This is a genomic window from Palleronia marisminoris (assembly GCF_900172315.1).
In the GTDB taxonomy this organism is placed as follows: Bacteria; Pseudomonadota; Alphaproteobacteria; order Rhodobacterales; family Rhodobacteraceae; genus Palleronia; species Palleronia marisminoris.
Window position 1 is genome coordinate 1 of sequence record NZ_FWFV01000017.1, and the last position, 49,920, is coordinate 49,920.

Annotated in this window: 40 protein-coding genes and 2 pseudogenes; 21 read left to right on the forward strand and 21 right to left on the reverse strand. The window is 65.8% G+C overall.

Annotated features, from left to right (window positions below; all coding sequences use genetic code 11):
• Both PAM7066_RS17440 and PAM7066_RS17445 read left to right on the forward strand, forming a co-directional pair.
• Window positions 1–468 (forward strand): annotated as a pseudogene (locus PAM7066_RS17440) (phosphomannomutase); the annotation flags it as partial.
• Window positions 469–528: 60 nt separating this feature from the next.
• A pseudogene (locus tag PAM7066_RS17445) lies at window positions 529–1,962 on the forward strand (mannose-1-phosphate guanylyltransferase/mannose-6-phosphate isomerase); the annotation flags it as partial.
• 39 nt (window positions 1,963–2,001) lie between these two features.
• Here the strand turns inward: PAM7066_RS17445 and PAM7066_RS17450 are convergent.
• The 4 genes from PAM7066_RS17450 to PAM7066_RS17465 all read right to left on the reverse strand — a co-directional run bounded on the left by PAM7066_RS17450 (window position 2,002) and on the right by PAM7066_RS17465 (window position 4,341).
• Entirely contained in the window at window positions 2,002–2,418 is a 417-nt protein-coding gene (locus PAM7066_RS17450) for a type II toxin-antitoxin system VapC family toxin (RefSeq protein WP_306456090.1), read from the reverse strand.
• Window positions 2,405–2,650, reverse strand: a complete 246-nt coding sequence (locus tag PAM7066_RS17455) for a type II toxin-antitoxin system Phd/YefM family antitoxin (RefSeq protein WP_085855503.1) — start codon at window positions 2,648–2,650, stop codon at window positions 2,405–2,407. The genes PAM7066_RS17450 and PAM7066_RS17455 overlap by 14 nt, the downstream gene beginning before the upstream one ends.
• A gap of 63 nt (window positions 2,651–2,713) precedes the next feature.
• Complete coding sequence (locus PAM7066_RS17460) at window positions 2,714–3,226, reverse strand: hypothetical protein (protein ID WP_139215049.1); 513 nt, start codon at window positions 3,224–3,226, stop codon at window positions 2,714–2,716.
• 98 nt (window positions 3,227–3,324) lie between these two features.
• Window positions 3,325–4,341, reverse strand: a complete 1,017-nt coding sequence (locus PAM7066_RS17465) for an SDR family NAD(P)-dependent oxidoreductase (RefSeq protein WP_085855505.1) — start codon at window positions 4,339–4,341, stop codon at window positions 3,325–3,327.
• A gap of 226 nt (window positions 4,342–4,567) precedes the next feature.
• Between PAM7066_RS17465 and PAM7066_RS17470 the strand changes: the two genes are divergently transcribed.
• The gene (locus PAM7066_RS17470; protein ID WP_085855506.1) at window positions 4,568–5,305 is read left to right on the forward strand and encodes a metallophosphoesterase family protein; all 738 of its coding nucleotides are present in this window, start codon (window positions 4,568–4,570) and stop codon (window positions 5,303–5,305) included.
• Window positions 5,306–5,373: 68 nt separating this feature from the next.
• Here the strand turns inward: PAM7066_RS17470 and PAM7066_RS17475 are convergent, their stop codons facing one another.
• Entirely contained in the window at window positions 5,374–7,080 is a 1,707-nt protein-coding gene (locus tag PAM7066_RS17475) for a bifunctional sulfate adenylyltransferase/adenylylsulfate kinase (RefSeq protein ID WP_085855507.1), read from the reverse strand.
• A gap of 223 nt (window positions 7,081–7,303) precedes the next feature.
• Between PAM7066_RS17475 and PAM7066_RS17480 the strand changes: the two genes are divergently transcribed.
• From PAM7066_RS17480 to PAM7066_RS17505, 6 genes are all read left to right on the forward strand, one after another.
• A complete protein-coding gene (locus PAM7066_RS17480; protein WP_085855508.1) occupies window positions 7,304–8,623 on the forward strand; it encodes a UDP-glucose dehydrogenase family protein in 1,320 nt (439 codons plus the stop codon).
• A gap of 233 nt (window positions 8,624–8,856) precedes the next feature.
• On the forward strand, window positions 8,857–10,434 hold the full coding sequence (locus tag PAM7066_RS17485; protein WP_085855509.1) for a hypothetical protein: 1,578 nt from the start codon (window positions 8,857–8,859) through the stop codon (window positions 10,432–10,434).
• A gap of 603 nt (window positions 10,435–11,037) precedes the next feature.
• Entirely contained in the window at window positions 11,038–11,733 is a 696-nt protein-coding gene (locus PAM7066_RS17490) for a sugar transferase (RefSeq protein ID WP_085855510.1), read from the forward strand.
• Between the two features lie 171 nt (window positions 11,734–11,904).
• Complete coding sequence (locus tag PAM7066_RS17495) at window positions 11,905–13,230, forward strand: lipopolysaccharide biosynthesis protein (protein WP_085855511.1); 1,326 nt, start codon at window positions 11,905–11,907, stop codon at window positions 13,228–13,230.
• Window positions 13,231–13,362: 132 nt separating this feature from the next.
• Window positions 13,363–14,310: a glycosyltransferase family 2 protein gene (locus PAM7066_RS17500; protein WP_175484721.1), complete on the forward strand. Its 948-nt coding sequence runs from the start codon at window positions 13,363–13,365 to the stop codon at window positions 14,308–14,310.
• 96 nt (window positions 14,311–14,406) lie between these two features.
• Window positions 14,407–15,270 (forward strand): sulfotransferase family protein, encoded by an 864-nt coding sequence (locus PAM7066_RS17505; protein ID WP_085855513.1) that lies wholly within the window; start codon window positions 14,407–14,409, stop codon window positions 15,268–15,270.
• Between the two features lie 9 nt (window positions 15,271–15,279).
• Here PAM7066_RS17505 and PAM7066_RS17510 read toward each other — a convergent pair whose 3' ends face one another.
• The 4 genes from PAM7066_RS17510 to PAM7066_RS17525 all read right to left on the reverse strand — a co-directional run bounded on the left by PAM7066_RS17510 (window position 15,280) and on the right by PAM7066_RS17525 (window position 21,025).
• Complete coding sequence (locus tag PAM7066_RS17510) at window positions 15,280–16,032, reverse strand: WecB/TagA/CpsF family glycosyltransferase (protein ID WP_085855514.1); 753 nt, start codon at window positions 16,030–16,032, stop codon at window positions 15,280–15,282.
• A gap of 158 nt (window positions 16,033–16,190) precedes the next feature.
• A complete protein-coding gene (locus tag PAM7066_RS17515) occupies window positions 16,191–18,335 on the reverse strand; it encodes a GumC family protein (protein ID WP_085855515.1) in 2,145 nt (714 codons plus the stop codon).
• 130 nt (window positions 18,336–18,465) lie between these two features.
• Window positions 18,466–19,497 carry a ParB/RepB/Spo0J family partition protein gene (locus tag PAM7066_RS17520; RefSeq protein ID WP_085855539.1) on the reverse strand — a complete coding sequence of 344 codons (1,032 nt, stop codon included), beginning with the start codon at window positions 19,495–19,497 and terminating at the stop codon, window positions 18,466–18,468.
• A gap of 148 nt (window positions 19,498–19,645) precedes the next feature.
• A complete protein-coding gene (locus PAM7066_RS17525) occupies window positions 19,646–21,025 on the reverse strand; it encodes an AAA family ATPase (RefSeq protein ID WP_085855516.1) in 1,380 nt (459 codons plus the stop codon).
• A gap of 391 nt (window positions 21,026–21,416) precedes the next feature.
• Between PAM7066_RS17525 and PAM7066_RS17530 the strand changes: the two genes are divergently transcribed.
• The 6 genes from PAM7066_RS17530 (at window position 21,417) to PAM7066_RS19095 (ending at window position 26,063) form a co-directional block, all read left to right on the forward strand.
• Window positions 21,417–22,415, forward strand: coding sequence for a replication initiator protein A (locus PAM7066_RS17530; protein ID WP_085855517.1), 999 nt, complete (start codon window positions 21,417–21,419; stop codon window positions 22,413–22,415).
• Between the two features lie 153 nt (window positions 22,416–22,568).
• The gene (locus PAM7066_RS19085) at window positions 22,569–22,736 is read left to right on the forward strand and encodes a hypothetical protein (protein ID WP_175484723.1); all 168 of its coding nucleotides are present in this window, start codon (window positions 22,569–22,571) and stop codon (window positions 22,734–22,736) included.
• A 177-nt stretch (window positions 22,737–22,913) separates the two neighbouring features.
• The gene (locus PAM7066_RS17535; RefSeq protein WP_217640003.1) at window positions 22,914–23,309 is read left to right on the forward strand and encodes a glycosyltransferase family protein; all 396 of its coding nucleotides are present in this window, start codon (window positions 22,914–22,916) and stop codon (window positions 23,307–23,309) included.
• Window positions 23,255–23,785: a glycosyltransferase gene (locus PAM7066_RS17540; RefSeq protein WP_276326095.1), complete on the forward strand. Its 531-nt coding sequence runs from the start codon at window positions 23,255–23,257 to the stop codon at window positions 23,783–23,785. Before PAM7066_RS17535 ends, PAM7066_RS17540 begins: the two co-directional genes overlap by 55 nt.
• Before the next feature lie 194 nt (window positions 23,786–23,979).
• On the forward strand, window positions 23,980–25,212 hold the full coding sequence (locus PAM7066_RS19090) for a hypothetical protein (protein ID WP_175484724.1): 1,233 nt from the start codon (window positions 23,980–23,982) through the stop codon (window positions 25,210–25,212).
• Complete coding sequence (locus PAM7066_RS19095) at window positions 25,209–26,063, forward strand: sulfotransferase domain-containing protein (protein WP_175484725.1); 855 nt, start codon at window positions 25,209–25,211, stop codon at window positions 26,061–26,063. The genes PAM7066_RS19090 and PAM7066_RS19095 overlap by 4 nt, the downstream gene beginning before the upstream one ends.
• 35 nt (window positions 26,064–26,098) lie before the next feature.
• Here PAM7066_RS19095 and PAM7066_RS17550 read toward each other — a convergent pair whose 3' ends face one another.
• Window positions 26,099–27,916 carry a hypothetical protein gene (locus tag PAM7066_RS17550; RefSeq protein WP_139215050.1) on the reverse strand — a complete coding sequence of 606 codons (1,818 nt, stop codon included), beginning with the start codon at window positions 27,914–27,916 and terminating at the stop codon, window positions 26,099–26,101.
• Between the two features lie 581 nt (window positions 27,917–28,497).
• Between PAM7066_RS17550 and PAM7066_RS17555 the strand changes: the two genes are divergently transcribed.
• Window positions 28,498–28,701, forward strand: a complete 204-nt coding sequence (locus PAM7066_RS17555) for a hypothetical protein (RefSeq protein ID WP_085855521.1) — start codon at window positions 28,498–28,500, stop codon at window positions 28,699–28,701.
• Between the two features lie 479 nt (window positions 28,702–29,180).
• Here the strand turns inward: PAM7066_RS17555 and PAM7066_RS17565 are convergent, their stop codons facing one another.
• A complete protein-coding gene (locus tag PAM7066_RS17565; protein ID WP_085855523.1) occupies window positions 29,181–31,718 on the reverse strand; it encodes a hypothetical protein in 2,538 nt (845 codons plus the stop codon).
• 299 nt (window positions 31,719–32,017) lie between these two features.
• On the opposite strand from PAM7066_RS17565, the gene PAM7066_RS17570 reads away from it, so the two are divergent.
• A complete protein-coding gene (locus tag PAM7066_RS17570; protein ID WP_085855524.1) occupies window positions 32,018–33,481 on the forward strand; it encodes an ArnT family glycosyltransferase in 1,464 nt (487 codons plus the stop codon).
• 59 nt (window positions 33,482–33,540) lie between these two features.
• On the opposite strand, the gene PAM7066_RS17575 is transcribed toward PAM7066_RS17570, so the two are convergent.
• From PAM7066_RS17575 to PAM7066_RS17585, 3 genes are read right to left on the reverse strand one after another with little or no spacing between them, the layout of a single operon-like run.
• The gene (locus tag PAM7066_RS17575) at window positions 33,541–34,746 is read right to left on the reverse strand and encodes a glycosyltransferase family 2 protein (protein WP_085855525.1); all 1,206 of its coding nucleotides are present in this window, start codon (window positions 34,744–34,746) and stop codon (window positions 33,541–33,543) included.
• A complete protein-coding gene (locus PAM7066_RS17580; protein ID WP_175484726.1) occupies window positions 34,743–35,855 on the reverse strand; it encodes a polysaccharide deacetylase family protein in 1,113 nt (370 codons plus the stop codon). The genes PAM7066_RS17575 and PAM7066_RS17580 overlap by 4 nt, the downstream gene beginning before the upstream one ends.
• 8 nt (window positions 35,856–35,863) lie before the next feature.
• The gene (locus PAM7066_RS17585) at window positions 35,864–36,607 is read right to left on the reverse strand and encodes a methyltransferase domain-containing protein (protein WP_175484727.1); all 744 of its coding nucleotides are present in this window, start codon (window positions 36,605–36,607) and stop codon (window positions 35,864–35,866) included.
• 278 nt (window positions 36,608–36,885) lie between these two features.
• Between PAM7066_RS17585 and PAM7066_RS17590 the strand changes: the two genes are divergently transcribed.
• The gene (locus tag PAM7066_RS17590; protein ID WP_175484728.1) at window positions 36,886–37,920 is read left to right on the forward strand and encodes a glycosyltransferase family 2 protein; all 1,035 of its coding nucleotides are present in this window, start codon (window positions 36,886–36,888) and stop codon (window positions 37,918–37,920) included.
• Here the strand turns inward: PAM7066_RS17590 and PAM7066_RS17595 are convergent.
• Window positions 37,911–39,701, reverse strand: a complete 1,791-nt coding sequence (locus PAM7066_RS17595; protein ID WP_085855529.1) for an ABC transporter ATP-binding protein — start codon at window positions 39,699–39,701, stop codon at window positions 37,911–37,913. The genes PAM7066_RS17590 and PAM7066_RS17595 overlap by 10 nt on opposite strands.
• A gap of 229 nt (window positions 39,702–39,930) precedes the next feature.
• Here PAM7066_RS17595 and galE point away from each other — a divergent pair, with 229 nt between their 5' ends.
• Entirely contained in the window at window positions 39,931–40,932 is a 1,002-nt protein-coding gene (galE, locus tag PAM7066_RS17600; RefSeq protein WP_085855530.1) for a UDP-glucose 4-epimerase GalE, read from the forward strand.
• A 255-nt stretch (window positions 40,933–41,187) separates the two neighbouring features.
• Window positions 41,188–42,654 carry an NAD(P)/FAD-dependent oxidoreductase gene (locus tag PAM7066_RS17605; RefSeq protein WP_085855531.1) on the forward strand — a complete coding sequence of 489 codons (1,467 nt, stop codon included), beginning with the start codon at window positions 41,188–41,190 and terminating at the stop codon, window positions 42,652–42,654.
• On the opposite strand, the gene PAM7066_RS17610 is transcribed toward PAM7066_RS17605, so the two are convergent.
• The 6 genes from PAM7066_RS17610 to PAM7066_RS17635 all read right to left on the reverse strand — a co-directional run bounded on the left by PAM7066_RS17610 (window position 42,602) and on the right by PAM7066_RS17635 (window position 48,616).
• Window positions 42,602–43,618, reverse strand: coding sequence for a glycosyltransferase family 2 protein (locus PAM7066_RS17610; protein ID WP_085855532.1), 1,017 nt, complete (start codon window positions 43,616–43,618; stop codon window positions 42,602–42,604). The two genes, PAM7066_RS17605 and PAM7066_RS17610, sit on opposite strands and share 53 nt — an antisense overlap.
• Window positions 43,619–43,673: 55 nt before the next feature.
• The gene (rfbA, locus tag PAM7066_RS17615; protein WP_085855533.1) at window positions 43,674–44,549 is read right to left on the reverse strand and encodes a glucose-1-phosphate thymidylyltransferase RfbA; all 876 of its coding nucleotides are present in this window, start codon (window positions 44,547–44,549) and stop codon (window positions 43,674–43,676) included.
• 1 nt (window position 44,550) lies between these two features.
• The gene (gene rfbD, locus PAM7066_RS17620; RefSeq protein ID WP_085855534.1) at window positions 44,551–45,402 is read right to left on the reverse strand and encodes a dTDP-4-dehydrorhamnose reductase; all 852 of its coding nucleotides are present in this window, start codon (window positions 45,400–45,402) and stop codon (window positions 44,551–44,553) included.
• The gene (rfbB, locus tag PAM7066_RS17625) at window positions 45,399–46,448 is read right to left on the reverse strand and encodes a dTDP-glucose 4,6-dehydratase (RefSeq protein WP_085855535.1); all 1,050 of its coding nucleotides are present in this window, start codon (window positions 46,446–46,448) and stop codon (window positions 45,399–45,401) included. Before rfbB ends, rfbD begins: the two co-directional genes overlap by 4 nt.
• A complete protein-coding gene (gene rfbC, locus PAM7066_RS17630; protein ID WP_085855536.1) occupies window positions 46,445–47,008 on the reverse strand; it encodes a dTDP-4-dehydrorhamnose 3,5-epimerase in 564 nt (187 codons plus the stop codon). Before rfbC ends, rfbB begins: the two co-directional genes overlap by 4 nt.
• Window positions 47,009–47,266: 258 nt before the next feature.
• A complete protein-coding gene (locus PAM7066_RS17635) occupies window positions 47,267–48,616 on the reverse strand; it encodes a polysaccharide biosynthesis/export family protein (protein WP_085855537.1) in 1,350 nt (449 codons plus the stop codon).
• 283 nt (window positions 48,617–48,899) lie between these two features.
• Here PAM7066_RS17635 and PAM7066_RS17640 point away from each other — a divergent pair.
• Window positions 48,900–49,920, forward strand: a 1,021-nt coding sequence (locus PAM7066_RS17640) for a phosphohexomutase domain-containing protein (RefSeq protein WP_085855541.1), incomplete at its 3' end; no start/stop codon positions are given.

Genomic DNA, 49,920 nt, shown 5'->3' on the forward strand with positions numbered 1-49,920 from the left:
CTTGCCGCAGACGCGCAGGCGAAGGTCGTGGGGTTCGAGGCGAATGGCGGGTTCCTGCTGGGGTTCGAGGCGCAGGGCCTCGCGCCGCTGATGACCCGCGACGGCCTTCTGCCGATCGTGGCCCCGCTCGCCGCCGCGCGGGCCGAGGGCCGGACCCTCGCCGACCTCGTGGCCGCCCTGCCCGCCTGCCACACCGCCGCCGACCGGGTGCAGGGGATCGACCGGGACCGCGCGGCGGATTTCCTGGCCCGGCTCGACCCCGACGCCTTCTTCGCCGACACGGGCGAGATCGTGGGCATCGACCGCACCGACGGGCTGCGGGTCAGCCTGACGGACGGGCGGGTGGTGCATCTGCGCGCCTCGGGCAACGCGCCCGAATTCCGCATCTATGCCCAGGCTGCCGATCCGGACGCGGCCGAGGCCCTCGTCGCCACCTATCGCGACCGGGTGGCGGCGCGGATGCTCTGACCCTTCGCCTGCCCAGCTTGGTTAGGGCCGTGTTAAGACAGACCTTCCATGGATGTCTCCATGGCCCCCACGCGCATCACCCCCGTCATCCTCTGCGGCGGCTCCGGCACGCGGCTCTGGCCCCTGTCGCGCCAGAGCTACCCCAAGCAGTTCGTGCCGCTGATGGGGGACGAGACGCTGTTCCAGGCCTCGGCCGCGCGCATGTCCGGGGGCGACGCGACGGTCGCGTTCGCCCCGCCCATGGTGCTGACCAACGCCGATTTCCGCTTCATCGTGACCGAACAGCTTGGCCAGGCCGGCATCGACCCCGGTGCCGTGCTGATCGAACCCGAGGGGAAGAACACCGCCCCCGCCGTGCTGGCCGCGGCGCTTCATGCGCTGCAGGACGATCCCGAGGCGATCCTGCTGGTCGCGCCCTCGGACCACGTGATGCCCGACCCCGATGCCTTCCGCGCCGCCGTCGCCCGCGGGCTCGGCCCCGTCCGGGCGGGCGACATGGTGACCTTCGGCATCGCCCCCACCCATCCCGAAACCGCCTATGGCTACCTGGAGCTGTCCGCCCCCCCGCAGGACGGCGCCCCGGTGGCGCTGTCGCGCTTCGTCGAAAAGCCGGACCAGGCGCGGGCCGCCGAGATGCTGGAGGCCGGGAACTACCTGTGGAATGCAGGCCTCTTCCTGTTCCGCGCGGCCGACATGGTGACGGCGGTCGAGGCGCATGCGCCCGGATTGATGGACCCCGTGCGGCAGGCGCTGGATGCCGCGTGGCCCGACCTGGGATTCCTGCGCCTGGCACCCGGGCCGTGGTCCACGCTCGAGGATATCTCGATCGACTACGCGGTGATGGAGAAGGCCGCCAACCTGTCGGTCGTACCGTTCTCGGGCGGGTGGTCCGACCTCGGGGGCTGGGACGCGGTCTGGCGCGAAAGCGCCCCGGACGCCGACGGCGTGGTGACGAGCGACCACGCCACCGCCATCGACTGCCGCGACACACTGCTGCGGGCCGAGGGCGAGGGGATCGAGGTGGTCGGGATCGGCCTCAAGAACATCATGGCCGTGGCCACGCCCGACGCGGTGCTGGTGGCCGACATGTCTCGCGCGCAGGACGTGAAGCGGGCCGTCGCCGTGCTGAAGGCCCGCGCCGTGCCCCAGGCGACCGAATTCCCCAAGGAGCACCGCCCCTGGGGCTGGTTCGAGACGCTGGTCGCCGGCCCCCGCTTCCGGGTGAAGCGGATCACCGTCCATCCCGGCGCCGCGCTGTCCCTGCAAAGCCATGTCCACCGGTCCGAGCATTGGGTGGTGGTCGCAGGCACGGCGCGGGTGACGGTGGACGACGCGACCCGCCTCCTGTCCGAGAACGAGAGCGTCCACGTGCCCCTCGGCGCCATCCACCGGCTGGAGAATCCCGGCCGCCTGCCCATGGTGCTGATCGAGGTGCAGACCGGCAGCTACCTGGGCGAGGACGACATCATCCGCTACGCCGATCTCTATGCCCGCGACAGCGATGCAAAACGGGACCGGGTCGCGGTGCCTCGCCTAGAAGGGATCCTCGACCGTCACGCCCGTCGGAGCGAAATCGCTAACGTTGCCGGTGACGACCGTCCAGCCGCGCGCCAGGGCTTGCGCGGCGATCATCAGGTCGGCGCCGGCATGGCCCAGATCGGCCGAGAGGCGCCCCCAGATCGCGGCATCCTCGGCCGTGAATGGCAGGATGCGGTCGGCGAAGACGCCCGTGGTGCGGGCAAGCCAGGCTGAGAGATCCGCGGCGAAATCGGGGTTCCTGCCCTCTTGCAGGCGGATGCCGCGGGCGATCTCGCCGATGGTGACGGCGCTGAGGTAAAGCGCGTCTTCGGGGCGATCCGCCAGCCAGGCCGCGACACGGGGCGCACGCTCGGGGCGGCGGGCGGCCGAGATCACGTTCGTGTCGATGAGATACATCTCAGAAATCGACATCGCGGGGGCGGATCTGCGCGCGGCCCTGCAAGGCGCCCTCGGGGAAGGCCATGAGGTGATCGGCGAAGCTTTCGCGCGTCCCCCCCGCCGCCGCGACGAGCCGGTCGTATTCGCTGGCCGAGATCACGACCACCGCAGGCTTGCCCCGGCGCGACACGCGCTGCGGCCGGCCCGACAGCGCCGCCTCGACCACGGCGCTGAAGCGGTTCTTGGCGTCCTGAAGGCTCAGCATGGGATTGCGTTCCTGTCCAGCTACCTAGCTAGATAGGCATGGCGCGCGTCCCGATCAATCGTTTCAGAACCGGCGGCTGAGGCTGATATTCAGGATCGGCCGTCTTTCGGGCATCTTGGAATGGGGGATGGCGGAAAGGCGCAGGTCGGTCTTTCCGACGCGGAGACCGAGACTGGCGGACACGACCGGCAGGATCGATTGCGTATCGGGCATGGACTCATACCTCTTCATCAGCTTGTCGCAGAGCTTCTTGTACCGTCCCACCCCGATCGCCCCGCCGACGCGCACTTCCACCGGGCCGATCGTGGCGAGCGGGGTCGACAGCCCGGCCATCACGAGCGGGCTCGGCTCGTCGTAGCTATTGGAGAAGAACGCCCCTTCGACGAACCATTCGGTGCCCCGCTGGTCGAGGTCGCGGGCCATCCCGATCCCGAACCCCGGGGTGTGATCCGTCAGGTTGCTTTCCTCCGGATGGACCGAACGCAGGTGAACCAACCCGTAGACATCCGCGATGGCCGCACCCGGCAGGCACAGCAATAGAACGAGCGCAAGGCAGCGCCCCCGAGTGAAAGACATGAATGTACCCCAGACCAAGGCGCGGCACCGAATGACAGGCACGGCGCATCCCTGGGGGAACAGCTACCTCAGAGGCGTGAACGAAGGCTGAACTGGGCCTATTTTCCGTAATAATCCCTGTACCATTCGACGAAACGGGCGATCCCCTCGCGCACATCCGTCTTGGGCCGATAGCCGGTCAACTCGTGCAGAAGCGTCGCGTCGGCCCAGGTGGCGGGGACGTCGCCCTTCTGCATGTCCATGTAGTTGCGCTCGGCCTTCATCCCGAGGCTGTCCTCGATCGCCTCGACGAAATCCAGCAAGCGCACGGTGTCCGAGTTGCCGATATTCACCACCCGCCAGGGGGCGGCGGGCGACAGGCTGTCCCATTCGGGGAGCTCGGGGCCGGGCTCGGGGCGGACGGGGGCGGCGTCGATCAGAAGGCGGATGCCGCGGACAAGGTCGTCCACATAGGTGAAGTCGCGATGCATCTCGCCATGGTTGTAGATGTCGATGGGCCGGCCCTGCAGGATCGCCTCGACGAACTTGAACAGCGCCATGTCCGGCCGCCCCCAGGGCCCGTAGACCGTGAAGAAACGGAACATGGTCGTCGGCAGGTTCCACAGGTGGGCGTAGGAGTGCCCCATGGCCTCGTTGGCCTTCTTGGTGGCGGCGTAGATGGTCAGGGGGGTGTCGGCCTTCCGGGTCTCGACGAAGGGCATGTCCACGTTCGCGCCGTAGACCGAGCTGGTCGAGGCCATCAGCAGGTGGTCGACCGCGTGGCGGCGGGCGGCCTCCATCACGTTGAAGGTGCCGACCACGTTGGCCTCGATATAGGCGCGCGGGTTTTCCAGCGAGTACCGCACGCCCGCCTGCGCGGCGAGGTGGACGATCACGTCCGGGGCGAACTCGTCGGCCACCTGCTGGACCAGCGCGTCGTCTTCCAGCATCCCTTCCGTGGCCGAGAACCCTTCGCTCTGCAGCAGGATCTGGTGGCGGCGCTGCTTCAGGCGGACGTCGTAGTAATCGGTCATCCCGTCAAGCCCGTGAACGCGGAACCCCTCGGCCAGGAGCAGTTTTGCGAGGTGGAAGCCGATGAAGCCGGCCGTGCCGGTGATGAGAACCTTGCGCGTCACGTTTCCTGATCCCCTCTGCTGCGTCCGGTCCCTGATCCCCCAGAGCCGCACGAAAAGGAACCTGCTTTCGGGGGGACCACCCGGCGCATGATGCGAACCAGGTCGGCCAATTGGGGAATCCGCCTGCCCGTTCGCCTTGCCTTCCCTTCCGGAAACCCTCTTTTTAGAGTCCCTTCCCTCCCTCCCTCCGGCATCGGACGGACCGTCGTAACGAGAAGGCGCACCAGTGACCGCAGATACCGCGTTTCCCCGCCCCGAGACCCCCTTCTACGCGATCGGCGACCTGCATGGCTGCCTGGATCATCTCGACCGGATGCTCGAAGCGATCGAGACCGACATGACGGCACGCGGGCGGGACAACACCACGCTCGTCCTTCTGGGCGACTACGTGGACCGGGGCGAGGACAGCCGCGGCGTGCTTCTGTCGCTCTACCAGATCGCGCGCAACCTGCCCGACAAGGTCGTCTGCCTGATGGGCAACCACGAGAAGATGCTCCTCGATTTCCTTGATCGCCCCGAAGAGCGCGGCCCCCGCTTCCTGCGCTATGGCGGGCTGCAGACCCTGGCGAGCTTCCGCGTCAGCGGCGTGATCGAGCGCGCGCGCCCCGACCAGCTTGTCAGCGCGGCCGAACGGCTGCGCGCCGCGCTCCCCGAGGGGCTGGAGGACTGGCTGCGCGCCCTGCCCCTGTGGTGGCGGTCGGGCGATGTGGTGTGCGTCCATGCCGCCATGGACCCCGCAATCCCCCCCGAGGCGCAGCAGGGCCGCGACATGTTGTGGGGGCATCCGCTTTTCTCCAGATACACCCGCCCCGACGGGCTGTGGGTGATCCACGGCCACAACGTGGTCGAGGAGGGCAACGTCACGGGCCGCCGCGTGGCCTGCGACACCGGCGCCTATCACTCGGGCCGGCTTACCGCCGCGGCGGTCCACCCGGGCGAAGAGATCCGCTTCCTGACCGTCTGAGGCCGCCCCGCGGACAAAAAAAGGGCGCTCCGACCGGAGCGCCCCTTCTTCGTTCACCTGCGCGGGGATCAGCCCGCGATGAGGCCCATGCTCTCGAGCTTCAGCAGCACCTGGTGGGCGCAGTGGTCCACGTCGGTGTTGGTCGTGTCGAGGCGAACCTCGGGGTTCTTCGGCTCGTCATAGGGGTCCGAGATGCCCGTGAACTCCTTGATCTTGCCTTCGCGCGCCAGCTTGTAGAGCCCCTTGCGGTCGCGGGCCTCGCATTCCTCGATCGGGGTCGCGACGTGGACCTCGCAGAAGGCGCCCATGGCCTCGATCTCTTCGCGGACCGCGCGGCGGGTGGTGCCGTAGGGCGCGATCGGGGCGCAGATGGCGATGCCGCCGTTCTTGGTGATCTCGGACGCGACATAGCCGATGCGGCGGATGTTGAGATCGCGATGCTCCTTCGAGAAGCCGAGCTCGGACGACAGGTTCTTGCGCACGATGTCGCCGTCCAGAAGCGTCACCGGGCGGCCGCCCATCTCCATCAGCTTGACCATCAGCGCGTTGGCGATGGTCGACTTGCCGGAACCCGAGAAGCCCGTGAAGAACACCGTGAAGCCCTGCTTGGACCGCGGCGGGCGGGTCTTGCGCAGCTCCTTCACCACCTCGGGGAACGAGAACCAGTCGGGGATCTCGAGGCCTTCCTGCAGGCGGCGGCGCAGCTCGGTGCCCGAGATGTTGAGGACGGTCACGCCCTCTTCGATCTCGTCGGCGGGCTCGTATTGCGCGCGCTCCTGCACGTAGACCATGTGTTTGAAGGGCACCATCTCGATGCCCATCTCGTCGGCGTGCTCCTTGAACAGCTCCTGCGCGTCGTAGGGGCCGTAGAAGTCGTCCCCGGCCGAGTTCTTGCCCGGGCCGGCATGGTCGCGGCCGACGATGAAGTGGGTCACGCCGAAATTCTTGCGGATCAGCCCGTGCCAGACCGCCTCGCGGGGGCCGGCCATGCGCATCGCCAGCGGCAGAAGGCTCATGTGGGTGGTCGCGGCCGGGTACTTGTCGAGCACCGCCTCGTAGCAGCGCACGCGGGTGAAGTGGTCCACGTCGCCGGGCTTGGTCATGCCCACGACCGGGTGGATCAGAAGGTTGGCCTGCGTGTCCTTGGCGGCACGGAAGGTCAGCTCCTGGTGGGCGCGGTGCAGCGGGTTGCGCGTCTGGAAGGCCACGACCCGGCGCCAGCCCATCTTGCGGAAATAGGCGCGCAGCTCGTTCGGCGTGTTGCGGCGGGCGCGGAAATCGTAGTGGACGGGCTGCTGGATGCCGGTGACGGGGCCGCCCAGGTAGATCTTGCCGGCCTGGTTGTGCAGGTAGTTGACCGACGGGTGGGCGTCGTCATCGGCGCCGAAGACCTTCTCGGCCTCGAGGCTCTTGTTCGGGGTCCACTTGTCGGTGACCGTCATGGTCGCCAGGATCACGCCCTCCTGGTCGCGCAGGGCGATGTCCTGCCCTTCCTCGATCCCTTCCGCGAAGGCCTCCGACACGTCGAGCGTGATCGGCATCGGCCAGAGCGTGCCGTCGGCGAGGCGCATGTTCTCGACGACGCCGTCGTAATCGGCCTGGCCGAGGAACCCCTTGAGCGGCGAAAAGCCGCCGTTCATCAGAAGCTCCAGGTCGCAGATCTGGCGGGGGGTGAGGTCATGGCTGACCAGCTCGCCCGCCTCGACCTTCAGCTTCTGCGCGCTGTCGTAGGAAACATAAAGCTCGGGGACGGGGGCGAAATTGGGTGTTTGCATGGCGAATTCGGTTCTCGGCAATGTCGGTTTGGGGTTGCGCAAGGCCTAGGCGAAGCGATCCCGATTGTCGATGACGGTTTTCCGCAATGCGGCGTGGCACCCACCGCAAGGCAAGAAACTCCTGCGCGCCATGCGAACCGGCTCTTTCCGCAGCGCGGAAATTGACACCCGCCCGTCTCTCCCCGAAAACCGGGGCAACCGCATTCCATAGAAAGATTCCCCCATGAAAATCGCCATGATCGGCACGGGCTATGTCGGCCTCGTCTCCGGTGTCTGCTTCTCGGATTTCGGGCACGAGGTCGTCTGCGTCGACAAGGACGCCGGCAAGATCGCCCGGCTGGAACAAGGCGAGGTGCCGATCTACGAGCCCGGGCTCGACCGACTGATGGAGCGCAATGTCGAGGCCGGCCGCCTGACCTTCACCACCGATCTGGGCAAGGCGCTGCAGGGCGTCGACGCCGTCTTCATCGCCGTCGGCACCCCGACCCGGCGCGGTGACGGGCATGCGGATCTGACCTATGTCATGGCCGCCGCCGAGGAAGTCGCCAAGCTCGCCCCGAACGGCGTGGTCATCGTCACCAAGTCCACCGTTCCCGTCGGCACCAACCGCAAGGTCGCCGAGACCGTGCGCGCCGCCAACCCCGACCTCGACTTCGACGTCGCCTCGAACCCCGAATTCCTGCGCGAGGGCGCCGCGATCGACGACTTCATGAAGCCCGACCGCGTCGTCGTCGGCGTCGAATCCGAGCGCGCGGCCAAGGTCATGTCCGACATCTACCGCCCGCTCTACCTGCGCGACTTCCCGATCGTGACGACCGACCTCGAATCGGCCGAGATGATCAAGTACGCCGCCAACGCCTTCCTCGCGATCAAGATCACCTTCATCAACGAGGTCGCGGCGCTCTGCGAGAAGGTCGGCGCCGACGTGAAGCAGGTCAGCCGCGGGATGGGCCTCGACGGGCGGATCGGGCCCAAGTTCCTGCATGCCGGCCCCGGCTACGGCGGCTCGTGCTTTCCCAAGGATACCAAGGCGCTCGCGCGGATCGGCCAGGAATACGCCTCGCCGATGCGGATCACCGAGACGGTCATCGACGTCAACGAGGACATCAAGCGCCGCATGATCGGCAAGCTGAAGGACCTCTGCGGCGACGATTTCAACGGCAAGCGGGTGGCCGTGCTGGGCGTGACCTTCAAGCCCAACACCGACGACATGCGCGACGCCCCGGCCCTGACGATCGTGCCCGCGCTGGTCGGCGGCGGCGCCGAGGTCCGCGTCTGCGACCCCCAGGGCAAGCGCGAGGGCGAGCGCCTGCTGCCCGGCGTGTCCTGGATCGCCGATCCCTACGAGGCCGCGAAGGACGCCGACCTGCTGGTCATCCTGACCGAGTGGAACGAGTTCCGCGCCGTGGACCTCGAGGTGATGTCCAGGACCATGCGCCGCGCCGCCATGGCCGACCTGCGCAACGTCTACGACCCCGAAGACGTCAGCGCGGCGGGCTTCGAGGCCTATGTGGGCATCGGCCGCAACGGCTTCGGCGCCTGACACGGCATGCGCCCGAGGCCCTCGAAAGAGGGCCTCCGCCAAGGCGGGATCCGCGGACACGAGCGCCGCGGCCTTGCCCGGCCCGCCGGTTCACGCACATGGAAGCGCTCGGGGATGAGCGCTTTGCGTCTCATCCCCGCATCACCTGAAACGCGAAGGGGCGGCGGGCCTTCTCCCCTGCCCTGCTATGGCCTATTGCTCGACCCGACCGCCCCCGCCATGAGATATCCGACATGACCCACGCCCGTTGCACGCTTCTTGCCGGAACCGCGTTCGTCGCGCTCCTGTCCGGGCCGGGACGGGCCGAGCCCCCGGCCGAACCCTTCGCGCTGATCCCGACGGACCTGCCGGGCATGTCCACGGGCTATCTGCAGCCCGAAGCCACCAACGAGGCACGGATCGGCACGCGCCAGGCCCTGGGCGACGACGAGGTCGGCACCGGCGTCCAGCTCTATGACGGTGCGGTCAGCTTCCGCGGGTACTGGCCCTATCAGATCGGCATCAGCGCGGCGGCCTTCGACGACCCGCTGAGCGAGCCTTTCGAGGGCAACGAGCAGAACTTCACCCTGGGCTCGCTCGGGATCGACGGGAAATACAGCCTCTACGAGACCGCCCGCAGCGCGGTCGCGGTCGAGGCCGGCGTCACCTATCTGAAATACGGCTTCGACGGGACCGAGAAGGAAGATCTCGTCGCCGCCACGCTGTCGCTGCCCGCCACCTACCGGCTGTCGCCGACCCTGTTCCTCAACGGCGAGATCGGCCTGACCACCTTCCCCGACGAAGCCCAGGATCTGCCCGCCCCCGGTGCGCGCAGCTTCGTCGCGCTCGGCGCCGGCTGGCAGCCCACCGACCGCGTCACCGTCTTCGGCAGCGCCAAGGCGATCCTGCGCGAGGACGACGACGGCCCGGAAGGCGACGACAACGTCATCTACACCGCCGGCGCCCGCTACGCGCTGACCCCGCAAGTGGCCGCGACGGGCTACGTCACCAACGGGCTGGCCGATACGCCGGTCCTGGACGACCTGACCTATTTCCCCGCCCGGGACGAGCTCGTGTTCGGCGCGGCGCTGACCTACGTGCCCTCGGGCAAGCGGTTCAACATCCCCCGCTACGGCGAGACGGACGTGGCCGCTGTCGACCGCGCCATCGTCTTCGGCGACGGCGTGACGCTGATGGGCCCCGAGACGATCGGCTCGAACGAGCTGCGCCTGAACCTCTCGGCCGGGACCAGCGGCAACAGCCGCCTCGTCGCCGCCATCTCGCCCGATCCCGATTTCCAGATCGAGATGTTCCTCGAGGATTACGCCCTGGACGAGGATACCGACTTCCGCACCGAAGAGACCGAGGACATCCGCTACGGCTTCGGCGCACGCTACCAGGCGCTGTCCGAGGCCGAGGGCGACTTCGCAAGTCTGGGGGCCCGGGTGATCCTGGGCCGAGACATCGAAGAGCCGACGCTGGGTGTGCTCTTCGGAGAAGCCGCCCTTGCCAAGGAGGTCGCGCCGCGGCTCGAACTGACGGCCAACCCCAAGGCCGCCGCTTTTACGGGCGACGAGATCTATGCCTTCGGACTGGGCGCCGAATACGAGATCTCGGACCGGCTGCACGCCGTGGCCGAGGCAAGCGTCGTCAGCGACGACCGCGACGGCATCTGGGCCGTGGGGCTGCGCCATACCTTCCCCGAGACGCTGACGGCCATCGACGTCTATGCCACGAACGCCGCGGGACGCACTGGCGTCGGCTCGATGCTGGCCGGCGAGACGCAGATCGGAGCGTCCTTCATCTGGCAGACCCCGTTCCGCGCCTTCTGAAGGCTAGTCCGCCTGATGTGGATCCCGGCGGATTCTTGCGCATATCGGGCGTGCTGCAGTGCGGCACCGGAGCGGAAAACCGACCCGCGGCACGGTCGCTTTGGGCAGTACCCTATGAGCAAAAAACAGGCGCCTACATGTCGTGGGTTCTTGGGGGTATACCCGAGGACCGACGCAATATGTAGAATCGGTGGGGTTGCCACGGCGGATGCGGAAGGGCGAGGCGAAATCCGTCCCGAGGGCAGGCGACACATTTGCCCGGCGCATTTCCGAATCCTGCACCAGACTGTTTTTGCTTCATCTTCTTGAAGCTCGCTCCACGTCCTTGTTCCCACACACATCGTCCACCGCCTGGACAGGCCGGGCCCGACCTTGGCCGAACGTCCGTCTTGTAACGACATGGTGACGCAGCGACGGCACGACGCCGAAACGTCATGCAACCGCAACAAAAATGGACAAAAATTCATCAGGTTTCGGGCCGGAGCCGCCTTGCCGCAGGGCAGCAAGACGATTAAGTTTGAGTTAATGTTAAACTCTATTATCTCGGGCACCGTTGGGATCGAAGTTTAGCGACCACAGCACTGCACCGACCAAGGAATTTGCATGTCTGATTATGTTTTCGCGGAGGGGTTCGCCTCGAACCCGTCGCGCACTGAAGATACAGGCGAAAGTGACATCATCGCGCCCGAAGGCGGTCTCTACCGGAACGCCGGCAAGACTCTGATGGACAAGGGTTTCGCTCTTCTGTTCGGCCTCACGGCGTTGCCGATCGTCCTGGTCGCCTGCGCCCTCGTCGCGCTCGACGGTCATTCGCCCTTCTATGCGCAGAAGCGCGTCGGCCGGAACGGCCGGGTCTTCAAGATGTGGAAGATCCGCACCATGGTCGCCGATGCGGATCGCAAGCTGGCCGAGTATCTCGAGGCCAACTCCGAGGCCCGCGAGGAATGGACGCGCTACCAGAAGCTGCGCAACGATCCCCGCATCACCCGCACCGGCCGGATCCTGCGCAAGACCTCGGTGGATGAACTGCCGCAGTTCTGGAACGTGCTCGTCGGCGACATGAGCGTCGTCGGTCCGCGCCCGATGATGGTCGGCCAGGAAAAGCTGTATCCCGGTCGCAGCTACTATGCCCTGAAGCCGGGCATCACCGGATCCTGGCAGATCTCGGACCGCAACAATTCCAGCTTCGCCGACCGCGCCCGGTTCGACGACATCTACCTGCGCGAGACCTCCCTGCCCCACGACCTGAAGATCATGGTCGGCACGGTCCGCGCCGTTGCCGGCGGAACCGGCTGCTGATCCGGGCACGCTCCGCACGACCTTCCGCACGGCGTCCCGCAGGGCCCGGCACAAGCCCTGACAGATAGCGAACGGCCCGATGACGATACCAACTTCGGAAACGATGCCGGGCCTCCTGCGCTCCACCCGGGGCGCAGCGACGTGAGTTCCCCTCGATCGCGTTCGACCAGGATGCTGCAGGCCGGGCTGGCCGCGCTCTACAAGTTCGGTGGCGTCGGGCTGGCCTTCCTTGTCCTGGTGGTCCTCGCGCGCCGCATGACCCCGGTCGAGTTCGGCCTCTATTCCGTGGGCTACTCGATCGCCAACATCGCCTGGGCCATAGGCACCCTGGGCCAGCCCGTCTCGGCTGTGCGCTTCTGGCCGACCCTGGCGGAACGCTACGGGACCGATGTCGCGAATTTCGTCCTGCGGCGCGGGCTTCTCCTGGTCACGTTGGGTTCTGCGCTGATCTTCGCGCTTGGCCTGGTCGCCGCGATGATCGGGGCAGGCCCCTTTGCAAACGTCCCCCTCGTCATCGCGACGGCGGCCTTCTCTGTCGCCCTCGCCTATTCCCAGTATCTGTGCTTCGCCCTGCGGGCGCGCGGCCTGCTGTCCTGGTCGATGGTCCCGCGCGACCTGATCTGGCGCGGCGGCGTGATCGTCATCGCCTTCTTCATGGACAGCCTGTCGGGCTTGGGCGGCCTGTGGCTGACCACCGCGGTCCTGGCCGTCGCCACGCTGGCGCAGCTCGTGCGCCTCGTGACCCTGCCGCCGACGATCTGGACCAACCGCACGTTGCCGCCCCGCGAAGAGATCGAGGCGATGCGCTATGCCCAATGGGGGCTTTATGCAGGTGCCATCTCGCGGCATTTCCTGCAGCAGGCATCGACCGTGGTCGTCGCCCTGGTGCTGGGTCCGGTCGAGGCCGGCGCCTTCTTCGCAGCCCAGAGACTGGGCAACCTCATGTCGCTGACGCTGCTCAGCACCAACCAGGTCTCGAGCCCCCTTCTGGCCGCCGATTGGCACGCCGGCCGCAAGGACGAAGTCCAGAGCCTCGCCTTCGCCATGGCGCTTCTGGCCACGGTCGCGTCGCTCGGCATGTTCGCGCTGTTCGTTCTGTTCGGGCCGTGGATCCTGACGCTGTTCGATTCCAGCTATACCTCGGCCTATGCCGCGCTTCTTCTGCTGGCCATCGGCCAGCTGGTAAGCGCGGCCTGCGGGTCCAATGCGAACCTGCTGAACCTGGCCGGGCAAGAGCGGCCGCTTCTGCGGATCACGGTCATCAGCGGATTGCTGAACCCCCTGATGACCGCCGGCGGTGCCATGCTTGGCGGATTGACCGGCGCCGCCCTCGGCACCGCGTTGGCGATCATCCTGTGGAACGTGCTGTCGGTCAGGCTCTGCAAGGCCCGGCTTGGCATCCGCATCATGGCCCCGGATGACATCCGCAACGCGGGTGCCGTCCTGCGCGACGTCCTACGCAAGCGACGCAACCGGAAGACGGCGAAGAAGGACTGACATCCGGCCGGAACCATCCGGGCGGATCAGGATATGACACAAGAGACGAAAACCGTATATGTGCCGGAAAATGCCCCTACGGAAGGTCGCACCGGCCTTCAGGACGATCCGTTTCGAGAGGAAAGTAGCGCCGTGAGCTCCAAACCGCTGTCCATTGCCGTTACCATGCCGACCTTCCGCCGCCCCGAAGGTCTGGGACGCCTTCTCGACGCTGTCGAGAAGCTCGAGATCCCCGACAACGTCGACGTGCGCGTCGTCGTCTGCGAGAACGACGCCGAAGGCCGGGCCGGCGAAACCCTGGTGAACGAACGGATCGCCGCGGGTTACGCCCTGCCCCTGGAATGCGTGGTCTCCGACGAACGCGGGATCTCGCAGGCGCGCAACGCGCTGATCGCCCGCACCATCGACGAGGGCGATTGCGACTACATCGCGATGATCGATGACGATGAATGGCCCTCTCCGGGCTGGCTGCGGGCGCTCGTGGATGTGTCGCTGAAGACCGGCGCCCATATCAGCGGGGGTCCGGTCGTGTCCGTCTTTGCCGACGAAAACGCCGATCCCGTGGTCAAGGAGTGCGAGGATTTCCAGCGGCTCTCGTACCCCACGGGCGAGATCGCGGTCGTTCATTCGACCGCCAACGTGCTCTTGCGGCGCGACGTGTTCGAGCTGTCCGGGCGCCCGCCCTTCAATCCGATCTTCTCGGTGACCGGCGGGGGCGATGCCGACTTCTTCTACCGGGTCAAGGCTGCCGGCGGCAAATTCGCGTGGTCCGACGATGCCGAAGTCACCGAACTCGTCCCCGAAACGCGCTCGACCCGGGCCTGGGTGATGCGGCGCAACTTCCGGCGCGGCGCGAACACCTCGTGGCGCGCCCTGCGGCGGAGCGGGCGCCATCGCACCCTGCCGCGGCTGTTCGTGCTCGGCACCGGGGCCATCGTCACCTATCCGTTCGCGGCCCTGTCGCCCTCGGCCAAGACCCGGTTCAACGCCAAGCTGCGCCTGTGGCGGACCTTCGGCTACATCTCGGGCGGGTTGGCGCAGCGGCGCATCGACGATTACAAGATCATCCACGGCAAGTAGGGCTTCCGCCCCCCACGGGCGCTGCTCTCAGCCATCTCCTGCAATCTCGCCTGCCCACTTCCGTTTCAGGGAGCGGTGCGGCCGGAGGACCATCCAGTGACCGACCAGACACAGCGCCTTCCCGATTTCCTCATCATCGGTGCCATGAAAGCCGGCACCACGACCCTGCACGAGGATCTCGACCGGCACCCCGATATCGTCACGTCGAGCTGGAAGGAGCCGGGCTATTTCGTCGGACCGGATTTCGGCGGCCCCGAGCGGCTGCCGCTTCTGGCCGCGCGCCGACGCGACTACCTGGCGCTGTTCTCGCATGTGCGCGCCGACCAGGTCGCCGGCGAAAGCTCGACCCACTACACCAAGATGCACAAGCTGCCGAACGCGGCGCCGCATATCCACGCCACTTTGGGCGACAAGGTAAAGCTGATCTACGTGATGCGCGATCCCGTGGCGCGGGCGATCAGCCATTACGGGCACATCTTCCAGCATGGAGAATGCGGAATTCCCACCCTGTCGGAAGCCCTGGAGGCAGAGCCGTCGATCGTGGATGTCAGTCGCTATTCGATGCAGCTCGCGCCCTATCGCGAGCTGTTTCCGGCCGAGAATATCCTGTGCCTGAAATTCGAGAACATGGCCAAGGATCGCGACGGCTATGTGCGCCGCGTGGTCGAGTTCGTGGGCGCCGATCCCGACAAGCTGCCGACACTGGCCCAGATCGAGGCACGCAACACCGCGGACTCGCGGCGGTCCTGGTCGCCTTGGGCCCGCCGTCTCAGGGCCTGGCCGGTCTTCCAGACCCATATCGAGCCGCGCATCCCCTATTCCGCCCTTCGGGTCCTCAGGGGGCTGGTGACGCACACCCCTACCCCGGTCGAACTGGGCGCCCCCCGCGAGGAGATCGAGGCGCGGATCCGCGCTCGCCTTTCGCCCGAGGATTTCGCCGAGTGGGAGAACGCCGGCTAGGGCCGCGCGTCAGGAGGTCCCGGTTTTCCGGACCAGACGCGGGGCGAGCTGCTGGGCGCGCAGCAGGAACTGCACATTGCCGATCACGTAGCGGGAGAACAGGCGCCGCGGCTCGCGGCCCAGGCGGAAGGCCCATTCCAGGCCACGCTCGCGCATCCAAAGAGGCGCCCGGGGATGGCGGCCGGCGATGAAGTCGACGATGGCGCCGCCGCAGATGATCGTACATGGACGATCGGCGCGGACCTCGCGGATCATCGCGGCGACCCGTTCCTGCTTGGGCATGCCCATGGCCAGGACGATGATCCGGGCCGGGCTGTCCTTGGCCAGGGCGACATAGTCCGCGTCCGCGCAGAACCCGTCGCGATGGTCGACGATGTCGTGCCCTTCTCTCTCGAGGGTCTCCTTCGCGGTCGACAGCCACGGATCTGCGGTGCCGTAGATCGCGACCGGGCTGCCCTTGGCCCGCCGCAGAATCTGGGGGATCAGATCGGTGCCGTTCATGTTCATCCCCGAGGGAACGCCCGCCCGGCGCATCAGGAAGTCCATGCCTTTGCCGTCGCGCAAGAGCACGTCCGCCACCCGGAAAGTCTCGGCGATCTCGGCACGGTGCCAGGCCAAGTTTACGGCATGCGCGTTCACGAAAGCTATGACGCGGGTCCGGTCCGGCTGAGCGAGGTCCGCGATCAGCGCCTCAAGCTCCTGTCGACCGGGCACGACACATATCCGCTGGATCATTTCGACAAGTGCCGAGCGTTCCTCCATCGAAAGGCAGCCTTTTCAGCAACGTGCGGCGCCAGCACCCTGGCGGTACGGTCGGGTTTCAAGCCGCGTCGGAACAAGAAGTACAAGGAAAGACGGCAAGATCCAGCGCTTTCACCATGTTTCAGGCTCCATTCCGCCTCGCTGGCCGCCTTTCGAAATCAGGTATCGTAATACCCGCTATCGTAGCCTGCGTAGCTGCCGTATTTGCCCCCGTAGCCGTAGCGCTTCATGCCGGCGGGATCGATCTGGCCCAGGACCATGCCGTCGGCGCTCAGATTGGCGGTCCGCAGGAGCCGCAGCGCCTCTTTCACCTGAACCCGGCTGGTCCGGTTCCAGGCCACGTTGAAGACGATCGTGTCCGCGTGCTGACCGATGACCCTCGCGTCCGGGACGACCAGAACTGGCGGCGTGTCGATCACGACGTGATCGTAATGCTTCCTCAGTTCCGAGAGGAAGTCCTCGAACCGATCCGACGAGAACAGGTCGGCGGCGTTCTGCGGGGATTTCTCTCCCAGCAGGATATCCACGTCCATTCGCGGATCCCGGACCAGGAAATTCGAGATCCCGTCCATCGATTCCGCGCGCATTGCCGAAATGAGCCCGCCTTTGACTTTGACCTGTCCCTTGAAATAACTATTCAGGGTCCGCCGACGGACATCCCCCTCGATAAGAAGAACCTTCTTGTTCAGCCCGCCAAGGTTATGGGCCAGCGAAATTGCCATGGTCGTCTTGCCCTCGGCCGGCAGTGACGAGGTGGACATGATGATCTGCGGAGGAGCATCCGACGTGGACAGCAGAAGCGACGTCCTGAGATTGCGGATCGCTTCCACCGCAGCCGAGCTCGGCTTGTCGTTGAGATAGGAAATGAGTTGGTCGCGGCGCTTGAACGGCATGATCGGGATTTGCCCGAAAATCGGCAGCGCGGTCTCGTTCTCCAGCTCTTCGGCGCTGCGGAAGCCACGGTTCAGGAACTGCCGCACCAGCACGACCGTGATCCCGAGTCCCGCCCCCAGGATGAGCGACAGCGCCAGGATCAGCGGCTTCTTCGGCGAGATGTACTGCCCCGGAATCGCCTCCGACAGCACGCGGCTGTCGGCCTGCGCCAGGCCGCGCTGCACGGTGGCTTCCTTGAGGCGGGTAAGAAAGGTCTCGTAGAGCGTACGCGTCGCCTGCACTTCGCGCTCGATCTGTTGAAGCCGTACCAGGTCCTCGGATTGAGCCTCCACCTCGCCTTCCAGGCGCGCAACCGAATCCTGCAGCGTCTGGAGCTGCTGGAGCTGGCGGGTCAGGTTCGCATCGACGCGGGCGGCAAGCACATCGAGGCGCGCCTCGATCGCCTCACTGTCCGCGTCCCCCTCGACCAGGTTCGAAAGGGTGGGATCGTCAAGTATCTCCGCCAATTGCTCGTAGTTGCCAGCGGCGCGCAGCTCGGCGATCTGTTCCTGCCGGGCTTCGGTCAGGGCCACATCGGCCGCCGCGGCCTCGGCGCGCTCGCGTGCGTCGATGAATTGCCGGTTGAGGGCTTCCAGTCCCTCGATGCTGATGAGGTCGATTTCGGTGCGCATCGACTTCATGGCGTTCTCTCGCTCGAGCAACTCCATCTCGAGCTCCGCGACCCGCTCGCTCAGCCAGGTAACGGCGGTTTCGGTGGCCGCGAACTCCTGGTCGATCTGGTCGGCGATGTAGATTTCGGCAAGCGTATTGGCGATTTCCTGGGATTTCGCCGCGGATTCCGTCGTCACCCAGATGTTGATCACGTAGGTTTCGGGGTGGATCTCGGCGTAGATCGCGTCGCGAAGAGCACTGATCGTATCGTTGAGCGCGGTCGCTTCCGGATCGTAACCGGGATCGAGGACTACGTCCTCGGGACCCAGCACCGTATCGACGATGCCGCCGGCAATCTGGTCCAGGGAAATGATCGGCGGGGGAAGCAGGGCCGTGTTGAACTCGGGATCGGCAGTCAGGTCGAGCCGTGCGACGAGTTGCTTGAGAATGCCGCGCGACTGCAGAACCTCGATCTCGGTGTTCAGCGTCTGATCATCGGAAGACATCCCGGGGATGATCGCATCGATGTTCAGGATCGAGCCCCCTTCCACCTCGAGCGCCAGCGAGGTCGTCGCACGATATGTCGGCGTGGCAACCACGAACGCGTAAACGCCACCCAACAGCATCGCGCTGAGCACGAAGAGCAAGATGGTGAACTTTCCACGCCATATCGCGCCGACGAGTCCGACCAGATCGATCGTGTCGTCGTTGCCGACGGCGGAGGAGGATGACGCCTGGCGCCGGTTGTCTTGAAGCATGTTCGCCCGTGTGTCCTGACCATCCGACGTTCTGATGGTATTTTCTTCTACTTCAATAGAGGCGAGGCGGAAAGCCACAGCCGCGACGCTGGAAATAACAGGATATCAATGTTCCGTAATGCGAATTGCCTTACCTCGCCCCGGCATCGATCCACGATTTCAACCGTTCGACGAAGGCCGGGGTCACGCCCGGCCCGTCCAGGACCAGCCGCCCGCTTCTGTCTCGTGACACCACCACCGAGGGGGCGTCCCGTCCGGCCTCGGCGCGGACGGGTTTTTCCCCCTGCAGGACGGGCTTTCCGCTGCGCGCCGTTCGCGTGGCGGCCTCGAAGAGGGCGCGTTCGGCCTCTGGCGTCGCAGCCCCCTGCCCCAGTTCCAGGCGCAACCTGTCCGCCAGCGCGTCGTCTTCGCGCAGGCGTTGCGACAGCTTCAGCCCCAGCCGTTCCGGCAAGCTCGCGGGGTGACGGAGCACCCCGTCGAGGGCACGGACGATAGGCAGGAACGAGCCGATCTTCGAGCGCCGCGGCCGCGAGACGGCACCGAAGAGGCCCTGAAGCGCGGCACGGTCATCCTCGAAGACACCGGCCTCCACGGCCTTGGCCACGATTCGGGCGCGTTCGTAATAGCTGAGGTCGGCGCGGATCTCGTTTTCCTCGACCATGGCGCGATAGGCGGCGGCCTGGTCCTCGGGACGGCGCAGCAGCGCCAGCACCGTGTCCCCCGCCCTGCCCTCGGCCGCCAGCGCGCGCAACGCCGCCAGCCGTCGCCAGCCCGAGATCAGGCCGTAGCGCCCCCCGCCCAGATCCAGCACCTCGACCGGATTGCGCTGACCGCTGGCAGCAAGGCTTTCCGTCAGGCTCTGCATCTCGGTCTCGTCGGCCGAAATGCGGTCGCGGATCAGGTGCTCGGCCTCGATCGCGTCGAGGGGCAGTTCCAGCACCATCCGGCCGCCTTCACGGGCGCGGGTCATCTCTTCCGACAACTCGCGCAGAGCGGCCGCCTGCGCCTGGTCCTGGGCCACCCGCGCGACGGGCGCCATGGGTACCGCCGGGCCTTCTTCCAGCTTGGCGGACGGACCGAAGGGCATGGCCTTGGTCTCGAACGCGCCCTCGGGCGCGTCGGGGAACGGGGTCGACGGGGTCAGTCTCTTGCGGCGGGCCATGACGGTCTCCTCAAGGATCCGGAGATGTTTCGCATGCGAAACGGTGAAGACAGGGCGGAAAGGCGCTGGTGTTTCGCATGCGAAACACCACGGCAGGAACGTTTCCAGGGTGGGCCAGAGCGTGCCGGCGTTTCGCATGCGAAACGCCTCATTCCGCGGCCTCCTGCGCGGCGAGGTCGGCGTCGCGCTTCCAGGCGCCCACGAAGAGGGATTTCACCGCGGCATAGGTGGCATCGAAGGTTTCGCGACCGCGGGCATAGGTCTCGCGGTTGAAGTCGCGGTAATCGGCCTCGTAGATGCCGCGCACCTGCTCGCCGGCCTGCCCGATGAGCGAGGTGTAGTTCTGCCGGTGCGGCAGCAGGGTCTGCCCCATATAGGCCTGCACCAGCGCACCCAGTTCCGCCTGCTGGGTCCCGTCATAGCGGGTGACGACCGCGCGCACCGCGTCCCATTCGAAGCGCAGCTCGTCCCGCCCCAGGGCCCGGGCGGCAAGGTTTTCGCCCTCTTCGATCGAGCGGAAGGTGGTCGCGAGCATGTCGAAGAACCGGCCCGTGGAGTCGAACTCCAGGAAGGACGCGCCAAGCGGCACCAGCAGGATGTCGGCCGCCGCCAGCCCGTTGATCGTGAGATACCCGAGGGCAGGGGGCGTATCGAGGATCACCACGTCGTAGCGGTCCAGCACCCCGTCGGCCTCCAGCCGGTCGGTCAGCGCGTCCCACAGCTTCCAGCCGCGCGCCGCCATGCGCCAGACCGGGATCTGGAACTCGGCCCAGTAGAGGTTCAGCTGCGCGCCGATCAGGTCGATATTGGGCCAGTGGGTCGTCTGGATGACGTCCGCCGAAGTCAGCTTCATCGCGTCGCCGAGCGCGTCGTCGAAGGGCAGGGGGGCCTCGCCCCGGTCGACCCGGCGCTGGTTGTCGCTGCGCAGATGCTCGCCGTAGTGACGGGCGAGCAGGGGGAAGACGGTGCCCCACTCATCCTCGACCTTGCCGCCGAAGATCGAGGTCATCGAGCCTTGGGAATCCAGGTCGATCACCAGCACCTTGTACCCGTCGAGCGCGGCCGACATCGCCAGATGCGCCCCGGTCGAGGTCTTGCCGACGCCGCCCTTGAAGTTGGCCACGGCGATCATCTTGGCGGGCAGCCCCTCGGGGCGGTAGGGCCGGTAGCTTTTCGCCTTCGACCCTTCCGCGGCGAAATGGGCGCGCAGCCGGAGCACCTCGTCGAGGGTGAACCACTTGGCCCCGCCCTCGGTCTCGGACCGGCCCTGCGGCAGGTCGGGGTTCTGCTTCAGCACGCGGCGGAAATGGGCCTGCGCGACGGGGATCAGGTAGCGGGTGATTTCCCAGGTCGAGAACAGCCGCAGCTTGCGCCCCCCATCCTCTTCGAGCCCCCGCCCGGCGAGGTCGTCCCGACCGGCCATGCAGGCCTGGGCCACCTGTGTCAGCGCATCGGTATCCATGGGGGACCCCAGCGTCTCGGCTGCGTGATCCGGTTCGATTCGCATGTAGGGAGGAAGTTCGCTCATTCTGTTGCCCCCGGCCGCAAGAGCCTGATGTGTCGTCTTTCCCTCTGAGTACGCTGAAAGGCATGACATGCCAAGAAAAACCTCTCATGCATAGGGTTTCTATGCAATATCAGAGGGTTGGTTCAAGGACCGGGGCAGGGTGCAGCGCCGACCGGAAAAATCCGCAGTTAGTATGATGTTATTCATACGTTACGGGCTCCGGTGCGGCACGGAAAATCATGATGAGCCAAGGCGTTGGGGATCGATTTCCGAAGCCGTGCGACTCTGATCCCACGTTGATGCGATTCCGATCCCACGCTGTTGCGACTCCGAACCCCCGAAACCACGACTGGACCCGACGCGCCTGGCCCGGCTAGGGTGTCACTGAAACCCCGAAAGAGGGCGAGCGGGCATGACGGGCAGCGGGGCGATCCCCAACGGGCAGTTCACCGACGGGAGCGGTGATTTCTTCATCGCCGACATCTTCGGTGCGGCCCTCAAGGACGACCTCGCCACGATGGAGCATCCGCTCTTTTCGCTCTCGACCCGGCCCGACCGGCGCGTCCTCAGCTACGCGCATAACGGGGCCGAGATCACCGTGACGCCCTCGGTGAAGGGCAGGGCGACGATCCACGACAAGGACATCCTGATCTTCTGCGTGAGCCAGCTGATCGCCGCGCTGAACGCCGGCCGGCAGGTCGCCCGCACGCTGAAGGTCACCGCCCACGACCTGCTGGTCGCCACCAACCGCGACACCTCCGGCGACGGCTACGCCCGCCTGCGCGAGGCCTTCGAGCGTCTCGCCGGCACCCGCATCACCACCAACATCGTCACCGGCGAGGAGGAAACCACAAGCGGCTTCGGCCTGATCGAAAGCTGGGAGATCGTGCGCCGGACCCGGGGCGGGCGGATGGTGTCGGTCTCGGTGACGCTGTCGGACTGGCTCTACCGCGCGGTCCTGGCGCGCTCGGTCCTGACGCTGTCGCGCGACTATTTCCGCCTCAGGAAACCGCTCGAACGGCGGCTCTACGAACTGGCCCGCAAACATTGCGGCCGCCAGCCCTCCTGGACCGTGGGCATGGCCACGCTGCACAAGAAGGCGGGCTCGGCCGCGCCGCTTCGGGTCTTCCGGGCCAGCGTGCGCAAGATGATGGCGTCCGGCCTGCCCGAATACCGGCTGGTCGAAGAGCCCGGCGACCTAATCCGGGTCGAGCGCATCCGCACCCTCGACCCCACGCTGCCCCGGCTTGCGCCCGAGGTGCTGGACGAGGCCCGCGCGCTGGCCCCGGGCTTCGACGTCCATGCGCTGGAGGCCGAGTGGCGTGCCTGGGCCGAAGAGACCGGTGCCCGCCTTACCCGGCCCGACCGCGCCTTCCTCGGATGGGTCAAGACGCGCGCGGCCCGTGGCTGAAATGCGCCGGGATGTTTCGCATGCGAAACGCGGAAAAGCCGGGATTTGCAAGAAAAGCCGGGTTATTGTCGGTGAGAGCCCGGTCGCGGTGCGGCCTATGCCTGTTTTTTGCCCCTTTTCGGTGCAAGATTCCTGTAAAGAAGAGGGGTGGCCATGATCGTTCTGTTTCCGAAACTCGCTCTTGCGACGGTGCTCGCAGTGACTGCGTCGGGGTTCGCCGCCCTGAACGGCCATGGTTTCGTGATGAGCGCCCTGGCCTACGTGCTGGTCGGCCAGATGGTCTTCCTGTCCCTTCTCTGTCGGGACCTGCTGGCATCCTGAAGGGCCCGGAAGATTCCCGGGCGCCCCGACGGCGCCCCCCTGTGGTTTGCCGTTCCCCCTTGGGGTTGAAACGTGTATCATTGTGCGCGCGCAGAATGATGCAAAGAGTATGCAATGACGGACAGGAAACACAGGATTCTTGCCGTGTCTTCCTCGGGAGGGCATTGGAAGCAACTCATGCTGCTGTCGGACGCCTTCGAAGGGTCTGAGGTCTGGTTTGCTTGCACGGATGCCCGGCAGGGGATTCGATACGAGTTGGCGAATTTCGTCGCGATCGAAGATTACAGCCAGGACGAGCCCCTGAAGATGCTGAAGGGGCTTTACGGCACGTTCAGGATCTTGCGGCGCATCCGTCCGGATGTCGTCCTCTCGACGGGGGCTGCACCGGGGCTGCTTTGCCTGCTGTGGGGCCGCGTGTTCGGAGCCCGCACCATCTGGGTGGACAGCATCGCCAATTCCGAAGGGCTGTCGCTGAGCGGACGGCTGGCCCAGCGTATCGCGCATCTGGTCCTGACCCAGTGGGAGCATCTGGCCACCGAGACGGGCGCACAATATCGGGGAAGCATTATTTGATTTTCCTCACTCTCGGGACGCAGCTTCCCTTTGATCGGCTCGTCAGGGCTCTGGACGAGGTGAGCACATCCCTGAGCGAGCCTGTCTTCGGCCAGATCGGCCACGCGAAATATCGCCCCGGCAATTTCGAGTCGGTCAAGTTCCTGTCGCCACAGGAATTCGACGCGCACTGCACCGCGGCCCGGGTCATCGTCGGCCATGCGGGTATCGGTACGATCCTGACCGGCATGGAACTGCACAAGCCGGTGGTGCTGATGGCCCGTCAGGCCGCCCTTGGCGAGCATCGCAACAACCACCAGCTCGCCACGGTGGCCCAGCTCAGCAGGATTTCGGGCATCCACGTGGTCGACGACGCCAAGAGCCTGCGCGAGGCCCTGGCCGACCCCGAACTGGCGCCGATCACCATGGAGAGCTCGCCAGCCCGAGACCAACTCGTCGCCAGCCTGCGCCAGGAAATCACGGGCCACGCGTACTAGCCGATGGGTTCCGCATCTTCATTGGTCCGGATGCCCGCAGCGTTCACGGCTTCGTGCCCGGGTCGAGACACCGGTGCGCGAGTGTTCTATGGCTTTGATCGTGCGGCTCTCTCTCGAGACCCGCTCACAACCGTGGGGTCGGATCGATGAGCCAAACTTCCTTTTCCCCGGGCAGCACGCATGCAGGGCCTCGCTTGCCCCTTCAGCTTCCTTCAGCCCTGGGGACGTTGATCTTCCTGGCCATCGTCGCGGGGTGTTTCAACAACTTTGCGGGTGGGCTTCTGGCGGCAGTGGTCTTCTTCCTGGCGCTGACCCACGGAAAGCTGCCCCACAACTTTATCTTCTACTGCATCTCGGCGGTCTTCCTCATCACCTTCGTCCATGCGCTGTTTCCCAACCGGACGCCGTTTCCCGTGCGCATCGAGGAAGTGATCCGGAACTTCACCTTCATGGCCATCGTCGGGCTGATCGGGCTGACGAGTCAGAAGAACCTCTACAGGGTGGTGTTCCTTCTGTGCTACGTGCTGATCGTCCCGATACCGCTCTACATCGGGCTGGGTATGTTCGGGCAGGCCGACGCGTCGGGGAATTTTCGCTACACTTCCCTGCTCGTCCATCCCAATCACGCCGGCTATGTCTCGACCTTCCTCATAGCGCTCCTGATCATCCAGAAGGACAAGATTTCGGCGTTGCGCGGGGACTACCGGATCATGCTGATCGGACTGTTCCTGGCCCTCGGCCTGTCGGAATCGAGCACGGGTTTCGGAACCTGCGCGATCGTGCTGCTTGTCTATGCCGCGAGTTTTCTATCCGTGCGGAGGCGGCTGCAGATGTTCGTCGGGTTCGCCCTGGCCCTTCTGGTCATGTGGCAGATCACGCCGATCATCACGAGCCTGATCATCAAGTTCCAGAACGTCGATTTCGACGCGATCCGCGAGGGAGCCCAGTCGCACGAGTTCGGTGGTCACGGCTCCTCCCTTGCCTGGCGCATGTCGTACTGGACGGCGATATGGATGGAGCATCGCTCGCAGGACTTCCTGGATCAGCTCAACGGCTTCGGCGGCGGCAGCACGAGCACGGGGAACTACGTCTACAGCTTCATGTATGTCGATCCCCACAACGACATCCTGGCCTACATGATCGACTACGGCTTCCTCTGGGGCAGCCTGATCTCGATCCTCCAGTTGATCCCGGCTGCACGGGCGAAGGGTGGGCTGGTGATCCTGCTGACGATCCTCATTCCGATGCAGACGGGGAATATTGCCACCTCGTTTCCCATCGTCTCCATCTATTATCTGGCCGTTGCCATCCTCATACGCGAAAAGAGGGCGGCAAGATCGTCGACGGTTGCACCCGAGGCCGGGCAGACCTTCCGGGCAGGGGGCTCGACCGCCGGCACGCACGTTTCTTCAGGAGAGCTTTCATGAACTTGTCGGACCACCCCACCTTCCTGATGATCGGGTCGATGAAATCCGGGACAACCTCGATCTTCGAGGACTTCACGCGTCATCCCGGCATCTTCTGCCCCACGATCAAGGAGCCGGACGACCTGGCCGACGACAAGGTTCTTACCGAAAAGGGACGCGAAGAGTATCTGCGGATCTTCCGCGACGCACAGCCCGGCCAATGGATCGGCGAGGCCAGCACCGCCTACACGCAATATCCGACCGTCTCCGGCGTACCGCGCCGGGCGAAGGACGTGCTCGGATCGGATCTGCGGCTGATCTTCGTGGGGCGCAATCCTCTGGACCGCATGAAGAGCCATTACCGGCACGACGTCCAGAAAGGTGCCGTCACCCGTCCGATAGAGGATGAGTTGGAGGCCAATCCCTTCCTGTTCGACGTCTCCTGTTACGACAAGCAGCTGGACCAGTGGCTTGCCGAGTTTCCCCGCGAGCAGATCCTGGTCCTGCACATGAAGGATTACATCCAGACACCGAAGGAGGTCGTTCACGGCATCTGGAAATTCCTCGACCTCGAGCCCGTCGAGATGGAGCACGGCGTGGCATCGAACGTGTCTTCAGGGAAACGGGCGCCTCGGGGGCTCATGCGGAAGATCGTGCGCTCCCGGGCCTACGGCCTCTATGCCAAGAAGTTCCTGCCTTCGGGCCTGCGCAAGAACCTGCGTCAGATCATCGTCCCCAAGCGGGACGTGGAGTTCCGCGACGACATCTCGGAAGAGTCCCGCAGTTCGCTTGAGGCGCAGTTGAAGGACTCCACGTCGAAATTCGACACCTGGGTCGAGGAAGACCGCAAAAGACTGGGGCTGATCAGCTAGCGCTCACCTGAAGCAGGCGAGCGCTGGCCGTCCGGTCAGTGGAAATCGTTCCATTGCGAGCCGTCATACCCTTGGAACTTGGACGTGGAAGCGTTGAAGATGACGGTCCCGGGATCCTTGGGCAGCCCATCCCGTTCGGCGGTCGTCAGACGTGGCAGTTGCAAAGCTCCAAGGGTCCTGCTGTCGTCCAGCAAGAACCCCTTCGGCGAAAATGTGTTTACGGGAGGGGTATTGGACTGCGTGCTGTAGATCGCCTTGTCGACCCGCAGAACAAGGGGCGGCTCGTTGGCGAAGCGGATATCCGCTTCGCCCGCACCGGATAGATCGGCGCCGTAGGCGATGGCGGTCGCCCCCCAGCCGATTTCGATGTTGTACAGGCCGTTATTCGAGATGACCGCGTCCTGAAGCGCCACATAGGATCGGCGTATGGTCACACCGTTCGCGGCCGAGTTCTTCACGGTGATGTTCTGAGCGTTGCCGAAGGAGCCGCGCGAGATGTGCAGACAGGCTTTGAAAGCGGCACCCGGATTGTTCAGCTGGCCTCCGGAGATGTCCGAATAGGCCACGTCGAACATGGTCCCCGAGGTGAGCCGCAGCCCCCATTCCCCGGCGCCGGTCCAGACCCCCTCGCGCCAGTGGATCTTGCCGGCCCGGACCTCTCCGTTGAGCCAGCCGTTCTTGAAGCCGGCGCCGGACAGGCCGCGCACGTCTCCCCCTTGGCCGCACATCAGCCCGCAAATCTTGTTTGCGGCACCGCTGTCGCCCAGGTCGAACAGCACGTCGAACTCGGGCCCGCGCGCATTGTAGATCGTCGCAACCCACTGGGTGCCGGTGTGGTAGGCGATCTCGTCCCCCGATACGCCCACGAAGGAGTCCGCCAACCCGACCTCGGCGTCATCCGAGGTGATGCGGATGCGCGAATAGTCACCGTTCCGGCAAGAGAAGCCCTGCGTGATCTCGTGCCCGCTCTCGATGTTGACAATATGGCGGACATTGGCGCCAGGCTGGCGCCGATAAGCGGCATCGATCGCATCCTGAAGGGTGGAATAGTCGGAGGGCACGTTGATGGTCAGGGCTCGGGCGGTGGGATCGTAGATCTTCACGCCACCGGCCGTCACGTAATGCTCGTCCCGGGCGTCCGCGGGGGCCGCGACGAGTGACTGGTTCTCTTCATGCACGCGGACGAGGTCACCCTCGTTCACCTTCAGCAAGGACGGGCTGCCCGCGTAGGAGAGGGTCTTGTCAGACTGGAGTTCCTTGAGATTGCGGAATTCCTGAATGACGCCTGTCTCGAGGCCGGTGCGCGAGGGAATGTTGTCCAGGTCCAGCAGGACATGGCCGGTTCGGGTTCGGACAACGACACGGTAATCGCCGTCGATGAGATAGCAGGGATCGAAATACCCCGCTTCGTCGCCGGTGATCGGATTGGACTGCATCAGCGTCAGGTTGCTGTCCGAAAATATCGGGGCAAGACAGTCCGTCCCGGCTCTGTAGATGAACAGTCGGGCCCGCGGCGCAGAGATGGACGTCAGACCTGCCAATTGCTTGCTGCTTTGTGGATCGAAGAGTCCCATGAGCTTGTCCCCCGAATTCGCTCCTCGATCGGAGCTGTAGGATGAGCCTTCCACGTCAGGAAGGCGATCGGGTCCAGTGCCGTTCTCTCGGTTCGATCGCACGATCGCCGCATTGAGAACGGTAGCTGAACGCTGGCGGGGAAACTGGCGCGAGAAAGTTAATTTTGCCGCGACCGAGCGTTCGTTGTCGCTCACAGCCCAGACGGGCCGGCCGCTGAGGAAAGAGGTGATTGCTCCCAGGCCGAAGCCGCGAAACAGGAAGTTGCGCCTGGTCGACATCGAAGGATCCTCGCGTTCGTGATCTTCCCCACGCAGGACCAAGCTGGTCCGTGAAGAAAATCGGGGCAGGGGTAGGCGGCGCCGACTCCATATCAGCCGGTGGACGCCAGCCTGTTGCAGAACGCAAGCAGCGCGTATCTTGAACGCCCTGTGCCGGCCCCATCATGGGGTCCGATCGGTTTCTAGCCTACGATGGGCTTGGGCGCCAACGTGGTCGGCGCGGTGGCAAGCAAACCACCGCCACCCGGCGGATCATGGCTCAAGACGACCATCCTGAAGACGAACGGCGGCGCTTCAAGCCGGCCTCCACGACTATCCGAACATGCCACCCAGGGACGGATGCCTACTCTGCCAGAGCGGGCCACCCAGCAGCGGCCGCTGAAAAAACGTTGTCAAGGCAGGATATACGGGTAATGTAGCATAAATTCGCTCATCGAAGAGGCGGCGGCGCAACGAGTCGCGCCGCGCGGTGATGCCGATACGGTTGAAATGTCAACCGTACGGTGCCTCGGGCCGATCAGCGGATGAAGGTGAGTCAAGGAAGATGGTTCCAACCCAACCATCACGAAGGAGAGTAAGTTATGAGTGACCGAACGGAGCACCGCCATTTTGGCATTCCCCTGATCGAGCTGATCGACCTGGGCGAGCCTGCGTCTCACAACCGTCGCAGCGTTTGGTCAGCGTTCCTCGCTCTGGTGGATCGTTGGGTTGAGATGATGCCCCGCCGCTCTCTTCGTACCTCCCGCACGTGGGAAATTCATGAGGACAGCGCGCAGACGCGTTGATGCAAGATCCATCGCGAGTGTAACGGACTCATGCTTGGTCGCCGGAGACGTTGTTTGGCGTTTCGCAAATGACTGATCTGTCCGCAGCCAGCGCCGCGGGGTTCTGATCCCGCAGCCTTTCCATGTCGATGGCATGGAAAGCACTGAGACCCTCGCACCCCAACGAGCGAGCACGAAATAGCGCGTTTGCGGTCATGCCGATCATGGCAGAGACCGCGATGAAGACACCGAGCCGGGCCGAAACCTTCGGCCACCGCAGCAGCGGCAAAGAGGCTCGTGGGTGCCGCAGTCACCATGTATGGGCAGATGTGCATGATCGACTCTGTAAGACGCTCAGTCGATCAGGCCGGAAAGAAGTTAACAATCTCTTGTCCGCAAAGAAAAAGTGTCGCCGGACCGTGCCCCTGCCGCATCTGTCAGGACAACCGCATTCACTCGCTCCGGCGGGCTGGACCAGCCTGCCGGAGGATGCGCGGCAGTTAAGCGCTCAGCCCGACGCTGACCTTGACGTTCCGCGTGGTCGTGTTGGTGATCGTCAAGTTGAACTCTTCGCAGAACGGCGTCACTCGGGTGATCGCAAACTCCAAGTCCGCCCCCGCCCCGGTTCCGCCGACAGTCACGTCCGAGATAACTGGCGTGTTGCTCGCGACGGTGATCGTTCCGGCACCATCGAAATCAGCTCGTGCCAGCAACCGGACTTCCGCCAACCCGTCTTCCGAGGGGGCGCCGGCCATATGGGCGGTGAGCACCATGTTGAGAAGCCGTCGCTCCCGCACCGTGCTCAGCGGCCTGTTCAAGCGGAGACGATGAGTCCGGGAACTGCCGCCGCCCATGTAGTAGGTCGGCACGCAGCATAGGTAATCGTCGGTTTCGAGCGACCCGTTTCCAATGACGATGGGCTGAACATCATACCACGGGCGAACGCCCTTGCCCTTCGGGAACGAGCCGCCCGGCATCCTGACATGAAGGGTGGTGAACGTGCTTCCTTCGTAGACCAGGGGTGCGAAAGCATATTGGCCCTCGGCCAGCGAACCCGGCATTGCCGCGGTGAGAACACCTGTGGGTATCAACACCTGATCCGGTTTTTCGATTCCGGGATCGTAGGCTACGGTAGGATAATCACTAGGCCACTGCATGTTGTCGATCAGCGCGTACTCGCTGGTTCCGGCGCCTGTCAGCACCCAGCGGTAGCGACGCATCGTGTCGATATCAACGTAGCTGGCAAGCGTACCGTGCAGACCCTTCACGACCAATTCGCCATCCGATGCCTTCAGGAAACCCAAGGGGCTGACGGGCCCCTTTGCCGGGGTCGGAGAGCTGTCGGCGGTTTGAACATTGTTGGACCCGAAGAACAGGCTACGCCCCCGCCCCGGCCCTTCCACGACGATGGCGTAACGATCCTTGGGTCCCCAGGGCGTAGACCCGTTGTAATCCAGGCGCGCCCAAGCACACCGCTTTATCGTGTTGCCAGAAATGAACACATTCTCGGGGGCCTTGATTTCCGTCCCGTTATTGAAGGTAAAGATCCGTACGAACCGGCCCGACGTCCTGTCAGACGTGTTTCCGTAGATGAACGGTTCGCGTGCATTCTGCAGGATGTGAATGTCATCGGCCGCGGTGTCGAGATGTGCGCCGCCCCGGTTGAACTCGAAGAAACAGTTCGCAACCCGGCATTGGCCGCTATCGATAACGATCGCGGCGGTGGTGCAGCCCGCCAGAGTGGTCTCGACGATGTCCCCGTCCACCATCTTGTAGATGGCGTTCTGGAACTTGCGCAGAACGCAGTCCAAGACGAACATGTTGGCGGGATCGGTGTCGCTCCGGGCGGCGAAATCGTAGGTCAGATCATTGAACTTGGCGAACTCTTCGCCACGGATGTTGTGCAGGAAGTTGCGCTTCGCGCCCTTGTTCAGAATGACCGCATGGTTCACCGTCCGCCCCCGGCCGACGAAATCCATGTTCGCCAGCTGGAAGGCGTAGGTGTAATCCGCCAGGAAGATGTAGTCGCAATCATCGGTCGGAATGATGCGGGTGACCCCCGTCTTGAAGGCAGGCACCGTGTATCGGCTCCAGCCGCCACCCTCGATGCGGATCGGAATGTTCCGGGGAATGCGAATATTCCCGATCTTCAGAATGCCGCGGGGCACCACGATGGTCCCGCCTCCAAGACGAGTGGCGGCGGCGATCGCCTTGTTCATGGCCGCGCTGCTATCCGTCTCGCCGGTCATGTCGGGCTGGTAGGCGCCCAGGTCGATCTTGTGGACAAGGGTGATGACCGGCCGGTAGTGCGCCCCGTTCACTTCGAAGGTTTCGTTGTCCGCCGTGGCCACTCTTTCGTACAGGAAACGCAGATCCTCCTGGCGGATGAGTTCCCCGGTTGCCGTTTTCGATGCCATTCCCGACATGCCCGCAAATGTCTTGACCCGGTGATCCGGCTCGTCATCCGACATGCGCAGGTGGTTGTCGGCACGGGAGATGGTCTTGTTCTTCTGCGTCTGAGGGGTTTCCGTGTCCGCAAGCACGCCATTGATCGGGGCCGGCAGCTTGGTGTTCATCTCGCCCTGGATGACCCTGGCCTCGGTCAGCGCTGCCTGCGCATCGGACTTCGCCAATATCGCGGCGTCGTATTCGTCTTGAGATAGCAGGGACACGATCGAGCCGACGACTTTCGTGTTGGCTCCGACCATCAGCAGGTCCGTCAGGTCACCGCCGTTTTCCGGCACGGTGATGACACCCAGCGGCCGGGTAAACTGCTTGCCCGAAAGCGTGTATTGAAGCGTCACCACATAATGCGTCGGAGCGATGCCACGCGCATTCGGCCACAGCTCGACCTCGAACCGGTCGAATTGCGCCTTCACCTCGATCGGCTCGGTCACGACGATCCCGCGTTCGGCGCGATCGAGTCCCTTTACGTCGGTTCCGCTCCCGGCAAGGCGGAAGATGACACTGGCGTCGTCGAGGAATTTCCCGTCGGCAAAGGAGAACGTGCCCGTGACGGTTGCGGTGGGAAGCGGCATGCCCGGAATTCCTGTCTGTTGGGTTGACGGTCTGCGCGCCAGTCATGCGCTCGGAATTCTGCTCAGATGATAAACACACCGTTCGCAGAGGCCTTGTTGCCGGCGACGGGACGCGGCTAGTCTCCTCGACGATCCGCATCGTCTTGGACTATAAGCAGCGTTCAGGCATATGCCCGAGCCTCCAAGGCCTTGCCTGAGTGTCCGATCGGGCGGCAGACAGACCCCCGGGACACGACGGAATATCTGCCCAACCGTATCGCGACCGCTCGCGATGCGGCGGTTCGACGAGGGATGGAGACATGACAGAGCGGACGCTTTCGTACCCCGGTCCGGACCGCCGCCGGGCCGAGATCCTCGGGCTGATCCTGCTGCATTGGGCAATGCTGGCCATCACCTGGAACGGCATCGATACCTCCGACGCCTACCGTTATGCCAGCGCCGCGTTCGGTTTGAACGTCGGACAATTGCCGGACACCCATTGGGGACTCAGGTGGCCGCTGGTCCTGCCGATGGCGATCAGCGTCACGCTTTTCGGCGAAAGCGAGTTTGCCCTGCTGCTGCCGACCGTCGTGGCCTCCACGGCCCTGGTCTGGGTGACATGGCGGCTGGCCGAACAGTGGATCGACCGCGACACGGGACGTATCGCCGCCATCCTGATGGCCACGAGCCCCCTGTTCGCAGTGCCCGACATCCATGTCAGGCAGCCCGAGCTTCTTCTGACCCTGATTGCCATCGCCTGCCTTGCCAGGTCCGACGGGCGACGGCTCGGGCCCTTCGTCGTGGCGGGCTTTCTGGCCTGGCTCGCATGGGCCTGCCGCGAGACATCGGCCTACCTGCCGGTCATGCTGGGCCTCGGAGCGTTGATCCTGGTCCGTCCGTGGCAGAGGGGGGCGATCGGCGCGGCGGTTCTGGGGGCGACGTTCGCGGCTGCCATCCTGCTGGAATGGACCTTCTATCGTCTCGTCTACGGCGATTGGATCTACCGGATTCGGGTGGATATGGGCCATGGCGGCGATACCGCCGGCACCGCCTTCATGGGCAACGCTCCGACCGCGGCCCAGACATGGCTGATGCCGCTGGTCGAGAGCAGCCTCTCGCCGATGACGCCGATCTTTCTCGTCGCCCTCGCGGGGATCGCGATCGCCCCATTCGCGAAGCCAGACCTGACCGCCCCGGGGCGCCGGGCGGCGACGTATCTGGGGCTGGGCTCGATCGGCGCCTATGCGCTCTGCGTGGGCGCCCTGAACCTGGAATGGTACCGCTATTATTCCATCGTGCCCTATGCGGCCACTCTGATCGCGGCGTGGGCAATCGCGCGCATGGGCCGCGGGTCGAGGCAGATCATCGCCGGAGTGGTCCTGGTCGCGATATGCCTCGGCGGTCCGGTGATACGGGGGGTTCGCGATCAGGCCGACAGCCGCGCCCCGTACCGGCTTGCCCAAATCGCCACCGAGCGCGATGCGGTGGTCAAGGCAACCGACTTCGTGCTTCACGCCCAACTCCTCCTGCGCCTGGCGGGCGAACCGCAATCACGTGTCGTCGCGATCGACGACCCCGCGCAGCTCGCCCCCGGCGACCTGGTCTTTCTGCCCGCCGGCGGACGGGAAGGGATCGAGTCCGAGGCCTCCTGGACCGAACTCGACCGCTATCCCCCTTCGCCGCTGCCCGTGCTTTTGCGGCCGTTCGCCGGCCTTCCGTTCATCGGGCCATCACTGACGGACGAACCAGGACAGGTGCTCTGGCGGGTCGGTCCGCCGGGTTGATCAGGTCGCGTCACACGGATGGCGCGCAGGTCATTCCCGCTGCCCGGAAGACGCATCCCTCAGGCGTTCACCTTGACCTTCGTGCGGACGGCAACAGCGGCATCCGCCTGGCGGAGACGTCGGCGCATCCGCTTTCCAAACAGCATGAGATCCCCCCAGATCGCGCTGTCGGGGTTGGCCTGGGCAAACCTCTGGCCAAGCGCGGGGTCCCCGACCTGCCGGCTGAAGGCCAGGTGTGCGATGATGCGAAACATCATGACGAGCGTTTCCACGGGCTGGCGCCATGCGATCTGCCAGAACAGTGTCAGCGCCTGGCGGACATGCCCCCCCCTGAGCAGGAAGAAGACGTAGCCCACGACCCGCGCCCTGCCGAGCCGGCTCACCCAATGCGGAAGATCGGGCACTTCGGCCGCGACGAGATCGATGGCCCGGATGTTCGAGCCGGCCGTCCGTGCGACCTGCAGCGACATGTTCCCGTCATGCATCCGGTACCCCACAAGGGCGGACGGGCAGCACGACACCGCACCCCGTGCGGCAAGGCGCAGTTGCATCAAGAGATCCTCGGCGCCCTCCAACCCGGCCCTCCGCAGTTGCGGATCATGCCCACCGACGGCGCGCGCGACCTCGGTCGGCACCATGATGCTGCTGACATTCGAGAAGAAATTGGTCGCGATCTGCGTACACAGCGTATGGCCCGAAACATCCGTCAGCGGACGGTGGTTTTCGACGACACGACTGCTCGCATCTATCAGCCGGTAGCCCGTGTAGACCAGCAGCGGGCGCTGCTCTTCCCTTTCGAAGACGGCAAGCTGGCGGGCGATCTTCTCGGGGTGCCAGAGATCGTCGGCGTCGATCCAGGCGACGAACGCGCCCTTCGCCTGCCAAAGGGCCGCATTTCGGGCATGGGCCACGCCGCCGTTGGGCTGGCGGATCAGGCGCAGACGGGGGTCTGCTTGCGCTTCGGCCTTCACCAGCGCTGCGGTGCGGTCCACCGAGCCGTCATCGACCACGAGGATCTCGAGATGTCGATGCGTCTGCGCGCGGATGCTCGACAGCGTCTCGACGATCGTCCGGGACGCGTTGTAGGCGGGGACGATGACCGTGACGAGCGGTCCTGCCGCCGGGTCCGCGGGGGGAATGTCCCGTACAGGCTGCCCGCGCAGGCCTTTCACCGTCAGGCCGTCGAGGGGCCTGGTCCTGGTGCGGCCGCGCAGGCCTTCCGCGGTCGGCCGGGTCAGGTCGGGTTTGTCCGCATCGATGGTCATCGAAGAAGGTGCGGCGCACGCGCGTCCTGATCTTGCGGGACCTGGCCGTTCAGCCGGCCAAGCAGGAATTGCAAGTCCTGTGCGAAGGCCTCGACCGGACAGTCGATCACCTGCACGCGGGGGACAAGGAAGCGGTCCGAGTCGCTCGAGGCCACGCCGTAGCGGCTGCAGCAGGCGGCCTCGTATCCGGCTTCGCGCAAGAGGTGCCCGGCCCCCGGTGACATCCGCCCATAGGGGTAGGCAAACCGCTTCGGGCTGCGTCCCGTCATCTCGGTCAGCAGCTGCCGATCCCGGGCGATTTCCTCGAACGCCGCCTCGCCCTGAATTCGGGACAGGTCGCAATGGGTCGCGGTGTGCCCGCCGATCTCGATACCCGGCGCGGCGGACATCTTGCGGAACTCGTCCATCGTCATCGGCCGGGACAGATCATCCGACCGGGTATCCGGGTGCAGGCCTGCCCACGCGGCAAGATCGGCGACGACATCGGGCTGCGCCGTGCCGTTCAGTCCGCTGATGAACTCCCAGACCGAAAGACAGATGCGCTGGCGTGGCGTCGACGGCGCCGTGAGATCGGGTTTCCACGTGGCATTGGCCTTCATGGCCTGGGGCCCCGGCGCGGCATCGTTTCCCAGGGACCAGAAGCCGGACCGGTTCTCTGCCTTCAGGTGCAGGACCGCCGGCAGCTCGGGCATTTCCAGGAAAATCCGGTCGAGAAGGTCCCACCAGAACGCGCCGGGCCGTCCGATCGCCCCGCTGACCGTGAACAGCGTGGCCGGCACACCCGTCTCGTTCAGGACGGGCAGGGCGCGATGGAAATTGCACGCATAGCCATCGTCGAACGTCACCACGATGCGGCGCGCCGGCCTGTCGTGGTCCCGCAGTTCCCCCATGAACCCGTCGAGCGTGGAGGCGCACCCGGTCGACGCCAGATACGCCATGTGCGCCGCGAAATTCTCGGGCGAGACCGCAAGGTTCCACGGATCGGTGCCGGGGTGGGCGATGCGGTGATAGGCCAGGACGACCCCCCGGGGCCGGCCCGTGGTGCGCAATCGTGACCAGCATTGCGCAGCCCGCAGCTTTGCATGCCGCAAAGCGGGTTCGACACTCATGCTCATGGTCATTCCGCGGCGGCAGCCTTGCGCGCCACGACGCCGACGAGCAGCTGATAATCCGGGTCCTGATGGTCGAGCTCCTTGCGGGTCAGCTCTTCCATGCCGATGCCCTGCAGGAAGGCCATGGTCGTCAGGACATTGCCGTATGACCGGGATTCGACGGTGCCGCCGGGGAAGCCGTCCTCGAAGATCTTGCGGCCCGAGGCGGCCGAGAAGCTCCAGTACCAGACGTCCTGCCACTCGCGGTCGGCGATCTGGGTCACCCCGGCCATGGTGGCCAGGACCGTGCCGCCCGGCTTGAGAAGCCGGTGCAGCGTCTCGATCGCCGCCGGCAGATCGTAGATCAGCATCAGGGTCTGGGTGATGATGATGCAGTCGTAGCTTTCCGACGGCACGTGCGGGGCATTGGTCAGATCGCCAGTCATCGTGGCGGGAGGCGACGGATCGTCGTAATGCAGCACGTCGCTTTTCGTGACCGCGGACCCGCCGAACTTCTTGGTGTAGGTGTCTTCCGAGATCTCCAGCACGTCGCCCCGGATCAGGTCGGAATGCGCGCCGAGGAACGTCTCGATGTAATGGCGATCCACGGGGGTGCCGCGATCCCAGCCGTAGACCCGGCTGATCGGAACCAGCCTGCGCAGATCTCCGAACTTGATCTTGCCGGACAGGGGGCTGAAGGGATGCCCCAGCTTGATGCGCGTGATCATCCGTTGCACCGGCTTGGGCAGGCGCTGACCGATGGTCGACAATGTGAAACGAGCAGGACGGAGCCCGGTCAATTGCTTTGTCATTGCTGCTTCCCGCAATGTGGAGAAAGACATTCGATCAAACGAATGCTCGGCTCGCCTGAAGTAATGGGATATGTCACGATTGCGCCGCCCATACCCTTCAAGGATAGGACGCGCCAGACGGGTTTTCACCCGGGATAAATTTAATGTGAGCAGGGACATATCGCAAATGGGTAACAAGAATTAAGCTGTGCACGCCTAGATTGAAATTACGTTGCCGACCGCATGGAGGAGGATCCTTGCCCCAAACCGAAATCGCAACGCCGGTGAAGACCAATGAGCCGCTGGTAACCTGCGTCATCATCTTTCTAAATGGCGAGAGGTTCATAGCCGAAGCCATAGAGAGCGTCCTGGCGCAGACCTACGAGAACTGGGAACTCGTCCTGGTCGATGACGGGACGACGGATGGCGCGACGGCCATCGCGAAGGACTACGCCCGCCGCCATCCCGACCGCATCCGGTATACCGAGCACGAGAACCACGAGAACCGCGGCATGAGCGCATCGCGCAATGCCGGGCTGCGTCTTGGCCGGGGCGAATACGTCGCCTTCCTGGATGCGGATGACGTCTGGTTGCCGGACCGCCTCAAGGTGCATGTCGAGGTGCTGGAGCGCATGCCGGCCGCCGCGATGTCCGTGGCACCGACCCTTCTCTGGTCCAGCTGGGACAAGACGTTGCCCAGATACCGGCCCTGGCTGTCGAAGGACATGCGGACGCTGGTAGATGTGCCGGTGGGGCGGCTCCTTCCCGATCCCGTCGTGGCGCGGCAGTACCTGGAAGGCCACGGGGCCAACCTCGCAGCGATCCACAGCATAACGATCCGGCGGGAAAAGCTGCTCGCCATCGGCGGCTTCGACGACACGTTCCGCCGCCTCTACGAAGACCAGGTGATGATCTTCAAGATGCTGCTGAACTATCCGGCCGTGGCGATCGACCAGGTTCTCGACCGCTATCGCCAGCATCCGGACTCCGCGACCCGGCAGGACGGCGGAACGATCGGCGACGCCGGGATGCGGCCGATCTTCCTGGAATGGCTGCAGACTTACATGATCAGACAGGGGATCACCGATCCCGACCTGTGGCGGGCGCTCCGGGGCGAGATGTTCCGGTTCGACGATCCGAAGGCCTGGAACCGGGCAAACCCCTTCAATGCGTTCGTCAATCGCTGGGGTGCCGAGACCCGCCTGGCGGTGATCTACATCCTCACCCCGAAGGTATATCACCGGCTGCGCCGCATGGCCGGGCTCAAGCCGCTCGGCGTCGATCAGGCCTGATCAGCCGGTTGCCCGCCGCGTGTTTCCGTCACCCGCCCGTCCTCGATCCGGATCACGTCATCCGCCATGTGGGCCGTGCCGCTGCGATGCGAGACGAGGATGATCGTCCGCCCTTTCAGCCGCTCGAAGATCCGGTCGCGGATCCGGTCCTCGAGAGCCGTCTCGAGCGCGCTCGTCGCCTCGTCCAGCAGCATGATGTCCGGGTCGCGCAAGAGCGCCCGGGCAAGGCCGATCCGCTGCCGCTGGCCGCCCGAAAAGCGATGCGCCACCGCGCCCACGGGGGTTTCGAGGCCTTCGGGCAGGGCCGCGATCATGTCGAAGATCTCGACATCATGGCAGACCTGCTCGATCTCGTCGGTCGTGGCGGTCGGGCGCGCGACCAGAAGGTTCTGGCGCAAGGTGCCCTCCAGCAGCTCGATGTCCTGGCCCGCGATCGCGATGCCCTCAAGCCAGCTCTTGCGATCGAAACACGCGATATCCGTGCCATCCGCCGTGATCCGCCCCGATTGCGGGTCGTAGAGCCGCATCAACAGGTTCAGGATCGTGGTCTTGCCGGATCCGCTGGGTCCCGACAGGGCGGTCGTCCGGCCTGCGCGGATTTCGAAGCTGACCCCGTTCAGATTCGACCCGAGGCGCGCATCGTGGGCGAAGTCGACATCCTCGAAGCGGATCGCCTCCCGTAGCCCCTGGAACGGTTCGCCTCTGCCGGGGGACGGCTGGACCGGCCATTGGCGCACGCGGCGCACCTGGGCCAGGGCCGGGGCAAGGCCGGCGAGGGAGACGCGGTTCGTCTCCAACTCGTTGAGATAGGGCTGCGCCCGGAAGATCAGCATCACCGCCGTCACCGCAGCGGCCTCGTCGATGCCGAACGCCACGGCACAGGCCACGAGCAGGACGAGGACCAGCAGCGCCAGAAGCTGGACCAGGGGCCCGGAGCCGGACTTGATCACCTCCTCGCGGATGGCGCGCCGGCTCACGAGGCGAGACGCGTCCCTGAAACGATGCGCCAGGTCGTCTTCCTGCGCAAAGAGGCGCAGGGTCCGCATTCCGGTCACGCTGACCAGCATGCGCTCCGACAGCGTGTAGTTTGCCTCCAGGGTCCGCCGCCCGCGTCTGCGCGCGGACCAGGAAAACAGCTGCAGCACCGCAAAAGCCACCGCGCCGCCGACCACCGCGATCAGCCCCAGCGGCCACGAGATCAGGAAGAGCCCGCAGGTGAAGACCGCGACCGCGCACCCCGCGACGATGGCGCGGATCAGGCAGCTCACGCCTTCCCCGAGGGTCCAGCTTTCCGTGGACAGGATATGGATGAGTTCACCCGGCTCGAGGCCCTGCATGTCGCGGTAGGACATCCGGATGTAGCGGTCGTGGATCATGTCACGCCCCTGTTGCGCGACGCGGTTCGATATGACGCCGATCAGAAGATTGTTGGCATACATGAAGCCCGCCGAAATCAGGAACAGCGCGGCGAAAACGGCAGCGATCAGCACCTGGCCTCCGCCGAGGAACCCCAGCACGCTGGAGTTCAACATCTCCAGGACACCACTCGATGCCTGCCCCGGCGCCAGTTCCCCGAAGACCGAGAAGAGAAGCAGGACGGCCAGCCCGATGCTCAGGGCCTCGGCCGCCGAAGCCACGATCCCGAGGCCGATCGCGGCGACCATCAGCAGCTTCCGGTTCGGCATGATGGTCAGAAGCGCCACGGCTTCGCGCCCGGGGGACGGGGCGTCCTCCCGTGGCGCCGATACCGGCGGCTGCGAATTCGCAAAGCTGTCGGCCATCAGCGAGACCCCCCTGGATAGGCTGCATCTCGCCCTGTCGAAGATCCGGCTTGCAACGCTCCACCAGTCGGCTGTTCGGACTGCCACGCGGTACTAGCACGCGGCCCGGGGAGCGGCCAGAAGAAGTGGGCGGGACCCGGAATGGCGGGGGCGCCAGCGACCGGAAAGCTTGCCACCGGCACCTCTTTATGGCCTCTGACAAGCGAAAACGCCGGGTGGAGAGGTGAAGATGCGGATCGCGGTCACCGGGGGCGCCGGATATATCGGCAGCCATACCTGCGTCGAGCTTCTCGGGGCCGGGCACGAGATCCTGATCCTCGACAATTTCGCGAATGCCGAACGCGACGTGCCCGACCAGATCGCCGCGATCGCAGGGCAGGGGGTCGAGGTGGCCGAGGTCGACCTGGTCGACAAGCCGGCGCTGGCCCGCGCGCTGGAGGGGTTCTGCCCCGAGGCGGCGGTGCATTTCGCCGGGCTCAAGGCCGTGGGCGAGGCGGTGGAGAAGCCGCTCGACTATTACCGGGTCAACGTGGCGGGCAGCCTCAACCTGCTGGACGAGATGACGCGGATCGGCTGCGAGCGGCTGGTCTTCTCGTCCTCGGCCACCGTCTACGGCGCGCCCGAACAGGTGCCGATCCCGGAAAGCCATCCCCTGGCGCCGACCAACCCCTACGGCCAGACCAAGATGATGGTCGAGCGCATCATCGAGGATCTCGGGCGGGCGCGCCCGGACTTCTCGGCCGTCAGCCTGCGCTACTTCAACCCGGTGGGCGCGCATCCCTCGGGGCGGATCGGCGAGGCGCCGCGGGGTGTGCCGAACAACCTCATGCCCTTCATCGCCGATGTGGCGGCCGGGATGCGCCCCGAAATGAAGGTCCATGGCAACGACTGGGACACGCCCGACGGGACGGGGATCCGCGACTACATCCACGTCATGGACCTGGCCGCGGCCCACCTGGCCGCGATCGAAGTGACGGGCGAAGGCCCGGGCGTGCAGGCGATCAACGTCGGTTCGGGCCGCGGCCATTCGGTGATGGAGATGATCCGCGCCTTCGAGGCTGCCTCGGGCCGGCCGGTGCCTTACACCGTCTCCGACAGGCGCCCCGGCGACATCGCCACCTCGCTCGCCGATCCCACCCTGGCCGCAAGCCGCCTGAACTGGCGCGCCACCCGCGACCTGGCCACCATGTGCGCGGATGCCTGGAACTGGCGGAGCGGCCGGTCGGGCTGAACCCTGCCGCCGCAGCGAGATCACGGCAGGGTGCCTGGGTGCATCCGCACTCCGTCAGCCGCAGCGAAAGACTGCGGCGCGACGATAACTTTCTGACAGGGCGGCCGATCATCACTTTTCGTGATTTAGGGTTGCCGCTTCTTCTCGGAACCTAGGTTTTACTCTCTCTATTCGTAAGAACCGGAGCTCCACTCATACTTCCGATCCAGACAAGAGCATTCCTTCATCGAGATCCGGTCAGTGCGCGGGGACTTCATGAACGGCCCTGACCGAACCGCGCTCATCCTGGGTGGCGGACCGGCGGGCCTGACGGCGGCGTACGAGTTGCAGAAGCTCTCGCGCCCCGACCAGACCCTGCGTCCGGTCGTGTTCGAAGCCGACAGCCTTGTCGGCGGTATCTCACGCACCGAGCACAAGGATGGATACCGCTTCGATATCGGCGGCCACCGCTTCTTCACCAAGGTGCCCGAAGTGCAGGCGATGTGGGAGGAGATCCTCGGCGACGACTTCCTCACCCGTCCGCGGCGCAGCCGCATCTACTACCGCGGCAAGTTCTACGACTACCCGCTGAAGATCTTCAACGCGCTCGGCAATATCGGCCCCTACGAGGCGATGCGCATCATGCTGAGCTACGGCAAGTGGCGGGTCTTTCCCTCCAAGAAAGAGGACAATTTCGAGGAATGGGTCATGAACCGCTTCGGCGGGCGGCTCTACATGCATTTCTTCCGCTCCTATACCGAGAAGGTCTGGGGCATCTCGCCGAAGGTCATCCGCGCCGACTGGGCCGCGCAGCGGATCAAGAACCTGTCCTTGTCTAAGGCGGTCTGGAACGCGCTGTCGTCGGCGAACGACACCACCAGCCTGATCGAGGAATTCCAGTATCCCCGCCTCGGCCCCGGCATGATGTGGGAGAAGACCGCGGAGCGTGTCGAGGACAACGGCGGCGCGGTGCATCTCGAGACCCGGGTGGGCAAGGTGTTTCGCGAGGGAAACCGCGTGACCGGCGTCGAGGTCACGACGAACGGCGAGACCCGCATCGAACGGGGCGATCACGTGATCAGCTCGCTTGCGCTCGACACGCTGATCGGGACCTTCGATCCGCCGCCGCCGCCGCATGTGATCGAGGCGGCGCGGAAACTGCGCTACCGCGATTTCCTGATCGTCACGCTGGTGCTCGACCACCCCGACCCGTTTCCCGACAACTGGATCTACGTGCATTCGCCGGATGTGCAGGTCGGTCGAATCCAGAACTTCCGCGCCTGGTCGCCCGAAATGCTGTCGGACGAGGCCACCGCCTCGATCGGGATGGAGTATTTCTGCGCCGAGAACGACGCGCTGTGGTCGATGGAGGACGACGCCTTGACCCGGCTTGCCGCCGGGGAGCTCGAGCAGCTCGGCCTGGCGAAGGCAGAAAGCGTGACGGGCTCCTTCGTGATCCGCCAGCCCAAGGCCTACCCGGTCTATGACGAGCACTACCAGGAGGCGGTGGATACCATCGCGGACTGGATCAAGACGCTCGAGAATTTCGACACCGTGGGCCGCAACGGGCTTCATCGGTACAACAACCAGGACCATTCCATGCTCTCGGCGATGAAAGCCGCCGAGAACGCGTTCGGTGCGGATCACGATGTCTGGCACATCAATACCGAACGCTCCTACCACGAGGAGTTCATGCGCCCCGAGGAGGAGGTCGAGGAGGTGAAGAAGACCCGCGCGGGCTGAACCGCTCGACCCACGCCCAGGCAAAGCCCATGCCTGCGCAGAGAAAATGCACCCACAGCACGCCGACCGCCTGCACGCTGGCCGCCAGCCCCAACCGGCGGCGCACCAGGCGCAGGAAGCCGCGATTCTGCACCCCGAGCAGCCCGATCGCGATCAGGATGGCGACCAGCGCGGGCCCGGGCACGACCGGCACCGCAAGCACCCCGAGCGCCGCCAGACCCGCCAGCACCACCGACACCTTGCCCGCCCGTCCCGCGTTCAGCATCGCCGCCGCGCCGTCATTGGCCGGATCGAGCAGCATCCGCGACCAAGGCAGGGCGCGATAGAGCAGATCCGCCCGGATCATCGAGCGCAGCGTCCACCGCTTCAGATGGCTGCCCTGCAGATCGGGGTCCAGCCGCACGCGACGCCCCGCCCGCGCCAGCTCCATGCCGAGCGCCACGTCCTCGAGCAGGTGGCCGGGCTCGAACCCGCCCGCTTCCTCGAGATCGGCCCGCCGGATCGCCCCGATGCCGGCCCAGAAGCTCGTCACGTCGCCGGCCGCGTTCTGATGGGTGTGGTGGTGCAACAGGTTGCGCACGCGGCTGAGCGTGCCCGGGGCAGGGGGCGCGGCATCGTAGCTGCCGATCAGCCCCGCATGTTCGGGGTGGCCCGCGAAGAACCGCAGGATCCGGTCGCGAAGATCGCCGTGCAGCGCCACATCGGCGTCGATGAACAGGATCACCGGGGCCGTCGTCTCCGCGACGCCCTGATTGCGGGCGGCCGCCGCCCCGACACCGCCTTCCGTGTGCAAAAGCCGCGCCCCGTGGGCCTGCGCGATCCGCGGCGTGGCATCCTGCGAGCCGTCATCGACGACCACGACCTCGTCCGGGCCGAACCCCGCGGCGCGGATTCCCCGAAGGCAGGCGCCGAGCGTGGCGGCCGCATCGCGCGCGGGCACGACGATTTCGAGCGGGAGGCCCATGTCGTCTCCTCGAGTTCCCGGTGCCTCCAAGGATCGGCTTGGGGACAGGGGTCGCCTAATCCGTTCGGCAACTCAACAGGTAGCGTCCGTAGGCCGTCTTGCCGAAAATCTCCGCCCGCGCCTCAAGTTGCGCGCGGTCGATCCAGCCCAGAGCATAGGCGATCTCGTCCGGTGAGCCGGTCTGCAGGCCCTGCCGCTCGGTCAGGGTCCGCACGAAGTTTCCGGCGTCCAGAAGCGAGGCGTGGGTGCCGGTGTCGAGCCAGGCATAGCCCCGCCCCATGGTCTCGACCGACAGCGCGCCGTCGGCAAGGTAGCCTTCCAGAAGCGTCGTGATCTCCAGCTCGCCCCGCGCCGAGGGCGCGACCTTCCTCGCGCGTGCAGGCGCGGTCCCGTCCAGGAAGTACAGCCCCGTCACGGCGAAGGACGAGGGCGGCACCTCGGGCTTCTCGATGATCCGCGTGGCGCGCCCCGCCTCGTCGAAGGCCACCACGCCGTAGCGTTCGGGATCGGCCACGTGATAGCCGAAGACGGTCCCGCCCCCGGTCCGGGCGTCGGCGGCCGCCAGAAGCTCGGGCAGCCCGTGGCCGAAGAAGATGTTGTCGCCCAGGACCATGGCCGAGGGCGCGCCGTCCAGGAAATCCTCGGCCAGGATATAGGCCTGCGCCAGGCCCTCGGGGGAGGGTTGCTCGATGAAGGTCAGGGACAGGCCCCACTGGCTGCCATCGCCCAGGGTGCGCTGGAACTGGTCGCGGTCCTGGGGCGTGGTGATGACGCAGATCTCGCGGATGCCCGTCAGCATCAGGACCGACAGCGGATAGTAGATCATCGGCTTGTCGTAGATCGGCAGCAGCTGCTTCGAGATCCCCATGGTGATCGGGTAGAGCCGCGAGCCCGTGCCGCCGGCCAGGATGATGCCCTTGCGTGTCGTCATTCTAATCGGTCTCCGTCAGGACGCGGGTCACCTCGCCCAGCGACCGGCGCCAGTCGGGGCGCCCGATGCCGAACGCCTCGGCCGTGGTGGAACAGTCGAGCCGCGAATTGAGCGGGCGGCGCGCCGGGGTGGGATACTCGGCCGTGGGAATGGCCGTGACCGCGACCTTGCGCCCGGCGGCGGCGAAGATGGCCTCGGCGAACCCCTTCCAGCTCGTGTCGGGCGCCCCCGAGAGATGATAGGTGCCCGACAGCTCCGGCGCGTCGTCCAGCCGGCGGGCGATGACCAGGCAGGCCTCGGCGACGCTGCTGGCCGGGGTGGGGCCGCCAACCTGGTCCTCGACGATATCGAGCGTGTCGCGCGTCTGGGACAGGCGCAGCATCGTCCTGACGAAGTTCGCCCCGTGGGCCGAGAAGACCCAGCTCGTGCGCAGGATCGCATGGGGGCCGCCGGCCGCGCGCACGGCCTCTTCCCCCGCCAGCTTGCTCTGCCCGTAGGTGTTGAGGGGGCCCGTCGGGTCGCCCGGCGCGAAGGGGGCATCCTCGCCGCCGTCGAAGACGTAATCCGTCGAGATATGGACGAACGGGATGCCAAGCTCGGCCGCGGCGCGGGCCATCGCGGCCGGCGCCTCGCCGTTCACGGCATGGGCGAGGGCCGCCTCGTCCTCGGCCCGGTCCACCGCCGTGTAGGCGGTCGCGTTGATGATCGCTGCGGGGCGGTGCGCCCGGATCGCCTCGGCGCAGGCTCCGGCATGGGCGACATCGACCTCCGATCGCCCGAGGAACGTCGCCGCGGGCGCAAGATCGGCCAGTTCGCGCGCCACCTGGCCGGTCCGTCCGAAGACCAGGATCACGACGCCACGCCCAGCCGGGTGCCGACGCCCTCGCGGGACTGGAGCGCGCGCCACCAATCCTCGTTGTCGAGATACCACTGGACGGTCTTCGCCAGCCCTTCCTCGACCGTGACCGACGGATGCCAGCCCAGTTCATCGCGGACGCGCGCGGGATCGATGGCATAGCGCGCGTCGTGGCCGGGGCGATCGGTGACGAAGGCGATCTGCTCGGCATAGGAGCCGCCTTCCCTCGGGCGCTTCTCGTCGAGGATCGCGCAAAGCGCCCTGACCAGGTCGAGATTGGTCCACTCGTTCTCGCCGCCGATATTGTAGCTGCGCCCGACCTGCCCCTTTTCCACCACCAGAAGAAGCGCGTCGGCGTGATCCTCGACGTAAAGCCAGTCGCGCACGTTCGACCCGTCGCCGTAGATCGGCAGCGCCTTGCCCGCCAGCGCGTTCAGGATCGTGACCGGGATCAGCTTTTCGGGGAAGTGGTAGGGGCCGTAATTGTTCGAGCAATTGGTCAGGACCACCGGCAGCCCGTATGTCTCGTGCCAGGCCCGGACGAGGTGGTCCGAGGCCGCCTTGGAGGCCGAATAGGGCGAGCGGGGGTCGTAGGGCGTTTCTTCGGTGAACTTCAGGGAGGGGTCCGCGGGCAGCGAGCCATAGACCTCGTCCGTCGAGATGTGGTGGAAGCGGAACGCCTCGGGCCGCCCGGCATGGGTCCAGTAGGCGCGCGCCGCCTCGAGCAGGGTGTAGGTGCCGGTCACGTTGGTCTCGACGAAGGTGCCGGGCGCGTCGATGGAGCGGTCCACATGGCTTTCGGCGGCAAGATGCATGACGGCATCGGGCGCGTGCTCGGCAAAGATCCGGTCGAGTGCGGCGCGGTCGCGGATGTCGGCCTCGACGAAGCTGTAGCCGGGCGCATCGGCGACCGTGGCCACGTTGGCCTTGCAGGCGGCGTAGGTCAGCGCGTCGAGATTGACCACCTCATGCCCGCGCGCCACGGCCAGCCGCACCACCGCCGAGCCGATGAAGCCCATGCCTCCGGTGACGAGTATCTTCATGCACCCTCCCAGGTGAACGGGCTGTCGAGATCGGCAAGCAGGGGGGCGGCGGCGTCCTTGTCCGAAAGGACCGGCGCCCCGGACAGCGGCCAGTCGATGCCGAGATCGGGATCGTCCCACCTGACGCTGCCTTCGGTGTCGGGGGCGTAGACGTCCGAGCACTTGTAGACGATCTCCGTCCCCGGCTCGAGCGTCACGAAGCCATGCGCGAAACCGGCCGGGATATAGAGCTGCCGGCCGTTCTCGAAGCTCAGCTCCACCCCGACCCACTGCCCGTAGCTCGCCGAGCCCCGCCGGATGTCCACCGCCACGTCGAAAAGCCGCCCCCGGCCGCATCGCACCAGCTTCGCCTGTGCATGCGGCGCCGCCTGGAAATGCAGGCCCCGCACCGTGCCGGCCGCCTCCGAGAGCGAATGGTTGTCCTGCACGAACTCGACGTCGATCCCGGCCCGGGCCATGCGCGACCGCGACCACGTCTCGGCGAAGAACCCCCGGGCGTCGCCGAAGCGCCGGGGCGTGACACAGAACACATCGGGCAGGGACGTCGCTTCGATATTCATGCGACTTGCTTACAGGACCCATTCCGCCCCCGAAACCGGATACACGGCACCCTCACCCCGGGAGCGGGGCGTGAGATCCTCGCGCCGGCCGCGATCCGTCCCGGAGTCTACCCAGCCCCGAGACGGTCAAGAGCGGTAGACCCGCGCCGTTCCACCCAGCCGCGAGGGCACGAAACGAGTGTCTTCCCGTGCCCGCGACGGCCGACCTATAATGGCGGTTATGTGAAAATACGGGCGATTGCGCCGAACTTTCGAGGATCAGTTGTTCTCCGTCACTCTCGCGATCGAGATCAGGTTCGGCAGCGCCTGGCTGACGGCGCGGTTCCAGACGGTGATCGGCTGGCTCTCGATGAAGACGATGTCGTTCGGGCGCATCTCGAACTGCGTGGCGAGCACGAGGTTGATCGCGTTCGACGCGTTCAACCGCCAGGCCACGACGGTATCGCCACCGGAAGAGGGGCGCAGCACGTAGATCTCGCGGGGGTTGCCCGTCTCGACCTCGAAACCGCCGGTCTCGTAGAGCACGTCGGCCAGGGTCGCCTGGCGGCCATAGGGCAGCGGGAACCGCGATTGGGTCTCGACCTCGCCGGCAAGATAGACGTAGTCGCGCGCCTCGGCGCCAAGTTCGGTCCGCGCCAGGAAATTGTCGCGCTGCTCGTTGAGCGCGGCGCGGCGCAGCGAGATCTCGGTCTGAAGCTGGTCGAGCGCCGCGGCCTGGGCCTCCTGGCGCAGCGAGATCACGTCGATCTGCTGCTCGTAGAACTGCAGCGCCCGGTCGAGATCGTAGGTCGTGTCCACGTAGACCGCATCGCCGGCCAACAGGGTGGTGTTCCGCAGGTCGGGATTGCTCAGATATTCCTCGTAGGGAATCTGGTAGAGCGTGCCGTCGCGATAGATGCGGATCAGGGCGAATTCCTCGTCCGGCACGGTGACGCCGCCTGCGGCGGCGACGGCTTCCCCGAGGTCGAGGCGGGTCAGGGTGATCGGCACCAGCGCGGTCTGCGCCACGGCGCCGCCCACGACCACGCGCTTCGAGTTGAACTCGGCCACTTCAAGCGAGAAGGCCGGGTTGAAGCCGGCCTCGACGAGGGCCTGGAAGACCTCGGCCTCGGCCTCTTCGAGGGTCAGGCCGCCAAGCTGAACCGAGCCCACATCGGGGATCGAGATCGTGCCGTCGTCACGCACGGTATAGCCCTGGCGCTGGTTCTGCGCGGCCAGAAGGCCCGAAAGCTCTTCGACGGTCGACGAGGCGGCCTTGGTGGCCAGAAGCACCATGTCGCCCACGCCGATCTCGTAGGGGCCGGGATCCACCGGGGGCGGCAGGCGCAGGTTGGCGGACTGGCGCTGCTCGTTCGGCACGAAGGGCTGCGCGGGCAGGCCGACATTTCCGCTCGTCGAGCCGCCGCCGGTTGCGGCGTAGAAGACCTGCGGAAGGCTCATCGGGGTGTAGGGCGCACTGTTCGCGATCTGGACGGTGCGGGTGGTGATCTCGACCACTTCCACGTTTGCGGTGGTGTTGCGCAGGCCGACTTCCGGGTTGACGTAGGTGATGCCGCATCCCGCCAGAAGGAAAAGCGCGATCACTGCGCCGCTTACATACCGCTTCATTCGTCTTCGCTCCCCGAACCTCGTCGCCTGCGCATCGATGCACCGTTTGCACCGGCTGCCGCAATCGCGATCGCCGTCGTTTGGACTTACTCTTATGGACAGCCGGACGGGAGGGCAAAACGTCGGCCTCCTTCCGTGGGCCTCGCTTGCAAGGCGATGCCATTTTGCCACTGCGCCTCCTTGGCGGCCCGATCCCGCTATGGACCTTGGACAGGCGGCGGCATTCCGCTGGACAGGCCGGGTCGAGATGAGGGTCGGGCACGAATCAAGGGGCGAGGGGGCGATGGCACCGAAATTCGGAACGAGCGGTCTGAGGGGCCTCGTGACGGAGCTGACGGACGAGGTCGTGCAGGGCCATGTGGCCGCGTTCCTGACCGCCTGCCCCCATGGTGGACGGGTCTTCGTGGGGCGCGACCTGCGCCCCTCTTCGCCCGGCATCGCCGCGACCGTGATCCGCACGATCCGCGCGGCGGGGCTGGAGGCGGTCGAGTGCGGTGCGCTGCCGACCCCGGCGCTGGCGCAGGCCGCGATGGCAGCGGGCGGGGCGGCGGTGATGGTCACCGGCAGCCACATCCCCGCCGACCGGAACGGCCTGAAATTCTACGTGCCGGGCGGTGAGATCACCAAGGCGGACGAGGCGCGCATCCTCGCCGCCCATGAAGCCGGTCAGACCCCTGCCCCCGGCGATGGCCCCCTGATCAAAGCCGACGCCCTCGCCGCCTATGCCGACCGGCTCGCCGACGCCTTCGAGGGCGCGCTGACCGGGCTGACGATCGGCATCTACCGCCATTCCTCGGTCGCGCGCGACGTGATCGAAGACGTGCTGACCCGCCTCGGGGCCGAGACCCTCCCCCTCGGCCATTCGGACAGCTTCATCCCCGTCGACACCGAAGCCGTGGACCCCGACACGCGCAAGATGCTGGCCGGCTGGTGCGCCGAACACCGGCTCGACGCCGTGGTCTCGACCGATGGCGATGGCGACCGGCCGATGGTGGCGGACGGGTCGGGCCGGATCGTGCCGGGCGACGTGCTGGGGGTCCTGACGGCGCAGTACCTGGGCGCGCGGATCGTAATCACACCGGTCTCGTCGAACGACATGGTCAACCGGGTGGGCTTCGACCGGGTCGAGATGACGAAGATCGGCTCGCCCTTCGTGATCGCCGCGATGGAGGCGATCCTTGCCGCAGACGCGCAGGCGAAGGTCGTGGGGTTCGAGGCGAATGGCGGGTTCCTGCTGGGGTTCGAGGCGCAGGGCCTCGCGCCGCTGATGACCCGCGACGGCCTTCTGCCGATCGTGGCCCCGC

Bases quoted from the DNA above. Each gene is read 5' to 3' on its own strand.
- PAM7066_RS17565 (WP_085855523.1), bottom strand. From the start codon at position 31,718: ATGCCGCTTCCCACCGCAACCGTCACGGGCACGTTCTCCTTTGCCGAC.
- PAM7066_RS17595 (WP_085855529.1), bottom strand. From the start codon at position 39,701: ATGGCCGACAGCTTTGCGAATTCGCAGCCGCCGGTATCGGCGCCACGG.
- PAM7066_RS17455 (WP_085855503.1), bottom strand. From the start codon at position 2,650: ATGCTGAGCCTTCAGGACGCCAAGAACCGCTTCAGCGCCGTGGTCGAG.
- PAM7066_RS17510 (WP_085855514.1), bottom strand. From the start codon at position 16,032: ATGGAGGAACGCTCGGCACTTGTCGAAATGATCCAGCGGATATGTGTC.
- PAM7066_RS17450 (WP_306456090.1), bottom strand. From the start codon at position 2,418: ATGTCGATTTCTGAGATGTATCTCATCGACACGAACGTGATCTCGGCC.
- PAM7066_RS17575 (WP_085855525.1), bottom strand. From the start codon at position 34,746: ATGACCATCGATGCGGACAAACCCGACCTGACCCGGCCGACCGCGGAA.
- PAM7066_RS17550 (WP_139215050.1), bottom strand. From the start codon at position 27,916: ATGTCGACCAGGCGCAACTTCCTGTTTCGCGGCTTCGGCCTGGGAGCA.
- PAM7066_RS17495 (WP_085855511.1), top strand. From the start codon at position 11,905: ATGCTGCAGGCCGGGCTGGCCGCGCTCTACAAGTTCGGTGGCGTCGGG.
- PAM7066_RS17480 (WP_085855508.1), top strand. From the start codon at position 7,304: ATGAAAATCGCCATGATCGGCACGGGCTATGTCGGCCTCGTCTCCGGT.
- PAM7066_RS19085 (WP_175484723.1), top strand. From the start codon at position 22,569: ATGATCGTTCTGTTTCCGAAACTCGCTCTTGCGACGGTGCTCGCAGTG.
- PAM7066_RS17520 (WP_085855539.1), bottom strand. From the start codon at position 19,497: ATGGCCCGCCGCAAGAGACTGACCCCGTCGACCCCGTTCCCCGACGCG.
- PAM7066_RS17530 (WP_085855517.1), top strand. From the start codon at position 21,417: ATGACGGGCAGCGGGGCGATCCCCAACGGGCAGTTCACCGACGGGAGC.
- PAM7066_RS17610 (WP_085855532.1), bottom strand. From the start codon at position 43,618: ATGGGCCTCCCGCTCGAAATCGTCGTGCCCGCGCGCGATGCGGCCGCC.
- PAM7066_RS17485 (WP_085855509.1), top strand. From the start codon at position 8,857: ATGACCCACGCCCGTTGCACGCTTCTTGCCGGAACCGCGTTCGTCGCG.
- PAM7066_RS17635 (WP_085855537.1), bottom strand. From the start codon at position 48,616: ATGAAGCGGTATGTAAGCGGCGCAGTGATCGCGCTTTTCCTTCTGGCG.
- PAM7066_RS17535 (WP_217640003.1), top strand. From the start codon at position 22,914: ATGCTGCTGTCGGACGCCTTCGAAGGGTCTGAGGTCTGGTTTGCTTGC.
- PAM7066_RS17605 (WP_085855531.1), top strand. From the start codon at position 41,188: ATGAACGGCCCTGACCGAACCGCGCTCATCCTGGGTGGCGGACCGGCG.
- galE (WP_085855530.1), top strand. From the start codon at position 39,931: ATGCGGATCGCGGTCACCGGGGGCGCCGGATATATCGGCAGCCATACC.
- PAM7066_RS19095 (WP_175484725.1), top strand. From the start codon at position 25,209: ATGAACTTGTCGGACCACCCCACCTTCCTGATGATCGGGTCGATGAAA.
- PAM7066_RS17490 (WP_085855510.1), top strand. From the start codon at position 11,038: ATGTCTGATTATGTTTTCGCGGAGGGGTTCGCCTCGAACCCGTCGCGC.
- PAM7066_RS17580 (WP_175484726.1), bottom strand. From the start codon at position 35,855: ATGAGTGTCGAACCCGCTTTGCGGCATGCAAAGCTGCGGGCTGCGCAA.
- PAM7066_RS17525 (WP_085855516.1), bottom strand. From the start codon at position 21,025: ATGAGCGAACTTCCTCCCTACATGCGAATCGAACCGGATCACGCAGCC.
- PAM7066_RS17515 (WP_085855515.1), bottom strand. From the start codon at position 18,335: ATGCTTCAAGACAACCGGCGCCAGGCGTCATCCTCCTCCGCCGTCGGC.
- PAM7066_RS17570 (WP_085855524.1), top strand. From the start codon at position 32,018: ATGACAGAGCGGACGCTTTCGTACCCCGGTCCGGACCGCCGCCGGGCC.
- rfbA (WP_085855533.1), bottom strand. From the start codon at position 44,549: ATGACGACACGCAAGGGCATCATCCTGGCCGGCGGCACGGGCTCGCGG.
- rfbB (WP_085855535.1), bottom strand. From the start codon at position 46,448: ATGAAGATACTCGTCACCGGAGGCATGGGCTTCATCGGCTCGGCGGTG.
- PAM7066_RS17460 (WP_139215049.1), bottom strand. From the start codon at position 3,226: ATGTCTTTCACTCGGGGGCGCTGCCTTGCGCTCGTTCTATTGCTGTGC.
- rfbC (WP_085855536.1), bottom strand. From the start codon at position 47,008: ATGAATATCGAAGCGACGTCCCTGCCCGATGTGTTCTGTGTCACGCCC.
- PAM7066_RS17475 (WP_085855507.1), bottom strand. From the start codon at position 7,080: ATGCAAACACCCAATTTCGCCCCCGTCCCCGAGCTTTATGTTTCCTAC.
- PAM7066_RS17555 (WP_085855521.1), top strand. From the start codon at position 28,498: ATGAGTGACCGAACGGAGCACCGCCATTTTGGCATTCCCCTGATCGAG.